Below are 53595 nucleotides of genomic sequence, written 5' to 3' on the forward strand. Positions count from 1 at the left end.
GAAGAACACCGACCTCGGCCCGGGCGCGAAGGTGAACCATCTTGCCTACGTGGGCGACACGACGATCGGTGCGCGCGCCAACCTCGGGGCCGGGACCATCACCTGCAACTACGACGGCACCCACAAATTCCGCACGGAGATCGGCGCCGGCGCGTTCGTCGGCTCCAACTCGGCGCTGGTGGCGCCGATTCGCATCGGCGACATGGCCTATGTCGGCACCGGCAGCGTCATCACCGACGACGTGCCCGAAGGCGCGCTGGCGATCGCCCGCGCCCGGCAGGTGGTCAAGCCGGACCGCTCGCCGCTGCGCGGGCGCGCGAAAAAGCCGGCCGGCGACTGAGCCGGTCCGGCGCGGTCACACTTCGAAACCTGGATTGATTCCCGTACCCGCCGGCGACCGGCTAGAACCCCCGCGGACACGAGCTGCATCCGAGTCGGTTTGAAAAGGGGTCTCACGTGTGTGGAATCGTTGGCGTTCTCGGCAGTGAACCTGCTGCCCCGCTGCTGCTCGACGCGCTGAAGCGGCTGGAGTACCGGGGCTACGATTCCGCCGGCATCGCCACCCTCGACGGCGACGGCCACCTGGCGCGCCTGCGCGCCCCCGGCAAGCTGCGCAACCTCGAGAAGGCCCTCGACGCGCATCCGCTGGCGGGCACCGCCGGCATCGGACACACCCGCTGGGCGACCCACGGGGCGCCGACCGAGGCCAACGCCCATCCCCACGTCGCCGGCCGCGTCGCCGTGGTCCACAACGGCATCATCGAGAACTACCGCGCGCTGCGCGACGCGCTGATCGCCGGCGGCGCCCGCATCGAGAGCGAGACCGACACCGAGATCGTCGCCCATCTGGTCAACCGGGCGCTCGAGGCCGGCAGCACCCCGGAGGAGGCGGTGCGCAACACCCTGGCCAGGCTGCACGGCGCCTATGCGCTGGCGATCCTGATCGACGGCGAGGAGGACCTGATCGCGGCCGCCCGGGTCGGCAGCCCGCTGGCCATCGGCCTCGCCGACGACGGCACCTATCTCGGCTCCGACGCGATTGCGCTGGCGCCGTTCTCCGACCGGCTGGTCTATCTGGAGGAAGGCGACTGGGCGCTGCTCAGCCGCTCCGGCGTGCGCATCTTCGACGAAAGCGGCCTGGAGGTCGACCGGGCGGTGACGCCGACGCCGTCGAGCGTCTCGCTGGCCGAGAAGGGCAACTACCGCCACTTCATGGCGAAGGAGATCCACGAGCAGCCCGCCGTGCTCGGCCACACCTTCGGCCACTATCTCGACCTGTCGAGCGAGACGGTGCGGGTCGCCGAGGCGGCGTCCATCGACTTTGCGCGCGCCGGCCGCATCTCGATCTCGGCCTGCGGCACCGCCTACTACGCCGGGCTCGTCGGGCGCTACTGGTTCGAGCGGCTGGCGCGCTTGCCGGTCGACATCGATATCGCCTCGGAATTCCGCTACCGCGAAGCGCCGCTGTCGCCGGACGACCTGGCGCTGTTCATCTCCCAGTCCGGCGAGACGGCCGACACGCTGGCCTCGCTGCGCTACACCCGCGCCGCCGGCCAACAGATCGCCGCCGTGGTCAACGTGCCGACCTCGTCGATCGCACGGGAGGCCGACGTGGCGCTGCCGACGCTCGCCGGGCCGGAGATCGGCGTCGCCTCGACCAAGGCGTTCACCTGCCAGCTGGCGGTGCTTGCCTCGCTCGCGGTCCACGCGGCGAAGGAGCGCGGCACGCTCTCGGCCGAGGACGTGCGCACCCACGTCCGGGCGCTGGCGGAAACGCCGGGCTACGTCGCCGAGGCGCTGCGCCAGGAGCCGCACATCGAGCACATTGCCCGCGGCCTCGCGCATGCCCGCAATGCGCTCTATCTCGGCCGCGGCACCAGCTTCCCGCTGGCGCTCGAAGGGGCGCTGAAGCTCAAGGAGATCTCCTACATCCACGCCGAGGGCTATGCCGCCGGAGAACTGAAGCACGGGCCGATCGCGCTGATCGACGAGGACATGCCGGTCGTGGTGGTGGCGCCGTTCGACGCGGTGTTCGAGAAGGTCGCCTCCAACATCCAGGAGGTGGCGGCGCGCGGCGGCCAGATCATCCTGATCACCGATGCGCGCGGCGCCGAACTGATCGGTTCCGATGCGGCCGAGACGATCATCATGCCGACGGTCCCGGAATTCGTCGCGCCGATCGTCTATGCGATTCCGGTGCAGCTGCTCGCCTACCACGCCGCCGTGCAGAACGGCACGGACGTCGACCAGCCGCGCAATCTGGCGAAGTCCGTGACGGTCGAATAGCGCGGATCCGACCGGGCAAATTGTTCCCGTTGCCGGCAGAAAAATCCTGCTGGCGTTCGGTTTGCATCTCCTATCTTAAGAAGGATCCGGCACGCCGTTTCCGTGCATGTGTTGCCGCCGGTTCGGACGGTTTTGGGAGACGTGACGATCGATGAAACGAGACCCGCGGGGTCCTGAGACGGACCAGATCCCGAAGCCACGCACCTCGGTCTGGGCGCGCTTGCGGAACTATTTCCTCACCGGTGTCGTGTTCGCGGCGCCGCTGACGATCACGTTCCTGATCACCTGGTCGTTCGTGCGCTGGGTCGATGCCTGGGTGAAGCCCTTCATCCCGCACCGCTACAATCCCGACACCTATCTGAGCTTCCCGCTGCCGGGCATCGGCCTGATCGTCGCGCTCGTCGGCCTGACGCTGCTCGGGTTCCTGACGGCGAACATCTTCGGCCGGACGCTGCTGTCGTTCGGCGAGCAGATGCTCAACCGGATGCCGCTCGTCCGCAACCTCTACAAGGCGCTGAAGCAGATCTTCGAGACGGTGCTGTCGGAGCGCGGCAGGTCGTTCCAGCAGGCCGGCCTGATCGAGTATCCGCGCCGCGGCATCTGGTCGATCGTGTTCATTTCGACCGAGGCCAAGGGCGAGGTGGCGCACCGGCTGTCCGAGGACGACTTCATCTCGGTCTTCCTGCCGACCACGCCGAACCCGACCTCAGGCTTCCTGCTCTATCTGCCGCGGCAGGAGGTCAAGATCCTCGACATGAGCATCGAGGATGCCGCCAAGCTCATCATTTCCGCGGGCCTCATCGCCCCGGATTTCGACGGCGGCGTCCAACCGCTGGAGAGGACGCCGGCCGAAGACGACGGCGCGCCGGCGGCGGCGACCGACGCCCCGGATCAGCCGGCGCGCAGCAGCCGCACCGCCTCGTCGCGCTCGAACAGGTAGAGCAGGATCCGGAGCGCCCGGCCGCGCTCGGTGACGAGGTCCGGATCGGTCTCGATGATCATCCGGGCGTCGTCGTGGGCGGCGGCGATCAGCTCGCCGTGCAGCTCCGGCACGGCGAGACGGAAGCCCGGCAGGCCGCTCTGGCGCGTGCCCAGAAGCTCGCCTTCGCCGCGCAGGCGCAGGTCCTCCTCGGCGATCACGAAGCCGTCCTCGCTGTCGCGCATCACCGACAGGCGGCCCTTCGCCGTCTCGCCGAGCGGCTCCTTGTAGAGCAGCAGGCAGACCGACCGGCGGGCGCCGCGGCCGACGCGGCCGCGCAGCTGATGCAGCTGGGCGAGGCCGAAGCGCTCGGCGTGCTCGATCACCATGATCGTCGCGTCCGGCACGTCGACGCCGACCTCGACCACCGTGGTGGAGACCAGCACCTTCAGGTCGCCGGTGCGGAACCGGTCCATCACCTCGTCGCGCTCGGAGCCCTTGATCTTGCCGTGGACGAGCCCGACCCGGTCGCCCAGCCGGGCCTGCAGCGCCCGGTGGCGCTCGGTGACGGCGGCGAGCTCGACCACGTCGGAATCCTCCACCAGCGGGCAGATCCAGTAGGCCTTCTCGCCGCGCGCCAGCGCCGCCTCCAGCCGGTCGACCACGTCGTCGAGGCGGCCGAGCGGCACGGTACGGGTGTCGATGGGGGTGCGGCCGGGCGGCTTCTCGGTGAGCCGCGAGACGTCCATGTCGCCGAACACGGTGAGCACCAGGGTGCGCGGGATCGGCGTCGCGGTCATCACCAGCACGTCGCTCGACGGGCCTTTCTCCGAGAGCGCCAGCCGCTGGTGCACGCCGAACCGGTGCTGCTCGTCGACGATCACCAGGCCAAGGTCGCGGAACGTCACGTCCTCCTGGAACATGGCGTGGGTGCCGATGACCAGGTCGATCGTGCCGGCATCGAGGCCGCTGCGGATCTGATTGCGCTCGCCCGCCGGCACGCCGCCGACGAGCAGACGGCAGCTGATGCCGAATTTCGCGAACAGCGGCGCGAGCGCCTCGAAATGCTGGCGGGCGAGGAGCGCGGTGGGCGCCATCAGGGCGGCCTGGGATCCGCTGGTCACCACCATGGCGATGGCGACGACGGCCACCGCCGTCTTGCCGGAGCCGACGTCGCCCTGCAGCAGGCGCAGCATCCGGTGGGGCGCCTTCAGGTCGGCGGCGATCTCGGTCAGCGCCTCGCTCTGGGCGTTGGTGAGCTCGAAGGGCAGGGCGGCGCGCACGGCGGCGACGCGCGCGGCGTCCCAGGTCCGCGACACGCCGGACTGGCGGCGGATGCGGCGGCGGATCAGCGCCAGCGCCAGCTGGCCGGACAGGAGTTCGTCGTAGGCGAGCCGCAGGCGGGCCGGGGCGTTCGGCGACAGGTCGGCGACGTCGGTCGGGTGGTGCAGGCGGGTCAGCGCCGCGTGGAAGGACGGATAGCCGCCCTTGGCGAGCCAGTGCCGGTCCTGCCACTCCGGAAGGTCCGGCACGGTCTCCAGCGCGCCGGCGATGGTCTTGGCGAGGACGCGTCCCGTCAGCCCCTCGGTGAGGGGATAGATCGGCTCGATGGTCGGCAGCTTGTCCTCGTCCTCAAGCGCCACCGCGTGGTCCGGGTGGACCATCTGCGGCCGGCCGCTGTACCATTCGACCTTGCCGGAGACGAGCCGGGTCTCGCCCTCGGGCAGCAGCCGGCGCAGCCAGTCGGGCTGGGCGTGGAAGTAGACCAGCGCCAGTTCGCCGGTCTCGTCGTGGGCGTAGACCTTGTAGGGCGCACCGCGGCGCTTCGGCGCCTCGTGGCGGTCGATGCGCACCGTCAGCGTGGCGATCGCGCCGTGCGGCGCCGTGGCGATCTCCGGCCGCGCCCGCCGGTCGAGCACGTCGACGGGCAGGTGGAAGACGAGGTCGCCGACGCGCGGATCGTCGCTGGCGCGGCCGAGAAGGCGCGCATAATGCCGGACCGACTTCGGCCCGACGCCGCCCAGGTCCGTCAGCGCGCGAAAAAAGGGATTGAGTTCGGCAGGTCGCATCGGGCATTCACGGGGTTTCGCGCGGCGGTCTCGGCCGGCGCGCCACGGGGCGCTGATGATGCGGTCACTCGCATCCGCCTGCGCAAGTACCACGTAAGCGCAGGAAAGACACCGATCCCGCGTCCCGTCGCCGGCCTTCGCGGCGATCCATTCTCGACGGAGCCTGTCCGCGCCATGATCATCGACGCCGCCGCGATCCGGCAGCCCTTCCGTGTCCCCGTCCCGACCCGCGCGGGAGGCCGGCCATGAGCGGCACCGTACGCTCGTCCGACGGGCTCGACGTCCGCCGCAAGAAGCTGCTGTTCCATGCCTGGCATCGCGGCACCCGGGAGATGGACCTGCTGCTCGGCCGCTTCGCCGACGCCACCATCGGCGAGCTGTCCGACGACGAGATCGGCGCCTTCGAGGCGCTGATGGAGGTGCCGGACCCCGACCTCTACGCCTGGATCGCCGGCCAGGCCGACGTGCCCGCCAACTGGGACGACCGGCTGCTGCGCAAGATCATCGCCTTCCACACACCTTCATGAACCGAGCCGTGACGACCGCCATGCGCGCCGCAACCGCCTCCCTTGCCGCCGTCCGACCGGATCCCGGCACGACGATCACCGTGGCCGACGTGCCCGACGGGCTGGAAGGCCTGGTGCTGGGCGACATCGCGCGCGCCGGCGGAACCGCGCCCTCGGTGCTGTTCGTCGCCCGCGACGGCCAGCGCCTGCAGGCGGTGCAGGAGTCGCTTGCCTTCTTCGCGCCCGACGTGACGGTGCTGGAATTCCCCGCCTGGGACTGCATGCCCTACGACCGGGTGTCGCCGAACCCGGCGGTCCAGGCGCGGCGCATGGCGGCGCTGGCGCGCCTCGTCTCGACCGACGCCTCCGACCGGCCGCGGGTGCTGCTGACCACCGCCAACGCCGTCGTGCAGCGGCTGCCGGCGCGGACCTGGATCGAGAGCGACGTCTGGTCGGCCGCCGCGGGCGGCCAGATCGCCATGGAGAGCGTCGTCCGCTGGCTCGACGCCAACGGCTTCCTGCGCACCCCGACGGTGCGCGAGGCCGGCGAGTATGCGGTGCGCGGCGGCATCGTCGACCTCTACGCGCCGGGCTCGGAGTCGCCCGTGCGCCTCGACTTCTTCGGCGACACGCTGGAATCGATCCGGCCCTTCGATCCGGAGACCCAGCGCACCACCGGCCAGCAGCCGCGCCTGGACCTGGTGCCGATGAGCGAGGTGGTCATCGGCCCCGACGTGGTGACCCGCTTCCGCACCGCCTACCGCGAGAGCTTCGGCGCCCCCAGCCGCGACGACCTGCTCTACACCTCGGTGAGCGAGGGCCGCCGCCATCCGGGCATCGAGCACTGGCTGCCGCTGTTCCACGACCACCTCGACACGCTGTTCGCCTTCGTGCCGGGCGCGGTGACCGTGCTCGACCATCTGGCCGACGAGTCCGTCCGCAACCGGCTGAGCGAGGTCGCCGACCACTACGAGGCGCGCCGCGCCGGCATCGGGGCCGGGCAGGGCGGCGTTCCCTACCATCCGATCGAGCCCGCCACCCTCTATCTCGGCGAGGACGAGCTGAAGGCCGACATGGCGGCGCCCGGCCAGGTGCGCTTCACGCCGTTCATGGTGCCGGAGACCCAGGAGACCGGTCCGGTGCGCGATGCCGCCGGCCGGGTCGGCCGGACGTTTGCGGCGGAGCGGGCGGCCGAGGACGTCAACGTCTTCGATGCGCTGGTCAAGCACGTCGCCAGCCTGCGCAAGGCGAAGAAGCAGGTGGTGATCGCCGCCTGGAGCCTCGGCTCGCGCGACCGGCTGCTGCAGGTGCTCGACGACCACGGCATCGGCAAGGTCACGCCCGTCGCCGACTGGAACGAGGCGCTCGGCCTGCCCGACGGCACCGTGGCGCTGGCGGCGCTGGGGATCGAGACCGGCTTCGAGACCGACAGCCTCGCCATCATCGCCGAGCAGGACGTGCTGGGCGACCGGCTGATCCGCGGCAAGCGCCGCAAGCGCTCCAACGCCGACGTGCTCACCGAGGCCTCCAGCCTCGCCGAGGGCGATCTGGTGGTGCACGCCGACCACGGCATCGGCCGCTTCATCGGCCTGAAGACCATCGAGGCCGCCGGCGCGCCGCACGACTGCCTGGAGCTCGCCTACCACAACGGCGACAAGCTGTTCCTGCCGGTGGAGAACATCGAGCTCTTGTCGCGCTACGGCTCCGACGAGGCCGAGGCGCAGCTCGACCGGCTGGGCGGCGGCGCCTGGCAGGCGCGCAAGGCCCGCATGAAGCAGCGGATCCGCGACATGGCGGGTCAGCTCATCAAGATCGCCGCGGCGCGCGCCATGCGCCATGCCGCCGTCATCGAGCCGCCGTCGGGGGCCTACGACGAGTTCGCCTCGCGCTTCCCCTACGAGGAGACCGAGGACCAGCTCGGCGCCATCGACGCCATCTTCGAGGACCTCGCCACCGGCCGGCCGATGGACCGGCTGGTCTGCGGCGACGTCGGCTTCGGCAAGACCGAGGTGGCGCTGCGCGCCGCCTTCGTCGCCGCCATGACCGGTCGCCAGGTCGCCGTGGTGGTGCCGACGACGCTGCTGTCGCGCCAGCACTTCAAGACCTTCACCGAGCGCTTCCAGGGCCTGCCGGTGCGCATCGCCCAGGCCTCGCGGCTGGTGAGCGCCAAGGAGATGGCGCAGGTGAAGGCGGGGCTCGCCGACGGCTCCATCGACATCGTGGTCGGCACCCATGCGGTCCTCGGCAAGGCCATCCAGTTCCGCGACCTGGCGCTGCTGATCGTCGACGAGGAGCAGCACTTCGGCGTCAAGCACAAGGAGCGGCTGAAGGAGATCAAGGCCGAGGTGCACGTGCTGACGCTGTCGGCGACGCCGATCCCGCGCACCCTGCAGCTGGCGCTCACCGGCGTGCGCGAGCTGTCGCTGATCGCCACGCCGCCGGTCGACCGGCTGGCGGTGCGCACCTTCGTCTCGCCGTTCGACCCGCTGGTGATCCGCGAGACGCTGCTGCGCGAGCTCTATCGGGGCGGCCAGGCCTTCTACGTCTGCCCGCGCGTCTCTGACCTCGCCGAGCGCAAGGCCTTCCTCGACGAGACGGTGCCGGAGGTGAAGGTCGCCGTCGCCCACGGCCAGATCCCGGCGGGGGAGCTGGAAGACATCATGACGGCCTTCTACGAGGGCAAGTACGACGTGCTGCTCTCGACGACGATCGTGGAGTCCGGCCTCGACATCCCGACCGCCAACACGCTGATCGTCCACCGCGCCGACATGTTCGGCCTGTCGCAGCTCTACCAGCTGCGCGGCCGCGTCGGCCGCTCCAAGCAGCGCGCCTACGCGCTGTTCACGGTGCCGGCCAACAAGACGCTGACGCCGTCGGCGGAGCGCCGGCTGAAGGTGCTGCAGTCGCTGGACACGCTGGGGGCGGGCTTCCAGCTGGCCAGCCACGACCTCGACATCCGCGGCGCCGGCAACCTGCTCGGCGAGGAGCAGTCCGGCCACATCAAGGAGGTCGGCTACGAGCTCTACCAGCAGATGCTGGAAGAGGCGGTGGCCAGCCTGAAGAGCGGCGAGGACGAGGGCGACGACCAGCAGTGGTCGCCGCAGATCGCCGTCGGCACGCCGGTGATGATCCCGGAAGCCTACGTGCCGGACCTGTCGCTGCGGCTGTCGCTCTACCGGCGCCTGGCCGACCTGACCGAGGCCGAGGACATCGACGCGTTCGCGGCCGAGCTGGTGGACCGCTTCGGGCCCATCGGCGACGAGGTCGAGGCGCTGCTGAAGATCGTCTACATCAAGGGGCTGTGCCGCAAGGCCAACATCGACAAGGTCGACGCCGGGCCGAAGGGGCTGGTCATCGGCTTCCGCGGCAACGTCTTCCCCAACCCGGCCGGGCTGGTCGCCTACATCGGCGAGCAGAGCATCCTCGCCAAGATGCGGCCCGACCACCGGCTGGTGCTCCAGCGCAACTGGCCGACCCCGGAAGACCGGCTGAAGGGAACGGCGACGATCCTGGCGAAGCTGGTCCGCATCGCCGAGGGTGGCCAAAAGGCCGCCGCCTGACCGGGAAGCGGGCGAGCGGTCTCCCGGGCGCGGCCGCCCGGCCGCGCATGCATTCCGGCCGAGACCGTGTCTTTCCTGCGCTGGACAGAGCGGCCCCCGGCGGGCACACCATGGGGCGGGAAGGAACCGGCAGATGGTGGATCGCGTGCGGGCAAGACGGGTTTTTCTGGGTGTCGCCACGACCTGCCTGATCGTTGCCGGCTGCGCGAGCAAGCCCCAGGGTGTCCTCGTGCCGTTCGACGGTGCGATCACCGGCACCAACGTGGTCGACCTGGTGGTCGCGACCACCCGCGTCTACGACGATGTCGACCCGGGGTTCCTGTTTTCCGGCGATCGCGCCGACACCACCGCTTTCGCCGAGATCAGCGTGTCGATCCCGCCGGATTCGGCGCGCCAGTCCGGCGAGATCCAGTGGCCGCGGAAGCTGCCGCCCGATCCGGCGACGGAGTTCGTCACGGTGGCGGCGAAGCGCGTCGACGAGAAGACGGCGATGGCGCGGGTCGACGCGGAGCTGAAGGAGAACAAGGCGCGGCACGTGCTGGTGTTCATCCACGGCTACAACAACCGCTTCGAGAGCGCCGTCTACCGGCTGGCCCAGATCGTCCACGATTCCCGCGCCCCGGTGGTGCCGGTGCTGTTCACCTGGCCGTCGCGCGGCAAGCTGCTCGCCTACACCTACGACCGCGAGAGCGCCAACTTCTCGCGCGATGCGCTGGAGCGGCTGCTGACGGAGCTGGCGCGCAACCGGCAGGTCGAGACGATCAGCATCCTCTCCCACTCCATGGGCAACTGGGTGACGCTGGAGGCGCTGCGCCAGATGGCCATCCGCAACGGCCACATCAATGCGAAGATCCATGACGTCATGCTGGCCGCGCCGGACGTCGACGTGGACGTGTTCCGGACCCAGGTGGCGGCGTTCGGCGAGCCGCAGCCGAATTTCACGCTGTTCGTGTCGCGCAAGGACAAGGCGCTGGCGGTGTCGCGCCGGGTCTGGGGCGGGGTGCGCCTCGGCGCCATCGATCCGACGTCGGAACCCTACAAGGCCGAGCTGCGCAAGGCCGGCTTCACCGTCGTCGATCTCACCGACGAGAGGACGTCCGACCGGCTCGGGCACAACACCTTCGCCGAAAGCCCGGACGCGGTGCGCCTGATCGGCGCGCAGCTCGCCACCGGGCAGGACCTCAACACCTACAATGTCGGGCTGGGCGAGAAGGTCGGCGAACTGGCGACCGCCACCGGCGCCAATCTCGGGGCTGCCGCCGGCCTCATCGTCACCGCGCCGCTGGCGGTGGTCGACCCGACCACCCGCGAGCACTACGACGACCGCGTCGAGCAGTTCGGCCAGCAGGTCTCCGACACGCTCGTCAGCGCGACCGAGCTGCCGGAGGGCGAGGCCCCACCGCCGGTCACCGACCAGCGGTAGGGTACCCGGGCAGAGCGGACGCTAGCCTGATGCCCGCCCGCGCCGGGGGACGGCGACGTCAGATCTGGTAGCCGCCGCTGATGTCGACCACGCCGCCGGTGATGTAGGCGGCATCCGGCCCTGCCAGGAAGCAGACCGTCGCGGCCACCTCCTCGAGGGTGGCGATGCGGCGGACCGCATGCAGGTCCATCATCGCCTCGGGCAGGTTGTCGGCCACCGCCGATGCCATGTCCGTCGGCATGATGCCGGGCTGCACGACGTTGACGGTGATGTTGCGGGACCCGAGATCGCGGGCCACGCCCTTGGCGTAGCCGAGCACGGCCGCCTTCGTTCCCGCATAGTCGGCCACCCCCGGGAAGGCGATACGGGTGCCGAGGCCCGAACCGATGAAGATGATGCGGCCGCCGTCGGTGAGCTTCTGCGCCGCGGCCCGTGTCGTGGCGACGGCCCCGAGGACGTTGATCTGCCACTGGCGGTCGAGGCCCTCGGTGTCCAGTTCGGGGTCGTCCACGGTCTTGCCCTGAATGGCGATCGCGGCATTGTTGACGAGAATGTCGAGCTTGCCGAAATGGGCAATCACCGCCTCGATCAGCGGCCGGGCGGCGGTGAGGTCGGCCTGGTCGCTCCGGATGGCAAGCGCGCGGACGCCCTTGCTCCGGAGCGTCTCCGCGACGGCTTCGGCCTTGTCGGCGGAGGCGACGTAGCTGATCGCGACATCGGCGCCCCGGTCGGCGAATGCTTCCGCCATGGTGGCACCGAGCCCGCGCGATCCGCCGGTGATGAGAACGACTTTTCCGTCGAGACGACTGGTCATGGGTGGTCCTTTCGATTGGACACGACTGGAGAACCCCGCCGCATGGGCGGCGGGTGATCGAGAGGGCTGGAGCATGCGGTGACTGTGGTCAGCGGCCGGAGGAAGCGACGGACCGATCGGATGCGCTCATTCCATAACGATCATTATTGTAACGATCGTTAGCCATTCTGGACACGGCGCGTCAAGTGATTTAATAACGACCATTATGAAAAACGAATGGACGATCTGATGGGGCGTCATCGCGAGTTCGACGTGGACCAGGCGCTGGACGCGGCGCTGGCCGTGTTCTGGCGCAAGGGCTACGAGGGGGCTTCCTATGCCGACCTGACGGAGGCCACCGGCGTCGAGCGGCCCGGCCTCTATGCCGCGTTCGGCAACAAGGAAGCGCTGTTCCGGCGCGCGCTCGACCGCTACTTCGAGCACTATCTGCACTATGTGCCGGCGGCCCTGAAGGAGCCGACATCCCGCGCGGTCGCGGCCCACGTCCTGCGCGGGGCCATCGAGCTGTGCACGCGCTACCCGGATCGGGCGGGATGTTTCGCGATCAACGGCGCGCTGGCGTGTTCCGACGCGGCCGAGCCCGTCCGCCTGGCGCTGGTCGACGAGCGCGCGTCGGGCGAGGCGGCGCTGCGCGCGCGCTTCGAACAGGCAAAGGCCGACGGCGACCTTCCCGAGGCCGCCGACTGCGGCACGTTGGCCGCCTACGTCATGGCGGTCGCGCACGGCATGGCCGTGCAGGCCAAGGCGGGCTTCAGCGCCGAGACCCTCACCGCCGTGGCCGACCAGGCGCTCGCCAGCTGGCCAGCGCCCGCGTCATCTCAGAAGTAGGACCGGATCGAGGGAGAGGGTCCGCCGGGCTGGAGGAAAGACCCCAGCCCGCGACGACCCATCCGCGTCCCCCTCCCGGAGCCGCGCGCCTATTCCCGGAAGATGGCGCAGAGCTTGTTGCCGTCGGGATCGCGCACGTAGGCGAGGTGGAAAAGGCCCATGGCGGTGTCGCGCGGGCCCGGCGGGTCCTCGATCGAGGTGCCGCCGTGTTCGACGGCGGTGTCGTGGAACTGCTGGACCTGCTCCGGGGAGGCGCACTTGAAGCCGATGGTACCGCCGTTGGCGAAGCAGGCGGTTTCCCCGTCGATCGGCTGGCTGACGGCGAAGGTGTTGCCCGCGTGGCGGTAGAACAGCCGCTGCTGGCCCGTCGCGTTGGTGTTGCGCGCGGCTTCGCCGGCGCCCACCGTTGCCAGCACGGCGTCGTAGAAGCGCTTCGAGCGCTCAATGTCGTTGGACCCGACCATGATGTGACTGAACACGGTTCCTCCCGGAGTTCGTTGTTATCTTTCAGTTGCGTAGATCGAACGCCTCAGGCGTCCGGGCCCTGCTCGACCGGCGGCCGCACGCCGGCCAGCCGCTCCTGGTAGGACTGGCGGATGGCGTCGGCAATCACCGAGGACTCCTGGGCGCCGAGCACGGCGTAGCGGTTGTCGACGATGAAGCAGGGGACGCCCGTCACGCCGATCTTCTGGGCGGTGGCGATCTCGTCCTGCACGGCTTCGCGATCGGCTTCGCCCGCCAGCAGCGCCTCCACCACCGGACCGTCCATGCCGGCGTCGGTGGCGGCGTCCACCAGCGTCTTGCGCTGGGTCAGGTCGGCGGCCTCCACGAAGAACAGCGAGAACAGCCGTTCGACCACCGCGTCCTGCATCTTCTCGCCCTCGATGCCGGCCCAGCGCACCACCCGGTGGGCGTCGATGGTGTTGGGCGAGCGCTCGATCGCCTCGAAGGCGAAGTCGATCCCTTCGGCGCGGCCGAGCTCGACGAGCTGGGCGTGCATCTCCCTGACGCGCTCGTCGTCGCCGAACTTCTCCTTGAAGTAGGCGCGGCGGTCCTTGCCTTCCGGCGGGATCGTCGGGTCGAGCTGGAAGGGGCGCCAGTTGACCACCACGTCGATGCCGGCCACGTCGGCAAGGGCGCCTTCCAGGCGGCGCTTGCCGATGTAGCACCAGGGGCACATGACATCGGAGATCACGTCGACGGTGATCGGTTCGATCGCTTGGGTGTCCGGCACGGCTGACGCCTTTCGTTCGGAAGAGGAAGGGGCACGCCGCCGATGCTCGATCGTCCGGCCCCGTCGGCGCGGTTGGGCGCAAGGTGGGGCGCTTGGGCGCAAAGGGCAACCGGGCTATCGCGCCGGCGCCGCCCACCAGGTGTCGGGCTCGGCGCCGCTGAGGCTTGAGGCCTCGGGCCGCCGGATGCGCGCCCAGCGGCCGATCCACTGGTCGGGAGAGTTGTAGAGGGGCAATCCGTAGAAGCCCGACAGCAGCACCCGGTCGAGGGCGCGCACGGCATCGACGAACTGCGGACGGGTGTCGGCGGCGAGCATTGCCTGGATCATCGCGTCGATCGCCGGGTCGGCGGCGCCGGTGAAGTTGAACGATCCGGTGGCCTTCGCCGCCGCCGAGCTCCAGCGGAACAGCTGCTCGTTGCCCGGCGACAGCGATGAGCGCCAGATCGCCCGGATGACGTCGAAGTCGAACGTCTGCAGCCGCGACTGGTACTGGGCGCTGTCGACGTAGCGGACGTTGACGGTGACGCCGATCGGCTTGGCGAGGCGCTTGTAGGCAAGCGCCAGGCGCTCGTCCTCGCGGGTGGCGACCAGGATCTCGAAGGCGAACGGCGCGCCGGTGGTCTCGTCGACCAGCTGGCCGTTGCGGATCACGTAGCCGGCGTCCTGGAACAGCGACAGCGCCGTGCGCATGTTGGCGCGGTCGCGGCCGGATCCGTCGCCCTTCGGCGGCGCCCAGGTGCCGTCCAGGATGTCGGGCCGCACGGCGTCGGGGTAGGGCGCCAGCAGGGCGCGCTCGGCATCGCTCGCCGGGCGGCCGGTGGAGGCGAGTTCGGAGCCCTGGAAGTAGCTGGTGGTGCGCTCGTACTGGCCGTTCAGCAGGTTCTGGTTGATCCAGGGGAAGTCGAACAGGTAGCCGAGCGCCTCGCGCACCCGGCGGTCGGCGAACTGCGGGCGGCGGGTGTTGAAGGCGAACGAGCGCGCCGCCCGGGGCGTCTGCGTCTCCACGCTGTCCTTCAGCGCCTGGCCGGCGGCGGCGGCGGGAAAGTCGAAGCCGGTCGCCCAGCGGGTCGGGTCGGTCTCGGCGTAGACGTCGACGAGCCCCTTCTTGAACGCCTCGAACAGCGTCGACTGGTCGCGGAAATAGTCGAAGCGGACGCGGTCGAAGTTGAAGCGGCCGCGCACGATGGGAAGCTCGGCGCCCCAGTAGTCCGGATCGCGCTTCAGGACGATCCGCTTGCCCGGGTCGACGGTCTCGACCACGTAGGGGCCGCTGCCGACCGGCGGGCTGAGCGTCGTCTGATCGAAGGTGTCCGGGTCGATGGCGTGCTTCGGGAGCACCGGCATCAGCCCGAGAATCAGCGGCAGCTCGCGGTCGGCGCCGTCCTGGAAGACGAATTTCACGCCGCCGTCGCCGACGCGCTCCACGTGGTCGACCTTGGAATAGTAGCTGCGGTGGTTGGGCCGGCCCTTGTCGCGCAGCAGTTCGTAGGAGAAGATCACGTCGTCGACGGTGACCGGCTCGCCGTCGGAGAACCGCGCCTGCGGCCGCATGTAGAAGGTGACCGAGCCGCGGTCCGCCGGCATCTCGACCGACCCGGCCAGCAGGCCGTAGAGGCTGAACGCCTCGTCGCGGTTCCGCTCCATCAGGCTTTCGTAGACGTTGTTGCCGGTGAGCGGCCCGTAGAACGGCTCCAGCAGGCCGTAGGCGATTTCGCCGCGGACGATGAACGGATTCAGGCTGTCGAACGAGCCGAGCACGCCGTAGGTGACGGTGCCGCCCTTCGGCGCGTCGGGATCGACGTAGGGCAGGTGGTCGAAGCCGGGCGCGAGCTCCGGGGTGCCGACCATGGCGATGCCGTGCGACGGCGCGGCCGCAACCGGGCCGGCGAGCACCATGAGCGCGGCGAGCAGGACGCCCGCGAGGGCTTGCGGGCGGCGTCTCGCGCCCACAGATGGGGGACGTCGGTGTTGCAAAAGGAACATAGCCGCTTCCCGAATCGATGGTCGAACAGGGTCAACCGATCGAAAGACCTAGCAAAGCAGACCCTTTAGTGCATCCGTTGCCGGCCTAGATATTCGGTGCGCGGACGTTTAGAAGGTCACGCGCCGGAGTTATCGAGAGCCGGAGGCCCGACTTCGGCAAGATCGACACCTTGGCGCGGGAGCCGCGCGGCGGTACAACCGCCGAAGATGGCTTCGGACCCGTGCTCGGCATCGCCGAGAGGCGGCCAGTACTAACCCGGATGGAGTTCAAATGGCTGAGCGCAAGATGATGATGAAGGCTCCGGCGCGAACCGGCCTGTTGGTGGCCGGGGCGATCGCCGTCGCGAGCGCCATCTCCCCGGTCCAGGCGCAGACCGAGCAGACCGACAACGCCTGGGTCAAGGTGTGCAACACCGACCCGAACACGAACAAGGAAGTCTGCCTGATCACCCAGGAGATCCGCACCGACTCCGGCCAGTTCCTGGCTTCGGTGGCGATCCGCGAGATCTCCGGCGAGGAGCGGAAGGTGCTGCTGTCGGCGGTGCCGGTGGGCATGCTGATCCAGCCGGGTCTGCGCGTGCAGATCGATGGCGGCAAGCAGGCGCAGGCCCGCTACTCGATCTGCTTCCCGAACGCCTGCTACGCCGAAATGGTGGTGGACGCGGCCTTCGTGACCCAGCTGAAGGCCGGCGGCACGCTGAAGCTCACCACGCTGAACCAGCAGGCGAAGCCGGTGAACTTCGACGTGACCCTGAAGGGCTTCACCTCGGCCTACGACGGCGCCGCCCTCGACCCGCAGGCGCTGCGCCAGCAGCAGGAGCAGCTGCAGGACGAGCTGAACCGGAAGGCCCAGGAGGCCCGCCAGCGGCTCATCGACGAGCAGAAGAAGGCAAGCGAAGCGGCCGAAGGCAGCAACTGATCCTGCCAGCCCGGACGCAGTCGGAGAAAGCGCGGTCGAAAGGCCGCGCTTTTTTCGTGCGCATACGGGGGCGGAACGAGCCCTTCCATGTCGCCATTTCGCGTTACACGTGAAGGACTTATACGGAATTGCTGAAGGTGCTGCGGCGCGTGCCAGGCAGACGCGCCCTGCCTTCTGATCGCGGCACTCCGCGCGCGGGCGCAACCGGTCCGCGCGGCTTCAACCGACGCTGTTCGGAAATGAGGATTGGGGAGCGCCGGGCCGCATCGTGCCGGACCGTTCACCCAGACGTGAACCGGCGAGGGCTCAGTGGCGGCGCATCTCGCGGCTCTGGTAGACGCCGTCCTCGCGGCCGCCGAACATCTCGGCCACCTGCGGATGGCGGATCGGCTCCTCGGACTCGTCCGGTAGCAGGTTCTGTTCGGAGACGTAGGCCACGTACTCTGTCTCCGCGTTCTCCGCGAACAGGTGATAGTAGGGCTGGTCCTTCGACGGGCGAACGTCTTCCGGGATCGCCAGCCACCACTCTTCCGTGTTCGCGAACGTCGGATCCACATCGAAGATGACGCCGCGGAACGGATAGATGCGGTGGCAGACGATCTGACCAATCTGAAATTTCGCAGTCCGCACCTTGTCGACCATCCCTCAATCCTTGATCAGCCCCTCCTAACCAATCCCCAGACGCACTGCAATATATAGATCGTCGGTTAAAGACCTGGAACCGTCCCCATTCCGATCGGCACGGTCGCGGGAATTTCTCAAGATACTGATTCCGGCGCCAATTCTCATTGGCCGAATGCGCCCGTTCGGCCGGGCGCGGTTCTAGAACCCGTAGGCGGCAGCAAGATCGGGATCCTTGTCGGCCACTGCCCTGGCGAGGTCGACGATGACCTTCGCCTGCTTCCAGGTGGCGTCGTCCTGCATCTTGCCGTCGAGCATGACGGCGCCGCTGCCGTCGGGCATCGCCTCCAGGATGCGGCGGGCGAAGGCGACCTCGTCCGGCTCCGGGCTGAACACCCGCTTGGCGATATCAATCTGGCTCGGGTGCAGCGACCAGGCGCCGACGCAACCCATCAGGAAGGCGTTCTGGAACTGGGCCTCGCAGGCATCGGGGTCCTGGAAGTCGCCGAACGGGCCGTAGAACGGCTTGATGCCGGCGGTGGCGCAGGCATCGACCATGCGGCCGATGGTGTAGTGCCAGAGATCCTGCTGGTAGCTTGGCCGGGTGCCGCCGTCGGCGGTCGAATCGGCCAGCACGCGGTAGCCCGGATGGCCGCCGCCGACCCGCGTGGTCTTCATGCGGCGCGAGGCGGCGAGGTCGGCCGGGCCGAGACTCATGCCGTGCATGCGTGGGCTCGCCTGGGCGATCGCGGCGACGTTCTCGACACCCTCTGCGGTCTCCAGGATGGCGTGCAGCAGGATCGGCCGGGCGATCGCGTGCTTCGCCTCGAGCTGGGCGAGCAGCTGGTCGAGATAGTGGATGTCCCACGGGCCGTTGACCTTCGGCACCATGATCACGTCGAGCTTGTTGCCGATCGCCGGCACGATCTCCAGGACGTCGTCCAGCATCCACGGGCTGTCGTAGCTGTTGATGCGGGTCCAGAGGCCCGTGGCGCCGAAGTCCGTCGCCTTGGCCATCTCGATGAAGCCGTGGCGCGCCGCGAGCTTCTGGTCAGCCGGGATGGCGTCCTCCAGGTTGCCGAGGACCACGTCGACCTTGCCGGCAAGCTCCGGCACTTTGGCGCGCACCTTCTCGATGTGCGGCGGCACGAAATGGATCATCCGCTCCAGGCACACCGGCAGCATGCGGAACGGCGCGGGAGCGCCGACGGCGAGCGGTTCGAAAAAGGCGCGGGGTGTCTTCAACGGCTCCTCCTTGACGCCTCGGTCTGGGCCGGCGTTCCCTCCGGATCATGCCGATGCTGCGACGCAAAACAAGCCCCGGCGGCCACCCGCGCCTGAGGCCGGCGGGTCGGGGCAGGCAGGCCTCAGTCGTCGTCCTCGGGCCGGAGCGCCCATTTGCGATGCGACCACATCCACTGTTCGGGATGCGCACGGATCCAGTGCTCGAAGACGTCGTGGATGGTCTGGGTGGTGTCGAGCACGTCGAAGGTGCGATCCGCCGTGCGCGTCTGCTCGATGGTGGTGAGATGCAGGCGGAAGCGGGCGCCCTCGGTGCGGACCATGCAGCCGGCGACGATCGGCAGGTCGGCGAGGCGCGCGAGGCTGGCCGGAAACGGGTTGGCGTAGGCCGGCCGGTCGAAGAACACGACCTTGATGCCGCGCCGCTCGCGCAGGTCCGCGAGGAACCCGACGGAACCGCCTGATCTGACGATGGAAACGAGCTTCCGCGCCGTGGCGTGGCCCTTCGGATAGAGGCCGCCTTTGTAGATCGGCTCCCGCAGGCTCCGGACATAGCGGTCGACCAGCGGGTTCTGGATCGCCTGGTAGGTGCCGGCGACGGAGACGTTCCTGCCGAGCGCCGGCAGGGCGGCGACCTCCCAGTTGCCGAGGTGCAGGGAGACGAAGACGCAGCCCATGCGCGCCAGACGCCGGTAGCGGTCGACGTCCGCCGGCAGGTCGAAGCGCGACGGGTCGGCGACGAGCTCGTCGACATGGGCGCTCTCGGCGACGACGCGCCCGAGATTGTCCCAGCTCGCCACCGCGATCCGTTCGCGGGCGGCGTCGCTCAGCTCGGGAAAGGCGAAGGCGAGATGCTCGCGGACACGGGCATGGCGGCGCATGCGCGGTGCGAACGTGCGCCACAGGCGGCCGCTGATGCCCGAGGCCGTGTCGAGCGGCAGCGCCCGCAGCGGGGCGAGCCCGGCCCTGAGGCCGAGATATTCCAGCCGCATGCGCAGCGCGCCCAACGGGCCGGGATAGAAGGGCGACGTCGTCAAATCAGGGTTCCAGACCAGAGCGAGGGCGGCCGGTTACCGCCCCAGGGCGGCGCCGGCAGACCGGCGGAGCGAGGACGGGTAGGGCGGTTTCGGCCCGCCTGTCCATGGGCTTTGACGCCAGCCCGAGTTTGACCTTTGATGGAGCGCGCAGCCTGGACCCGATGGCCGGCTCTCCGACCGATTCGGGCCTGTGCCGGGAACGTCATCGATTTCAAACACCTGGCGGGGAAAATGGAAGTCCGTCCGATGCCGCGCTCTGCCCACCAGGCGGCCCCGATACGGTCGATGCCGCAGCCCGTCGAGACGCTCCTCCCGCCAGCCCGGTCGACATGAACCACGTCATCTCGCTCGCCTTTCCCTTCTTCGGCCTGATCTTCCTCGGCTACGGCGCGGGCAAGCTCATGGACATGTCGAAGGACGGGCTGGCATGGCTCAACTTCTTCGTCATCTACCTTGCGCTGCCGGCGCTGTTCTTCCAGCTGCTCGCCGAAACGCCCATCGAGCAGCTGGCCAGCTGGGGCTTCATCATCTCCACGACGGTCGTCACGGCGGTGATGTTCGCCCTGGCCTTCCTGGTCGGCTACCTGAAGACGCGGGGCGACGTGCGGGTGTCCGCGATCCAGGGCCTGGTCGGATCCTATTCCAACATCGGCTATCTGGGACCCGGGCTCACGCTGGCCGCCCTCGGACCTGCGGCGACGGTGCCCACCGCGCTGATCTTCTGCTTCGACAGCGCCTTCCTGTTCGTCATCGTGCCGATCCTGATGTCGGTGGGGAGCCGGGAGCAGGAAGGGGCGCTGCGCACCGGGCTCACCATCGTCCGGCGCATTCTGACCCACCCGTTCATCGTCGCGACGATCGCCGGCATCGCCGCGGCGGCGGTCGACTTCCAGCCGCCGGAGGCCGTCGACCGGCTGCTGTCGATGCTCAGGGCGGCCGCCGCACCGTGCGCGCTGTTCGCCATCGGCGTCACCGTGTCGAGCCGATCGATCCGGCGGGTGCCGGGCGAACTGCCGCTGCTCCTGGCGATCAAGCTGGTGGTCCACCCGGTTCTGATCTTCCTGGTGCTGAGCTGGGTCGGCGGCATCGATCCGCTGTGGATCGCCACCGCCGTGCTGATGGCCGGGCTGCCGCCGGCGACCAACTGCTTCGTGCTGGCGAGCCAGTACCAGGTCTATGTGGAGCGGGCATCGAGCGCGGTGCTGATCGGCACGATCGCCTCCGTCGTGACGGTGACGGCGCTCCTCTATCTCGTCACCCACGACCTGCTGCCGAAGGCGCTGTTCTGACGGACCGTCTCACGCCAGCGGCAGGCCGCGGCTGAGGCGCGGGGCGCCGATGCTGGGCGTCAGACCCTCGCGCATCATGAAGCGCCGGAGCGGGCCGAAGCGGGTGGCCGCGTAGAGGCCGAGCCCGCGCGCCGCCGAGGCCGGCAGGAAGCCGCTGAGCAGCGAGCGGTTCAGGAGATCGACGGCGAGCGTGCGGCTCTCGATGTCGGGCTTGCGGCTCTTCTCGTAGGCGGTGAGCGTGGCCGCGCCGCCGAGGTCGGCAGCGGATCGGCGCGCGGCGACCAGCACCTCGACCAGCCCGGCGATGTCGCGGAAGCCGAGATTGAGGCCCTGTGCCCCGATCGGCGGGAACCGATGACCGGTCTCGGCGATCAGCACCGTCCGGCGGGCGGCGAGCTTGCGGGCAACCATGCCGCCGAGCGGAATGGAGCCGCGCGACGCCTCGACGCTGACGGCGCCGAGAATCCGGTGGCTGCGGCGTTCGATCTCCCGGGAGAGGTCGCGATCGGACAGGGTCTCGATGCGGGCGACCTCTTCGGCGCGCTCGACCCAGACGAGGCTCGACCGGCGCGCTTCGAGCGGCACGACGGTAAACGGGCCGGACGGCGTGTGGAATTCGGTCGAGGTGTCGTGGTGCGGGCCGCTGTGGGCGAAGATCGTGACGAACGCGTGCTGGGGATAGTCCCAGCTGCGTACACCGATGTCGGCGGCTTCGCGCAGGAAGGAATGCGCACCGTCGGCGGCGACCGCCAGTTTCGCCGTGAGGGTCCGCTCGCCGGCGGTCAGCGTAATGGTCTCGCCCGTATGGACGACATCGGTGACGGGGGCCTGGATCCAGGTGAGGCCGGCCGCCCTGGCGGCGTCCCCGAGACTGTCGTTGAGGGCGTTGTTGGCGATGTTGAAGCCGAACGCCTCGAGACCGATCTCGCCGGCCTCGAAGGCCACTTCCGGGGCGCGGATCAGCCGGTTGGTGGCGTCGACGATTCGCATGGTGCGCATCGGCGCGGCATGGGGGGCCGCGGCATCCCAGGCGCCGGCCGCATCCAGCACGTTGACGGATCCGGTCAGCAGCGCGGTGGTGCGCGGGTCGGCGGCGTGGGTGGGCCCGACCAGCGCGACGTCGAAGCCCTGCGCCTTCAGGAGAAGCGCCGCGGTGAGCCCGGCCGGGCCGGCGCCGACCACGACGATCTCGTGGTGCGTGCTGGTATCGTGCTCGTCCATGGGGCGTCTCCGGATCGTCTCTCGCCGTGACCGTCGCTGCGATGCTAATATCCATGTGGCGGTCCCGGCGCGAGTGCCAAGGGCCGAAGCTCTTGTTCGGCGATGCGTTCGCTGCTTTCGTGAACGTCTCGCCACGTCCCGGACCGCCCATGCCGACCCGGCAGCCGCTTCATCATCCAGTTTCATCCGGTGACGCTGCGCCAGCCGCGCCACCGAGAGCGCCATCCCGAGGACCGCTCTCCCGCAGCCGCACGCTCGTGTACGGCGCGACGGCAGTGGCGGTTCTTCTGGGCTGGGCCTATCTGGGCGCCGTCGTGCTGGCCATTCCGGACGTGGCGCGGGGCACGCTGGGGCCGGGCATGAACCTGACGGCACTGGGCTCCGGCCCCAGCATCCCGGCGTTCCTGCTGGCGCTGTGCACGCCGGCGACGCTGGCAACCGGGATCGATCCGGCCGCCACCGCCGTGACGCTCGCCATGTGGGTGGCGATGGTGTTCGCGATGATGCTGCCGTCGGCGGTGCCGATGTTCACCACCTATTCCGACATCGCGGCGGAGGCCGCCCGCAAGAAGATGCACGTCCCCTCGGTGCTGGTGCTCGCCGGCGGGTACGTCAGCGTCTGGATCGGCTTTGCGGCACTGGCCACGGCGGCGCAGCTCGGCCTCGTCTGGCTGGGCACGCTGTCGCCGGCGATGACGCCGCTCGCCCCGGCACTTGCCGGGACGACGCTGATCGCCGCCGGCGCCTATCAGTTCACCTCCGCCAAGTACGCCTGCCTGGTGCGGTGCCGGGCGCCGTTCTCGATCCTGTTCACCCGCTGGCGGACGTCGGCGCACGGCATGTACCGGCTCGGGCTGGAGGAGGGGCTGTTCTGCCTCGGCTGCTGCTGGGCGCTGATGGTGGTGATGTTCGCCGTCGGCGTCATGAACGTCGTCTGGATGGCGGTGCTCACCGTGCTGATGGTGGCGGAGAAGACCGCCTCGGGACGCGGGCTGACCTGGGGCATCGGCATCGCGCTGATCGCCTGGGGCGGGCTGCTGCTGGCGGTTTCGGAGCCGGGCCGCCGCCTGATGGGACTTGCATAAGAACACGACGCAGCGGGAGCCTAAGGGGGCGCGATGGCGAACGAACCGTGGGAGCTGAAGGGGGAGCTGGTGCTCTCGTGCAACTGCACGGTGTTCTGCCCGTGCGTGCTGTCGCTCGGCCAGCACCCGCCGACCGAGGGCTACTGCCAGACCTGGGCCGCCGTGCGCATCGACGGCGGCCACTTCGGCGATGTCGACCTCGGCGGCGTGAAGGTCGGGCTGATCATGGAGATCCCCGGGCTGATGAGCCGCGGCAACTGGACGGCCGGCCTGATCGTCGACGACCGGGCCTCGATCTACCAGACCAAGGCGCTGACCCGGATCTTCACCGGCAAGGCGGGCGGCACCACCGCGCTGCTGTCGATCCTCGTCGGCCGCTTTCTCGGCGTCCATCGGGCGCCGATCAGCTACGGGCTCGACGGCGAGACGCGGCGGGTGACCATCGAGAATTACGTGGAAGGCGCGCTGACGCCGGTGACCGGCAAGGAACCTGGAGAGGCCGTGGTCATTTCCAACAGCCAGTACTGGATTGCGCCGGACATCACGGTATGCAAGGCGGAGCGCAGCAAGATGCGGGCGTTCGGCCGGAACTGGAATTTCGCGGGACGGTCGGCGGAGCTCTGCCGGCTGGACTGGCGCGGACCGTAAACCATAGCTCAGGGCACGCCGCCGCGGCGCGTGACCCGATTGGGGAATGATCGATGGAATGGATCTCTGATCCGCAGATCTGGGCGAGCCTCGTCACGCTGACGGTGATGGAGATCGTCCTCGGCATCGACAACATCGTGTTCATCTCCGTGCTGGTGTCGCGGCTGCCGCAGATGGAAGCGGACAAGGCACGCAAGATCGGCCTCGGCCTGGCGCTGATCATGCGGATCCTGCTCTTGCTGGTGATCTCCTGGATCATCGGGCTGACGGCGACGCTGTTCACGCTGTTCGGGGAGGCGTTCTCCTGGCGCGATCTCATCCTACTCGCCGGCGGCGCGTTCCTGCTGGTGAAGGGCACGCTGGAGATCCACGCCGGCATCGAGGGCGATGAGCACGGGGCCGGCGAGAAGGCCGCGCCGCCGTCGTTCTGGTCGGTGATCGTGCAGATCCTGATCATCGACCTGGTGTTTTCCATCGATTCGATCGTCACCGCCGTGGGCATGGCCCAGCACGTCGAGGTGATGATCGCCGCGGTGGTGATCTCCATCGGCATCATGTTCGTGGCGTCCGGCCCGGTCGCCGCCTTCATCAAGCAGCACCCGACGACGAAGATGCTGGCGCTGTCGTTCCTGCTGCTGATCGGCGTGGCGCTGATCGCCGACGGGCTCGGCTTCCACATCCCGCGCGGCTACATCTACTTCGCGATGGCGTTCTCGGCCCTGGTGGAGATGTTCAACATCGCGCGGCGGACCAAGCACGTCGCCCGCACGGGGCCGGGGACGGACGCGGGGCACTGACCCGCCGCCCGTCCACCGGAACCGGGCCGGATCGGGGCCGGGCGGGAGACCTCTCCCGGCCGGCCGTTCCGGCCCGCAGCAACAGAAAGGGAGCCGAAATGACCCACGCCATCGTCGTCCACAAGACCGGCGGACCGGAGGTCCTGAGCTGGGAGGAGATCGAGGTGGGCGCGCCGGGCCCCGGCGAGGCACGCGTCCGCCACGCGGCGGTGGGCCTCAACTACATCGACGTCTATTTCCGCACCGGCCTCTACAAGGCGCCGTCGCTGCCGTTCATCCCGGGCAACGAGGGCGCCGGCATCGTCGAGGCGGTGGGCGAGGGCGTCGACCTCGTCGCGCCAGGCGACCGCGTCGCCTACGCGGCGACGCTGGGCGGCTACGCCGAGGTGCGGCTGATCGAGGCCGACCGGCTGGTGAAGGTGCCCGACGGGATCGACGACAAGACCGCGGCCGGCATGATGCTGAAGGGCATGACCGCGCGCTACCTGCTGCGCAGGACCTACAACGTGACCCCCGGGACGACCATCCTGTTCCACGCGGCGGCGGGCGGCGTCGGGCTGATCGCCGGCCAGTGGGCCAAGCATCTCGGCGCCACCGTCATCGGCACCGCCGGGTCGCCCGACAAGATGGAACTCGCCAGGGCGCACGGCTACGACCACGTGATCAACTCGCGGACCGAGAACTTCGTCGAGCGGGTGAAGGAGATCACCGGCGGCAAGGGCGTCGACGTGGTCTACGATTCCGTCGGCCAGGACACCTATCCGGCCTCGCTCGACTGCATCCGGCGGCTGGGCACGTGGGTGCCGTTCGGCCAGTCGTCCGGGCCGATCCGGAACTTCGACCTGCAGATCCTGAATCAGAAGGGCGGGATCTTCACGACCCGCCCGACGCTGGTCCACTATGTGGCGGAGCGCTCCGAACTGGAGGAGACCGCGGCCGACCTGTTCGACGTCGTGGCCTCCGGCGCGGTGAAGATCCGCATCAACCAGGAATATCTCCTGAAGGAGGCCGGCCGGGCCCAGACCGACCTGGAAGGTCGGAAGACCACGGGCACGACGGTGCTGATCCCATGAGGCGAAGACGATGATCGAAACGGAGGTGGACAGTCGGTTCGCCGAGGCAGTCGCGTTCCTGCAGGCGCTGATCAAGGTGCCGTCCGAGAACCCGCCCGGCGACTGCGCCGAGGCGGCCGACACCATCGCCGGGCTCTACGAGGAGCTGGGCTTCACCGTCGAGGTGCACCCGGTGCCGGATCCGTTCGCCCGGCAGTTCGGGATGCGGAGCGCGACGAACCTGGTCGTCCGCCGGACGTTCGGCGACGGCAGCGGACCGACGATCGCGCTCTCCAGCCACGGCGACGTGGTGCCGCCGGGCGAGGGATGGAACAGCGATCCCTATGCCGCCAACATCCAGGGCGGCGCCATCTACGGGCGCGGCACCAACGACGCCAAGGGCGACCTCGCCACCTACGCGTTCGCGCTGCAGGCATTCGCGGCGTCCGAGGAGAGCCGCGGCGCCAACGGCACCGTCGAGCTGCACGTCTCCTTCGACGAGGCGACCGGCGGCTTCATCGGTCCCCAGTGGCTGATCGGCCAGGGCCTGTCGACGCCCGACTATGCGATCTGCGCCGGCTTCGTCGGCGCCGTCACCACGGCCCACAACGGCTGCCTGCACATGGAGATCCTGGTGCGGGGCCGCTCCGCCCACGCAGCCGTGCCCGAGGCCGGCCACGACGCGCTGGAGGCGGCGACGCCGATCCTGGTGGCGCTCTACCAGGAGCGGGCGCGGCTCGCCGGGGTGGTGAGCAAGGAAGACGGCATCGGTTCGGCGAAGCTGACGGTCGGGACCATCGCGGGCGGCATCCACACCAACGTGGTCCCGGACCGGGTGGTGATGAAGGTGGACCGGCGGCTGATCCCCGAGGAAAACCCGGAGGAGGTCGAGGCGCAGCTTACCGAGCTCGTCCATGCGGCGGCCGGCGAGCACGACGGCATCGAGGTGGAATGCCGCCGCATCATGCTGGCAGGCGCCATGCACCCCGTCGAGGGCATCGAGCGGCTGGTCGATCCGCTGCGGCGCCACGCGTCGGAGGTGCTTGGCCGGGATGTCGCGGTCACCGGCGCGCCGGTCTACACCAGCGCCCGCCACTATGCGGCCGCCGGCATTCCGACCGTGCTCTACGGGGCAAGCGCCCAGGTCACCGGCGACAACGACAGCCACGCGGCGGACGAGTCGCTCAACCTCGATGATTTCCGCAAGGCGATGAGGGTGGTCGCGCTGACGCTTGGCGACCTGCTCGGAGCGCGTCCGGCATAGCAGGGCGGGGCTTGCTGCCCCGTCAGTCCTCGACCGGCACCGGCGGCCGGGTGAGGAGCAGCGGCAGCAGCGACAGCACCTGCAGGGCCAGCAGCAGCGCGAAGCCGATCTGATAGCCGCGCGCGGTGGCGCCGCCGCCCTCGGCGGGGAAGAAGTCGAGGAATTCCCCGAACAGCCACTGGATCAGGAACGCCACCACGAAGACGAAGAAGTTGAGGGCGGTGTTCACCCGCCCCGAGGCGGAGCGCGAGAACGCCGGCGCCAGCACCGCGAAGCAGGACACCCCGACGGTGCCGGTCATCGCATAGAGCAGCCACAGCGGGGCTGCCGTCTGGGGCGGCAGCACGATCATCAGGAACTGCACGACGAAGAAGGCGAGGGTGCCGACGATCAGCACGCGCTCGGACGACCTGCCGCCGCGGGCTGCCTGCTGCACCAGCCAGCCGAAGCCGATGAAGCCGATCATCAGCGCGATGGCGATGACCGACAGCCAGGCGGCCGCGCCGCTGGCGGAGACCCCCGCCGCATCCCGGAGCCAGGGCCCGGCCCACAGGCTGCCGACCGACAGCAGGACGCCCTGCACCGTGCTCGAGACCGGGCAGAGGCGCCAGAAGGCCTTTGCCGACAGGATGTCGCGCAGCTCGCCCAGGAGCTGGCGCATCGGCGGGGCGCTGCCCTGCATGTCGCGGCGCGGCACCATCAGCAGGGTGGCGAACGAGGCCAGGACCGTGGCTGCGGCGATCACGTCGAACACGCCGCGCCAGCCCAGCGCCTGCACGAGCGCCTCGGTGGGCGTGCCCCCGAAGAACGCTCCGACCGAACCGGCCGCCATGTGCAGCCCGTTGATCATCGGAATGCGATCGGACGGGAACCAGAGCCGGTAGGCGGTGAACGACGCCGTCAGGCAGGTGGCGGTCCCCAGGCCGATGATCAGCCGCGCGATGCTGAGTTCGGCGAAGGAGGATGCGTGCGCGAACAGCAGGCTGCCGGCTCCGGCAAGCAGCATGAGCGAGGCCTGGACGCGCCGCGGCCCGAACTTGTCGATGAGGACACCGAACGGCAGCTGGGCCAGCGCGAAGGCGAAGAAATAGAGGCTGGTCAGCAGCCCGAGTTCACCGGGCGTGAGGCCGAACTCGACGCTGATCGGGTCGCCGGCGACCGCGTTGATGACGCGGGCGAGGTAGCTGATCAGGTAGCCCGCCGAGAACGGGATGAAGACGCGAACGAACGGTGACATGAAACCACGCATGAACAGCGCGGACGCTCGGGGCGGCTGACCGGGCGCGCGCGCCGCGGCCGAGCCGGGGCATCCCCGACAGAGCCGGGACCGCACTGCTATCGCGCTATCACCTGTCGTTGCAAGCGCTGCGATGCGCATGCCGCGACCGTCTTCGCGACAGCATCCGCTTGATCGCAATGACGTCTCGCGTTAGCGCGATAGGGCGCGGGCGGGAAATGCCGGAAGCGGTGCGCGGTCCGGCGGCACGCAGATGAGGGGCAGGTCGACAGTGAGGAAGCCAGGATCGCCATCACGCGTGTCGGACGCGTGGTTCTACCTCCTGGCAATGGCCGTCGGCCTCTTCACCGGCGCCGTCGGCACGGTCTTTCACCTCGTCGCCGATTCCATCCTGGTCTGGCATGCGGCCTCGGCAGGCCGGTTCGGCATGCCGACGGCCATCGGCCTGACGGCCGTTACCAGCTGCGCGATGGTGGTGGGCGCGGTCTATCTGGTGCGGCGGTTCGCCCCCGAAGCCGGCGGCTCGGGCGTCCAGGAGATCGAGGGAGCGCTGGAGGACCTGAGGCCGCTGCACTGGCGCCGGGTACTGCCGGTGAAGTTCTTCGGCGGGCTGCTGTCGATCGGCAGCGGCCTCGTCGTCGGCCGGGAAGGCCCGACCATCCACATGGGCGCCAGCATCGCCGCCGCGCTCTCCGAATACGCGCGCCCCGGCAAGATCGAGCGGAAGGGCCTTCTCGCGGCCGGCGCCGCTGCCGGTCTCGCGGCGGCCTTCAATGCGCCGCTGGCGGCCGTCCTGTTCGTCATCGAAGAAACCCGCAAGCAGTTTCCCTACACCTTCCGGACCTATATGGGCGTCGCCATCGCGGCGGCGTTCTCGACACTCGTCACCGAAGAAATCGCCGGGGTCGGACCGGACCTGCCGATCGACGGGCTTGCCGTCGCGCCGCAGCACCTGATCGCCTTCGTCGCCCTGGGCGCGGTGCTGGGCCTGTTCGGCGTCGGCTTCAACCGCCTGCTCCTGATCTCCCTCGACGCCGTCCAGAGCATCGGCCGGGCCACCAATCCCTATGTGTTTCCGGCGATCTGGGGCCTCGTCATCGGCGCCCTGCTGATCGTCTATCCGGGGGCCGCGCAGGGCGGCGAGCGGCTGATCCTGACGCTGGTGAGCGAGCACTGGACCGTGCTCGGCCTGTGCATGCTGGTGGTGCTGCGGCTGGGATCGACCATGGCCAGCTATTCGGTGGGCGCACCGGGCGGCATCTTCGCACCGATCCTGACGCTGGCCACCTCGATGGGCCTCGCGCTCGGCGCCGCGGTGGCGCTGGTGCTGCCGGACGCCGAGGGGCTGCCGGTGGCCTTCGCGATCGCCGCAATGGGCGGCCTGTTCACCTCGACCATCCGCGCCCCGATGGTCGGTATCGTCCTGGTGCTCGAACTGACCGGGTCGTTCGACCTGCTGCTGCCGGTCTTCGTCACCTGCGTCGTTTCCAACATCGTGGCGGAGTCGCTCGGCGGACGGCCGATCTACGAGCAGCTGCTGGAGCGCACCCTGCGGCTCGCCGGACAGCCGGTTCCGCCGGCCGACGACGAAAGCCTCCCCGTCCAGCTCGGCTGGGAGAGCGGCCCGGAGCGGGATCCGGGCACCGACAGGGGCGGGGACGGAAGGCGCGGCTAGCGTCCTTTTCGGAATGGAAAGCGCGACGGCTCCATCTCTCCGTCTCATTTCGGCAACATTGTTGTTTATCGGTAACGTTTCGCGTGGCGACTCGGCCCCAAGCTTTTCGGATTCATGACCTCGAACGACATCTTCATCACACAACCCCTCGGCAGCAACGGCAGTGACCGGAATCGCTGGGTGCGCATCCTCGGGCTGTGGATCGTCGGACTGGCGCTGATTTCCGTCACCGTCACGTTCATGGTGCTGACGGGGCTGACGCCGATCGCACCCACCAAGCGGGTGGTGCACGCCGCGTTGATGATCAACGGCGCGCTCGTCGCCGTGCTGTTGCTGGGCGTCGCCTGGGAGATCCGCAGCCTCTGGCTCGCCCGCAGGGAAGGGCGCGCCGGATCGCGCCTGCACGTGCGGATCCTCGCGCTGTTCTCGCTGATGGCGGTGCTGCCGGCGGCGCTGGTCGCGGTGGTCGCCGTGATCACGCTCAACCGCGGCCTCGACCGCTGGTTCGAGGAGCGGACCCGCGCGATCGTCGACAATTCGGTGGCCGTGGCGGAAGCCTACATCGAAGAGCATGCGCGCGTGCTGCGCGGCGACCTCATCGCCATGGCCCTCGACATCGATCGGGCGCGACCGCTCTACGACCACGAGCCGGCGCGCTTCGACACCTATCTGCAGACCCAGACCTCCCTGCGGCTGCTGCCGAAGGCGTTCCTGCTGTCCTCCGACGGCAACGTCATCACCAGCGCCATCATCAATCCCGACCTGGAGATCGCGATGCCTCCGGAGGCCGCGCTGAAGCGCGCCGAGGACGGCAATCCGGTGATGATCGCGCCGGGCGATGCGGACCAGGTCGGCGGCATCGTGCGCCTGAAGGCCTACGACGACCTCTATCTCTACATCGCCCGCCCGATGGATCCGCGCGTGCTGGCCTATCTGCGGCTGACCCAGGAGAATGCGGAAGAGTACAAGTCGCTCGACGACAGCCGGCTCGGGATGCAGGTGGCGTTCGCGCTCGTCTATGCCGGCGTGACGCTGGTGCTGCTGGTTTCGGCGCTGTGGCTCGGGTTCGGCTTTTCCAACCGTCTGGTCGCGCCGATCCGCGGGCTGATCGACGCCGCCGACTCCGTCTCGCACGGCAACCTGTCGACCGAGGTGTCGATCAATCCCCACGACGGCGATCTCGCCCACCTTGGCGAGACCTTCAACACGATGACGACGCAGCTCCGCTCGCAGCGCGAGGAGCTGCTGTCGGCCAACGAACAGATCGACCAGCGCCGCCGCTTCACCGAGGCCGTGCTGGCGGGCGTCACCGTGGGCGTCCTTGGCATCGAGCCGGACGGAACGCTGTCGCTGGCGAACCGCTCGGCGGTCGAGATCCTCGGCGTCGACGAGGGCGACCTGGCCGGCCGGCCGCTCAGGGATTGCGTGCCCGAGCTTGCCGGGCTGATGGACACCGGCCCGCGGCTGGGCTTCCGCGCACGGCAAGGGCAGATCACGCTCAACCGCGACGGCAAGGAGCGGATCGTGGCGGTGCGCATCACCGTCGACCGGTCCGACGCGCGGCGCCAGGGCTGGGTGGTGACGTTCGACGACATCACCGATCTCGTATCCGCCCAGCGCACCTCGGCGTGGGCCGACGTGGCGCGCCGCATCGCCCACGAAATCAAGAATCCGCTGACGCCGATCCAGCTCTCGGCGGAACGCCTGAAGCGCCGCTATGGCAAGCGCATCGAGGACGACCGCGAGGTGTTCGACCAGTGCGTCGACACGATCATCCGCCAAGTCGGCGACATCGGCCGGATGGTCAACGAGTTCTCGTCGTTTGCGCGGATGCCGAAGCCGGTGATCGAGGAACGCAACCTGACCGATGCGGTGCGCGAAGGCGTCTTCCTGCAGAGCGTCGGCCACCCCGGCGTGAAGGTGGACACCGCCTTTCCGGAGGAAAAGGTCATGGGCCGGTTCGACCACCGGCTGATCGTCCAGGCGATTTCCAACCTCGTGAAGAACGCCGCCGAATCGATCGAGCAGGTGAGCGAGGAGGAGCGGGCCGCCACGCCGGGCCGCATCGACGTGACGATCCGCACCGAGAACGACAATCACATCATCGAGATCGTCGACAACGGGATCGGCCTGCCCCAGGAGGGCCGCCAGCGGCTGCTGGAGCCCTATATGACCACCCGCGAGAAGGGCACGGGCCTCGGCCTCGCAATTGTCGGAAAGATCGCCGAGGACCATGGCGGCCGCGTCGAGCTGCTCGACGCCAAGGCCGCCGGCCACGATCATCGCGGCGCCTGCGTGCGGCTGATCCTCGCCGCGGCCGGGCCCGGCGACGGCGCCTTGCCAGCCATTCAAGCTTCACCGTCTTCACCCACAGATCCGGGTTAGGGATTCATGGCCACCGATATTCTGATCGTCGACGACGAACGGGACATCCGCGATCTCATCGCCGGTATCCTGGAGGACGAAGGCTTCTCCGCTCGTACGGCCGCACACTCCGACGAGGCGCTCGAAGCGATCACCACGCGCAAGCCCAGCCTGGTGTTCCTCGATATCTGGCTGCAGGGCAGCCGGCTCGACGGCCTGGCGCTTCTCGACCAGATCAAGGAGCAGCATCCCAGCCTGCCGGTGGTGATCATTTCCGGTCACGGCAACATCGAAACCGCGGTCTCCGCCATCAAGCGGGGCGCCTACGACTACATCGAGAAGCCGCTCAAGGCCGACCGGCTGATCCTCGCCGCCGAGCGCGCGCTGGAGGCCTCCAAGCTGCGCCGCGAGGTCGCCGACCTGAAGGCGCGGGCCGGCGAGGCGAGCGAGCTGATCGGGCAGTCGGCGGCGATGAGCTCGCTGCGCTCGACCATCGACCGGGTGGCGCCGACCAACAGCCGGACGCTGCTGTCCGGACCGTCGGGGTCGGGCAAGGAACTCGTCGCGCGGTCGATCCACGTGTCGTCCCAGCGGGCCGACGGGCCGTTCGTCATCGTCAACGCGGCCACCATCACCCCGGAGCGGGTGGAGGAGGCGCTGTTCGGCACGGAATCGTCGAACGGCGGCGCGCGTGCGGTCGGCGCGCTGGAGGAGGCGCACGGCGGCACGCTCTACCTGGACGAGATCGCGGACATGCCGCTGGAGACCCAGGGGCGGATCCTCAGGGTGCTCGTCGACCAGACCTTCACCCGCGTCGGCGGCTCCACGCGGGTGCACGTCGACGTCCGCATCATCTCGTCGAGCGCCCGCGACCTGCAGGCCGAGATCGAGGACGGCCGGGTGCGGGAGGACCTGTTCCACCGTCTCAGCGTGGTGCCGATCCGGGTGCCGTCGCTGGCCGAGCGGCGCGAGGACATCCCGGTGCTCGTCGATCACTTCATGCGGCAGATCACCACGGCCTCCGGCCTGCCGATGCGCATCATCGGCGACGACGCCATGGCCGTCCTGCAGGCGCACGACTGGCCCGGCAACATCCGCCAGCTGAAGAACAACGTCGAACGGCTGCTGATCCTCACCCGGGACCAGGACGTCAACGAGCCGATCTCGGCGGATCTGCTGCCGTCGGAGGTTGGCGCGCTGGTGCCGCCGCTGTCGTCCGGCCCGGGCGGCGAGCATTTCATGGCCCTGCCGCTCCGGGACGCGCGCGAGATCTTCGAGCGCGACTACCTCAAGGCCCAGATCAACCGCTTCGGCGGCAACATTTCGCGCACCGCGGAATTCGTCGGAATGGAACGCTCCGCCTTGCATCGTAAGCTGAAGTCGCTAGGCATCGCGTGAGGAAGGTCGGCGGCATGCGTCGCCACCAGACCTGTGAGCTGACAATGGGCGCCGCGACCCGGACCGTCGGCGCGGCCGGACGGGCGAGCGAGGACGAATGCGCATCGTGATTTGTGGTGCCGGGCAGGTCGGTTTCGGCATTGCCGAGAAGCTCGCCCAGGAAGAGAACGACGTGTCGGTGATCGACACGTCGGCGCGGCTCGTCAACATCATCCGCGACACGCTCGACGTGCGCGGCGTGGTCGGCTACGGCTCGCACCCCGACGTGCTCGCCCAGGCGGGCGCCGAGGATGCCGACATGCTGATCGCGGTGACCCAGGCCGACGAGGTCAACATGGTCGCCTGCCAGGTGGCGCACACGCTGTTCAACGTGCCCACCAAGATCGCCCGCATCCGGGCCCAGAGCTACCTGCAGCCGCACTACCAGGACCTGTTCGCCCGCGATCACCTGCCCATCGACGTCATCATCTCTCCGGAGATCGAGGTCGGCGAGACGGTGCTGCGCCGCCTGTCGCTGCCGGGGGCGGTGGAGACCGTGATGTTCGCCGACGGCCTGGTGTTCGTGGTCGGCATCCTGTGCACCGAGGACTGCCCGGTCATCGACACGCCGCTGCGCCAGCTGACCGAGCTGTTCCCCGATCTCGGCGCCGTGGTCACCGGCGTGTTCCGCAACGGCCGGCTGTTCGTGCCCCAGAGCGACGACACGATCTTCGTCGGCGACCTCGTTTACGTGGTCGCCAAGCTCGATCAGGTGCGCCGCACGCTGGGCATCTTCGGCCACGACGAGCCGGAGGCGAAGCGGGTGGTGATCGCCGGCGGCGGCCACATCGGCGCCTACGTGGCGCGCGAGCTGGAACGGCGCAAGCCGAACGTGAAGGTGAAGATCATCGAGCAGTCCCGGCAGCGCGCCGTCGAGATCGCCGACGAACTGCGTCGTACGGTGATCCTGCACGGCTCGTCGCTCGATCAGGACATCCTGCTGGAGGCCGACATCCAGGACGCCGACGTGCTCGTCGCCGTCACCAACGACGACCAGGCCAACATCATCGCCGGCGTGATGGCGAAGACGCTGGGCTGCAAGCGCAACCTCAGCCTGATCAACAACGCCAGCTATCCGGCCTTCGCCCACGCGCTCGGCATCGACGCCTACGTGAACCCGCGGGCGGTGACGATCTCGCGGGTGCTCCGGCATGTGCGCAGGGGCCGCATCCGGTCGGTCCATTCCTTGCAGAACGGAGCGGCGGAGGTCATCGAGGCCGAGGCATTGGAGACCTCCTCCCTGGTGGGCAAGCCGCTCAGGGACCTGAACCTGCCCGAAGGCATCCGCATCGGCGCGATCTACCGGCGCAAGCAGGCGATCACCCCGCAGGGCGACACCCAGATCCTCGCCCACGACCGGGTGGTGATCTTCGCGCTGGCCGAACAGGTCCGCCAGGTGGAACAGATGTTCCGGGTGAGCCTCGAATTCTTCTGAGCCCCGCGCCCGACGGCGCGCGCCGATCGACCGAACTTCGCATTGGAGTGATCATGAGCCGCATCGCCTACGTCAACGGCCGCTACCTGCCCCACGACCAAGCTTCGGTCCACATCGAGGACCGCGGTTACCAGTTTTCCGACGGCGTCTACGAGGTCTGCGAGGTGAAGGCCGGCGCGCTGATCGACACCACGCGCCATCTCGACCGGCTGGAGCGCTCGCTGTCGGAACTGGAGATCCCGGCGCCGATGGGGCGCCGGGCGCTGAGCGGGGTCATGCGGGAGGTCGTCCGCCGCAACCTGGTGAAGAACGGCATGATCTACATGCAGGTGACCCGGGGCGTGGCGCCGCGCGAACACACCTATCCGGCCGAGGGCACGCCGTCGGCGCTGGTGATCACCGCGCGCGCGGCCGACCCGCGCAAGGCGGCAAAGGCGGCCGAAGACGGCGTCGCGGTCATCTCCGTGCCGGACAACCGCTGGGAACGGGTCGACATCAAGTCGGTCTCATTGCTGCCAAACGTGATGGCCAAGCAGAAGGCGAAGCGGGCAGGGGCCAAGGAAGCCTGGTTCGTCGATGCGGAGGGATACGTGACGGAGGGCTCGTCGACCAATGCGTGGATCGTCACCACCGAGGGCGCGCTGGTGACCCGGCCGGCCGAGCACGGCATCCTGAAGGGCATCACCCGGGCCGCGATCCTGGATCTCGCCAAGCGCGACAACCTCACGGTCGAGGAGCGCCCGTTCACCCTGGAAGAGGCCTACAAGGCGCGCGAGGCGTTCATCACGGCGGCGACGACCCTGGTGATGCCGGTGGTGCGCATCGACGGCCACGCGATCGGCAACGGGCGGCCCGGCTCGATCGCGAGCGGCCTCAGGGAGCGCTTTCACGAGGTCGTCGAGGCAACCGCAGTCTGAGCCATGGCAAGGCGCTGGCACGCGATATGCAGCGTGCCGGATCGGGCCATCATCCGGCGTCCATTTCCACGTTGCGAACCGTAAGGAGATCAACCATCTAACTGTGAATGAACACTCCTATAACGGTGGATGATGCCGTCGCGTGTGGGCGGCATCCAATCAAGCAACCACCAAATAAGAAGGTAAACCAAACTTATGGCCGACCGTACACAAAATCTACAAGACACCTTTCTGAACTATTGCCGCAAGAACAAGACTCCGCTTACGATTTTTCTTGTGAATGGTGTCAAGCTTCAGGGCGTGGTGACCTGGTTCGACAATTTCTGTGTACTTCTGCGCCGCGACGGACATTCGCAGCTGGTCTACAAGCATGCGATCTCGACCGTCATGCCCAACCAGCCGGTGCAGCTTTTCGACCCCAGCGACGAAGCGACGGGAGGCTGATTGGAACACCGTCCGCATGAACCGTCCTTGACGGCTGACCGTGCCCCGAATGGCACGGCGGACACCGCTGCGGCGCGCACGCGCGCGTTCGTCATCCTGCCCGACCTGAAACAGACGGCCGACGCGCGCAGCGCGTCGGCCGGAAGTTCCGCGCCGGCCCGCACGCCGGAGGCCCGCCTCGAGGAGGCGATCGGCCTGGCGCTTGCCATCGATCTCGACGTGGTCGCCTCGGGCGTCGTGCGGCTCGCCGCGCCGCGACCGGCGACCCTGTTCGGCACCGGCAAGGTCGAGGAGATCAAGCTCCAGATCACCACCGGCGACGTCGGCCTCGTGGTCATCGACCGGCCGCTGTCGCCGGTCCAGCAGCGCAATCTGGAAAAGGCGTGGGGGGTCAAGGTGCTCGACCGGACCGCGCTGATTCTGGAAATCTTCGGCGACCGCGCCAACACCCGGGAAGGCGCGCTGCAGGTGGAACTCGCCCATCTCCAGTGGCAGAAGAGCCGCCTCGTGCGGTCTTGGACCCATCTGGAGCGGCAGCGCGGCGGCTACGGCTTCCTGGGCGGCCCGGGCGAAACGCAGATCGAGGCCGACCGGCGCATGATCCAGGAACGGATCACCCGGCTGGAACGCGACCTCGAGAGCGTTCGGCGGACGCGCTCGCTTCACCGCAAGAAGCGCAGCCGCATGGACCAGCCGGTGGTGGCTCTGGTGGGCTACACCAACGCCGGCAAGTCGACGCTGTTCAACCGGCTGACCGACAGCACCGTCTTCGCCCAGGACCTGCTGTTCGCCACCCTCGATCCGACGCTGCGCCGGGTGACGCTGCCGCACGGGGTGGAAATCGTCCTGTCCGACACGGTGGGCTTCATTTCGGAGCTTCCCACCCATCTCGTGGCGGCGTTCCGCGCGACGCTGGAGGAGGTGGTCGAGGCCGACCTGATCCTGCACGTGCGCGACATCGCGCACACCGACAGCGCCGCGCAGTCGGCGGACGTGGCAGCGACCCTGGAGGCGCTGGGCATCGACGCCCTCGAGCCGGGCCGGCTGATCGAAGTCTGGAACAAGATCGACCTGCTGCCCGACGCCCAGAGGGACAAGCTGCTGGCCGAAACCGGAACCGAGACGGTGGCCGTGTCGGCGCTGTCCGGCATGGGCGTCGACCGGCTGCTGGCGACCGTCGAAGGCAGGCTGACGGAAGGCCGCGACCGCGCAAAGGTGCGGCTGCCGGCCGCCGAGGGCGAACTTCTCGCCTGGATCTACCGCTCCACCGAGGTGCTGGAACGGGTCGACGGAGACGACACGGTGCAGCTGACGGTGCGGATCCCGCCCAGCACGGCCGACCGATTCCAGGAGCGGGCAGGGGCGTTCGTCATTTCCTGACGCGCACCCTCTCCGGGTCGCGGCCTGTGACGGCCGGATCCGGTCAGAGTGCCCGCCTCCAGATCGACCGGGTCTCGCCGGAGCTCAACTGCGCTCCAGGCGCTTGGCCTCCTGCCAGAGGGCTTCCATCTCGTCGAGGCCGGCCGCGTCGGGCGTGCGCCCGGCCCGCGCCAGACTGGCCTCTATGTGGCTGAAGCGGCGGCGGAATTTCGCATTGGTACCGCGCAGCGCGTCTTCGGGATCGACGTGAAGGTGGCGGGCAAGGTTGGCAACTGCGAACAGCAGGTCGCCCAATTCGTCGGCCACCGCAGCCCTGGAGGGCACGTCGGCGGCGAGGGCGGCTTCGAGCTCGTCGATTTCCTCGCGGATCTTGGCAAACACCGGCCCCGGCGCGCCCCAGTCGAAACCCACCTTCGAGGCCTTCTTCTGCAGCTTTTCGGCGCGCGTCAGGGCGGGCAGGGCCATCGGCACGTCGTCGAGACGGCCGGCGGGCGCAGCTCCTCCCGGTGACCCCGAACGCTCGGCCTTCAGGCGCTTCTCCTCGGCCTTGATCTCGTCCCACAGCGCCTTGACCTGTTCGGGCGGCAGGTCGTGCGCATCGCCAAAGACGTGGGGATGCCGGCGCACGAGTTTGGCGGTGATCGCCTCGACCACGCCGCCGAAATCGAAGGTGCCGTCTTCTTCGGCCATGCGGGCGTGGAACACCACCTGGAGAAGCAGGTCACCGAGTTCGTCGCGAAGATCCTCCGGGTCGCCGCGTTCGACCGCGTCGGCAACCTCATAGGCCTCCTCGATGGTGTAGGGCACGATGGTGTCGAAGGTCTGCTGGACATCCCAGGGGCAGCCGGTCGCCGGATCGCGCAGCCGCGCCATGATCTCGATGAGACGGCCGATGTCGCGCGACGGGGTCATCGTCATTCGGTTTCCTGTTGCCTGGAGGTGCGGTCGATATGCCCGAGATCGCGGTCCGGGTCCATGTGGTCGCGGACCCGCTGCTTGAGGCTCTTCACATCCGGAAAGCCACCGTCGCGCACACGCTCCCAGAGCAGCGTTCCATCGATCTCGATGCGGAAGGCGCCGCCGGTCGCGGGAACGAGCGTGACCGCCCCAAGCTCTTCCGAAAAGGTCGACAGCAGCTCCTGGGCCATCCAGGCGGATCGCAGCATCCAGTTGCACTGGCGGCAGTACGTGATGGTGACGTGTGGCTTGTCGGTCATGGGGCTCGACGCCTCCGCAGGCAAGGATGTGGCAAGAGGAGCCCGGCCTCAGCGAGACCCGGCCGGGCGCTCGTCCTCGATCGGGAACAGCCAGTCGTAACCGAGATTGAAGACGAACGCATAGACCCCGTAGAAGATCAGGAATCCAGCCTGCATGACCACCGCGTTCCAGAGGCTCATGCCCAGGAACCAGGCAATGAACAAAACGAGAATGACCACAAGCACCGCCTGAAACAGGCCGGTGTGGAGAAAGCGGATCGGCAGCGTCTTCCTGGTGCTGCCGCGCACCCGCAGCATCGCCAGGTCGAAGCCGAGATTGTAGACGTAGTTCCAGGAAATCGCGATCAGCGAACACGCGACGGTCAGCGCGCCCATGGTCAGCGGCGCAACGCCGAACACCCAGGCGGCAAGCGGCGTCGAGAGTGCCAGTCCGATGATCTCGAAACTGATGACGTGGCGCAGCCGATCGCGGACCGTGCGCATGGCGGGCTCCCGGGTGAGCGCGTCGCGTCCGATCGCAGGCGCGGATGCCCGGAGCGACAAGCCGACGATGTCGAGGCCTCGACTTAGCGCATTTCGCGTTCAGATCGAAGCGAACCGATCGACACCGAAGGCCTGCGGCGATCGATGCGCTGGCGCGACGCGCGGTCTCGTGGCGTGAGCGGCACCGATCGACGATCGTGGCACTGCGCAGTCGGTTGGTGGACGAAGGCGGACGGCGCACGTCAGGACCATGTCGCGAGCTTGCCCGGTGCGGCGCCACGCGGCCGGACCGGCATCACGACGATCCAACCGGAGTGGTCATTTGCCAGACGAGGGCAGTCGTTGCAGACGCCTGAACGCGAGGGTCACGGTCCATCCCCGGCATGATCCGTAAGTCGCATAAGATGCATTATGGAACATAATTGAAGGGTTGCTGAGGGTATGTATGGCCAGTTGCCGCGGCCGTCGACGTCGCTGCTCCGGTCGCCACGACGCCAGACTGCTGAACCGGCTGCGGCGAGCCACCGATACCCAGCCGTATGGCGTGCAGCGTCGCGCCGGAAACGTCGCCGGTGAAGCATCCAAGCGTGTATGGGAATTCGCGCGTCAGTCGATAGGCGTAGCCGTAGATCATGGCGCCGATCTGCACATATTCACGGCGGCCGTGGCATGCATCCAGATCGGCGTTGGTCAGCACCCGTCCGGTGGCATCCCGCATGCCGAGAATGGGAAATCCGTCGAGCGCCCATCCAACGAGGACATTCCCGTCCGATCCCGGCAGGCACGGTGAAGCCCCGTAGTAGTGATAGTGGCCTTCACGCTGGGGCCGCCCACCGCAACCGTCCAAGACGTGGTGAGCCTGCGCGTCTCGACCGCCTTCGTCGAGCGCGCCGTAGAATGCGACGCCGGTGACGGTGAAGCCGATCATGCCGCCTGGAAGGCAGTTGGGCGCCTCGGCCGGAAACGGCGCGCGCGGAATGGCGAAGCGGAGCCGCCGGGCTTGGATCGCGTACGGCTCCAGGTCGAAGAACCGCGCGGGATCATCCGACGCCATCGGGAACGAACCCGTCGGTACGTCGATCGGCAAGCCGTTGCTCGTGACGATCATGGCATCCCGGTCGAACTCCAGATGAAAGAGCGCAAACGGCCACATCAGCTGGCCGCTGACGGTGGGTTTGCCGTCGGGCGTCCACGTGTCGCCGTGCAACCAGCCGCCGATGATGTCCGCCCCGGAGTTGAACGTGTGGCGACATGCGAAGACATGCCCCGGTCTGGGCTCAGGACTGACATGACGGTCGCCCAGCGGAAGGTCAGCAGCCGTGTCGCGCTCGCCGGCGGTTGCCTGGAACGCGGTCAGCAAGGCCATGAGCAACAGCGTGCCGGCGCCTTTGAGCATATCGAGTGTCACCCCCCAATTCGGTGAACGGATATGCTCTGAACGGGACAGGCCGGGCGGTCCGACGCCCGACAGTGACTTTTCTCAGCCCGATCCTGTCGCCCGGGTTACGTCATCCCAGCGACAGGATGCCAACGAGGGGGCAAGCGGTTGAGCGGATCGGTGGGGATCCTGCGTGCAGGAAGGCCCTCCCCCTCCGCCGATCGTCCCGCTTCGTTCTGGCCGAACTTACGGGGCGGACGAGCGCTCGAACGTCTGCAAGGTCGGATCCATCTTGTCCCATGCGTGTCCGCGGACGGCGTAGGTGATCGCCTGCGGATTGAAGCGACGCGGGTCGTCGAGGCTGGCCGCATGGACGGCGGTGAGGTCCGGCATCGCGACGAACGCCAGATACACCGGCGTCCCGCACGTCGGGCAAAAGGCATGGAGCTTCTCCGTGCCCTTGTCGGTCTGCATCCGCCAGATCTTCGCTTCCCCGGTGACGGTCGTTTCGGCCCGCTCGGCAAACGTCAGATAGGAACCGTGCCCGGTACCGCTTCGCTTCTGACAGTCGATGCACTGGCAGTGGTTCTCGAAGATGGGCTCGCTGCTCATTTCATAGCGGATGGCGCCGCATGCGCACCCGCCGGTATAGGAACCGGTCATCGCCATTCTCCCTCTGACCGCCGCGTCGCTTGGTGAACCGGTCCCCGTCACGCCGCCTTGGGCTTGGCGAAGACGTCGAGCCCGTGGCCGGTCTCCAGGAAGGATTTCAGGCTGGAAAGCACCGCCGGCCACCCCTTGCTGATGCCATTCGCCATGCCGCTGCCGGCCTCGAGATCGTCATGGCTGACGGTCAGGCGGACCATGTCATCGTATTCGACGATCTCGAACGTCACCCGGCTGTAGCTGTCCGGGTCGGCGGCCTGGGACGCCGCCGCCCAGGTGATGACCAGACGGCTCGGCGGCGAGATCTCGACGACCTTGCCGACGAGCTCGACGGTCCGGTCGTCGTTGGCCCGGACGTGCTCCCACGGCGATCCCGGCTTCCAGTCGGAAACGTTCTCGTGCCCCCAGTAGCGCCGTGCGAGGTCGGGCCGGGTGATCGCTTCGAACACCTTTTCCGGGGTCGACAGGATGTAGGTCACGTAGACGAAGCTGGTGGTCTCTCTGGTCATCGTCACTCTCCTTCGAGCTCATTCTTCAGATCGTGCAGCAGGCTGAGCCGCTGGACTTCGAACTTGCGCACCCAGCGCTCGTAGACCTCGTGCAGCGGCACCGGGTTGATGAAATGAAGTTTCTCCCGGCCACGCCGGACCGTGCTGACCAGATTGGCCGCCTCCAGGATCCCGAGATGCTGGGTGACGGATTGCCGGGCCATGTCGAGGTTCCCGCAAAGCTCGCCCAGCGTCTGGCCGTTCTTCTCGCACAGCAGGTCGAGCAACCTTCTGCGGGTCGGATCACCCAGCGCCTTGAAAACCAGGTCAGCGTGCATCGCCTCTCTCGCATCTGTCATGAGATTATGCAGGTATTTGCCTGCATGTAAAGGCGTCTTCAAGGATCCGACCCGCTCCGACAGAGAGGTCGCTTACCCTGAATCCCGCTAAGCCATTGGATTGTATAAGGTCCGTTCGCCTCATGGTCGAACGTGGCTGTGCATCCAGAAGGCTGGAGCGGAGCCCAGCAGGACGCCCCTCACCCGCCGTCCGGCACCTCGAAGCGCATCATGTCGAAGGCCGGCTCGACGCCGTCCGGCAGCGCGGCGGCGAGCGTCGCGAAGTCGAGGTCGAGATGGAGATTGGTCAGGATCGCGTGCCGCGGCCGCATCCGCTCGATCCACTCCAGGGCATCGGCCACCGAGAAATGGCTCGGGTGCGCGCTGTAGCGCAGCGCGTCGACGATCCAGACGTCGAGATCGTTCAGATGGTCGAGGCTGGCGGCCGGAAGATCGCTGACGTCGCTGGAATATGCGACGGAGCCGATCCGGTAGCCGAGCGAGTCGATGTCGCCATGATGCTGCAGGAACGGCATGAAGCGGATCGGCCCGCCTGCCCCGGTGATGGTGACCGGCACGCCCGGATGCAGCCGATGCTCGGTGAGAATCGGCGGATAGCCGGACCCGGGCGGCGTCACGAAGCAGTAGTCGAACGCCTTGTGGGCGCGCGCCGACGTCGCCTGATCGAGGTAGACGTCGATGCGCTTGCGCTCCTTGATGGCCAGGCCGCGCAGGTCGTCGATGCCGTGAATGTGGTCGGCATGGGCGTGGGTGTAGAACACCGCGTCGACGGTGGGCACCCGGGCGTCGTTGAGCTGTTCGCGCAGATCCGGCCCGGTGTCGACGACGACCCGGGTGATCCCGGCCTCCGAGCGGCGCTCGACCAGCAGCGCACAGCGCCGGCGGCGGTTCTTCGGGTTGTCGGGGTCGCAGGCCCCCCAGTCGCCGCCGATGCGCGGCACGCCGCCGGACGAGCCGCAGCCGAGGATGGTGAAGGCGAGCATGCTCATGCGTCCGCCGGACGCTCGATCTTCGAGAACAGCCTGAAGAAGTTGTCACTCGTCTGCCGGGCGATCTCGTCGGCGGACACGCCCCGCGCTTCGGCGAGGACCCTGGCCGTCTCCACGACGTACGACGGCTCGTTGCGCCGGCCGCGGTGCGGCACCGGGGCGAGATAGGGCGCGTCGGTCTCGACCAGCAGGCGGTCGGCCGGCACGTCGCGCGCGACGGCGCGGATCTCCTCCGCCGTCTTGAAGGTGAGGATGCCGGAGAACGACACGTAGAGGCCCAGTTCAAGGCCCTTCATCGCCAGCGCCCGGCCGGAGGAAAAGCAGTGCAGGATGGCCGGAAACGGCCCCTCCTCCGCATGGGCTGTCGCCAGGATTGCGGCCACGTCGTCGTCGGCGCTGCGGGCGTGGATGACCAGCGGCAGGCCGGTCCGGCGGGCGGCGCGGATGTGGCGGCGAAAGCCCTCGGCCTGGGCGTCGCGTGGCGCGTGGTCGTAGTGATAGTCGAGCCCCGCCTCGCCGATCGCCACCACCTTCGGATGGCGGGCGAGATCGACCAGCATGTCGGTCGTCACGGCGGCCTCGGCCTCTTCGCCGGCGTTGTGCGGATGGGTGCCGACGGAACAGTAGACGTCCGGGGAGGCTTCGGCGACGGCCCGCACCTGGTCGAACATCGCGACCCGGGTGCAGATCGTCACCATCAGCCGGACGCCGGCGTCGCGGGCCCGCGCGATGACCGCGTCCCGCTCGTCCGCGAAGTCGGGAAAGTCGAGGTGGCAATGGCTGTCGATGAGCATGGTCGGCAAACGGGTCCTGATACGCGGTCCAGCTAGTCCACGGTCGCTTCCGGCTCGACGAACCGCGGAAACACCGGCGCCGGCGCCGGAAGCGCCGTGTCCGGCACCAGCCGGCCGGCTCCCCCGAGCCGCTCAAACCCCCGCTCGTCGTCGGCGACGCCGAGGATCGCCAGCAGCCGGTCCGCCGCGGCCGGGGTCACCGGCTGCATGAGGATGCCGACCTCGCGCAGGACTTCGGCGGTCACGTAGAGAACGGTCTGCATCCGTTCAAGGTCCGTCTTGCGCAGGGCCCACGGCTCGCTTGCCGCGAAATAGCGGTTGGCATCGGCGACCACCTGGAAGATCGCGCCGAGTGCCACGTGCAGCGACTGGGTCGTCAGCGCGGTGCGGCACTGCTCCAGCAGCGCATCGGCGGCACCGAGGATCGCCTGGTCGGCCTCCGTGAAGGCCGCCGGCGTCGGCACCCTGCCCTCGCAGTGCTTGGCGATCATCGACAGCGAGCGCTGGGCGAGGTTGCCGAGATCGTTGGCGAGATCGGCATTGATGCGGTTGACGATGGCGTCGTGGGAGTAGTTGCCATCCTGGCCGAACGGCACCTCGCGCAGGAAGAAGTAGCGCAGCTGGTCGACGCCGTAGGTCTCGGCGAGCGCGAACGGATCGATCACGTTGCCCACCGACTTGGACATCTTCTCCCCGCGGTTGAACAGGAAGCCGTGGGCGAACACCCGGCCCGGCAGCGGCAGTCCCGCCGACATCAGGAAGGCCGGCCAGTAGACCGCGTGGAAACGGACGATGTCCTTGCCGATGACGTGCAGGTCCGCCGGCCAGAAGCGCTTGTAGCTGTCCGACTCGACGTCCGGGTAACCGATCCCGGTCAGATAGTTGGTGAGCGCATCGACCCACACGTACATGACGTGCCGGTCGTCGCCGGGCACCGGAATGCCCCAGTCGAACGTCGTGCGGGAGATCGACAGGTCGCGCAGGCCACCTTCGACGAAGCGGACGACCTCGTTGCGGCGCTCGTCCGGCCCGATGAAGTCGGGCGTGTCGCGATAGAGCGCCAGCAGCTTGTCCTGGTAGGCCGACAGGCGGAAGAAGTAGCTCTCCTCCTCGACCCATTCGACGGGCGTGTTCTGGGGCCCGCGGCGCACGCCGTCGTCGCCGACGACCGTCTCGGCCTCCTGGTAGTAGGCCTCGTCGCGGACCGAGTACCAGCCGGAATAGCTGTCCTTGTAGATGTCGCCGGCCTTGGCCATCCGCTCCCAGATGTCGCGGCTGGCGGCGGTGTGACGCGCCTCGGTCGTGCGGATGAAATCGTCGTTGGAGCAGTTGAGCGCGGCCGCCATGGCGGCGAAGCGCGGCGCCTGGCGGTCGGCGAACTCGGCCGGAGTCAGCCCCTCGCGCGCCGCCGTCTGCTGCATCTTCTGGCCGTGCTCGTCGGTGCCGGTCAGGAAGAAGACGTCGTAGCCGTCGAGCCGCCGGAAGCGGGCAAGCGCATCGGTCGCGATCAGCTCGTAGGCGTGGCCGATGTGCGGCGCGCCGTTCGGATAGGAGATCGCCGTGGTGATGTAGTACGCGGGGGCTTCGGTCATGGCATCCGGCAAAAAGCGGGATCGGCCCAGCCGATCAGGACGCGCGCGCCCGTGCCGTCCGGTCGACCTCCGCGATATCTTGAAAGAGGTTGAGCACAACCTGCTTGCGGTCGAGATTGAGCGCCTCGGCCGAGCCGATCGCCTGGCCGGTCTTTTCCCATACCTCGGCCCACCCGGCAAGCGCCGCGGCGGGGACCTCGGCGGCCGCCTCCGCCCTCACCCGTTGCGACAGCCAGTCGAACACCAGGTCGCTGAGGAGGGAGAACGCCTCGTCGGTGCCGGGGCCGCTGACCCGGTCGGCGAGCCGATGGACCGCGGCGATGTCGAGGGCGGGCAGCGCACCGAGGATGTCGGCCACCGACTTGTGCAGGCCGACCCCGCCGGCCTCCAGCATCGACAGGGCCCGCCGCAGGCTGCCGTGGGACAGGTCGGCGGCGGTGGCGACCGCCTCGTCGCCGTGTTCGCCGGCCGCCCCGAACGCCGCCAGCGCATCGACGACCTCGACGGCAGCCAGCGGCCGCACGTCGAGGCGGCGGCAGCGTGAGCGGATCGTCGGCAGGAGCCGGCCGGGCACATGGCAGACCACCAGGAACAGCGCCTGCCGGGGCGGCTCCTCCAACGCCTTCAGCAGCGCATTGGCGGCGTTGATGTTCAGGTCGTCGGCCGAATCGACGATGACCGTGCGGTAGCCGCCGTGAGCCGAGGTCGACCCGAAATAGGGCACCAGCCGGCGGACTTCGTCGACGGTGATCTCGGTGCGGAACCGCTTGGCCTTCTCGTCGTAGGGCCGGCGCAGATGCAGCAGCCCCGGATGGGCGCCGATCGCGACCTGGCGGGCGACAGGATCGTCTGCGGCGACGGACAGATCGGTGGCCGCCAGCACCTTCGGCGCTGTCGGATCCGGATGGGCGAGGACGAAGCGGGCGAACCGGAAGGCGAGCGTCGCCTTGCCGACCCCCGCGGGTCCGGTCAGCAGGATCGCATGGTGGAGGCGGCCGGAGCGGTAGGCGTCCAGCAACTCCAGCTCGGCCTGCGCATGGCCGAACAGGACGGACTGCAGCCGCGGCGGCGGCCAGTCGCCGATCTGATCGGGATCCGGCGGGACTTCGATGACCGCGGCGGCACGTGCCATCGCTGCGTCAAAGCCCCCTGTAGGGGCAGAGGCGACCGACGACCGTCCGCCAGACTGTCTCCGCGATCTCCGAAGACGGCGCACTCGCATCGATCACCGCACAGCGCTGCGGATGAGACCTGGCGAGCGCCCGGAACGCCCGCTGGCGCGCCCGGTCGGTCTCCAGGTCCTCCTCCTCGAATCGATCGGCGGCGGCAGACCCGCGCCGCGCGGCGGCGCGTGCCCGCGCGACTTCGGGATCGAGATCGAGGACGATGGTGAGATCCGGCGTGAGGCCGTCGAGGGAAATGCGCTCCATTGCCGACAGCAGCGGCATCTCGACGCCTGCGAGGCCCTGATAGACCCGGGTGGAATCGGCGAAGCGGTCGCTGACCACCCAGGTTCGCCGCGCCAGGGCCGGCCGGATCGTCCGGTCGACATGGTCGATGCGCGCGGCGGAGAACAGCACGGCCTCGGTGTCGGGACCAAGGGTCTTGGCGGCGCCCGACAGGAGGATCTGCCGGATCATCTCCGCGCCGCTGGTGCCACCGGGCTCGCGGGTCCGCAGCACCGGCAGGCCGATCTCGAGAAGACGGTGAACGAGGGAGCGGATCTGGGTGGTCTTGCCGGTGCCCTCCCCGCCCTCGAACGTGATGAACCGGCCGCGCGAGGTGCCGGCCGGTCGCTCAGGTCGAAGCTTGTGGGAGGCATCGGCGCCGGCGGACGTGCCGGCGGCGGACGCCGCCGGTGTCGCCGTGTCGGCGGCCGGCGCTCCGGTCATTCCACCTTCGCGACGGCGGTGCCCTTGGCCGCGGCGGATGCGATGGCGTTCGCATCGAGGCCGGCCGGGGTCTGCATCATGGCGTAGGCCGCGGTGATGCGCGAGCCGATCGGATCCGGATCGCTCGGCTGGGCGACGGAGGCCATGACCATCGGCTGGGAATAGGACTGCGCGGCGGCCACGTCGGCCGGCGCATTGGTGCTCTCGTCGGCGGCGAGCTCCAGCAGTTCGGCCATCGGATCCCGCTTCGGGGCCGGCTCGGGCGCGGCCGCGGCGGGCGTCGTGGCCACGGGTGCGGCACTCGGGGCCGGCGCGGCCGTCTGCACCGGCTCGGGAGCGGAAGCGGCGACGCCCGGCAAGGCGTCCGGGGCCTGCGGAGCGCGGGCGGCGGGCACCGTGCCGCGCCGGGTCGATTCGATCGGCGGCGGCCCGGCGTGGATCGGCACGGCCTTCGCCTTCCGCGGCTTGGAGTCGTTGTAGGCGAGCAGCGCGCCGGTCGCCGATTGCGGCGGCAGCACCTCGCGGCGCGGCGCCACGCGGGTCGCCCGGTCCTTCGACTGGCGGGCGTCCTTGGATGCCAGCTGGATGCTGCGCTCCGGAGCCTCCTTGCGCGGGGTGGTGCCCGGCTCGCCCGGTCCCTGGTAGCTCGCCAGCAGGAAGTCCTCGTCGTGGCCGTCGAGGCGGGCCGGCCCGACATAGGCCACCTTCACCTGGCCGATGCCATCCTGGCGGAAGCCGAGGATTTCAGCGGTGCGCTGGGACACGTCGATGACGCGGCTGCCATGGAACGGCCCGCGGTCGTTGACGCGAACGACGATCGACTTGCCATTCTTGACGTTGGTGACCCGGGCATAGGACGGCAGCGGCATGGTGGTGTGCGCCGCCGTGATGCTGCGGGAATCGAAGATCTCGCCGTTGGCCGTCTGCCGGCCATGGAAGGCCGAGCCATACCAGGAGGCCTTGCCGACCGCCTCGTAGTCCGGGTCCTCCTTCGGCGTGTACCATTTGCCGGCGACCTTGTAGGGCTTGCCGACGATGGCGCGGCCGCCGCCCTTCGGCACCGCCTGCCCCGAGCCGATCAGACGCGGGCTTGCCGGGACGCCGTATTTCGGGTCGATCGACGCTTTGTCGGTGGTGTTGCAGGCCGCCAGCATGATGCAGCCGGTGGCAATGACGCCAACCTTGAGAAGAAGACTTGAGCCCAACGGAACCTTCCGCGATTTGAGAGGGGCGGCACCACGGTCGGCAGAGTGTCCGAACGGATCCGTTGCCACCATGCCGTTTGCCCCAACCCCGACAGGAAGGGCCGTCTGGATTCGTCTGATACGAAACCGGAAGGCCCGTCGAACGTTAATTCCAGTTCATCCGTTCTAGGGAGAATAGGGCGGCATTGTGACATATGCCAAGGTGCGGCGCAGCTAGAGATAAGAAGATCCTAACAGCGCCGGTCGGATCGCGCCCAAAATCGGGGTCGGGCCGGGGCCCGGAGCGTCAGTCGCCGACCCGCGCCCGGCCCGACAATCCATCGTCGCGCGTCCACAGCAGCCGGCTGCCCTTGCCCTCCCGCAGGGTGAAGCAGAACTGCCGTCCGTCATACCAGCTGGTCCATTGCTGGCAGAGCCGGTCGCCGGCGATCCACCAGCGCCCGCTGTCGGTCGGACGCATGTAACGGCCGAGGCCGATCGCTTCGCCGGAGCCGTCGACGCTGCCGTCCGCCCTGTAGAGCAATGGGAACTCGCCGCCGAACGGGGTTGCGAGATAGATGCGCTTGCCGGCGATCAGGCTGCGGATCTCCTGGCCGGTGAGGCCGCTCCCCTGCCCCATGGCGACGGCCGGCGCGAGCAGCGCGGCAGCGGCAAGCAGGATGCGCACGATGGTCATGGCGGATCTCCCTCCTCGATGGTCTCGGGGAGGTACGCGGCGGGCCCGGCTTCGGATCGCTGCGCGTGGACCGGGCGGCACGGGCCCGGCCGGTCGGCGGCGTCTCGAGCGCCGTCCCGGATCGCGGCCGGACGGGCGCCGACCGTTGTCCTTCGCCCCGTTGCGACCGCGGCTCCGCAGCCGGAGGGCCATTTGGCGTCTTGCTCAACCCGGCCCCGGGCAGCTAACAAGCGTGCTCTGGAGGAGTGGCCGAGTGGTTGAAGGCACCGGTCTTGAAAACCGGCAGGCGGGTAACCGTCTCGTGGGTTCGAATCCCACCTCCTCCGCCACCCCCTCAATAAAATCAATAGCTTAGTGGCAAAATAGGGCGAGGACTATACCGTTTTCCCTAACTGCCATACGGGCCTTCGTGGCATCGTCGTCAATAGAAACGCCCCGCCGATCCGAGGATCGACAGGGCGCCGTGGTGTGGTGGCGTGGTGGTGGTGTCAGGCGATTCTAGTCGTCGTTGGCCGCGACGGGGTCCAGATAGAAGGCCGGCCATCCTAGATCGCCCCGGCTAATGCCGCCCGATCGTTCCAGATAGCGGGCGACCTGTTCGACCAATCGCGTATGCCGCCGATAGAGAGCTTCCGCCGCATCCTCATCGGCCGGTTCCGCATCCCGCATCCCCGTCAAAATCGCCAACTGGAACAGCGCCCCGATCGCATTTCCTGACGGGTGAAACGCCGCCTCGGCAGCTAGAGCGTCCAGCCGGTCGCGGGCGAAGGCGCAGCCCTCGAAGTCGAGTTCCGCATCCGCTGCCAGCCAAGCCCGGTAAGCCCGAGTCGCCTGCCGGGCGAGTTGCGGCACGACATGGCTAGTCGGGCGGCCCTTCCGTTCGAGGTAGGCGACCACCTCCGCCACGAGGGCGGCTGCGAACTCGTCGTCGTCGATCGGCAGCAGCCGAAGGGCCGCAGCCGCTCCGGCATCTGTCGTGATTGCATTCTTCATTTCATTGCCTCGCTTGATACAACCACCGGCCACCACTGGCTCGGGTGAAGCAATGACGCACGAGTCGCGCGATCATGGCAAGTGGAAAATTACGAGAAGACGCATTTTTCAAGAAAATGGTAAAATGGTAATTGGTAATGGTGAAATGGTATTTGGTGAAATGGAGGGTGGATACTTAGAGGATACTGAAAATCGGAATAGGCAATGTGCGCGATGCGAGGGAAATGCCGCCTTCAATACCGTGCCCGCCTTGCGCGGAAACATGGACACCATGTCCATGTTTATCTCCCTCATCATCCTCAGCCCACTTCATCCATTCGACCTCATGCTCGCCACCAAGGTCGTTGCCGTCGCAACGTGAGCGTGCAACTGTGAAGATTCTCAAGGTGGGGGCGATGATGAAGCATCTGATCGTTGGAAGTCTGGCATGCGCCCTCTTGGCGGCGCCTGCGTATGCCGGAAATGACGTCGAAGGCGAATTCAAGAAATTCTCTAATATCGTTGAAGCTTACACCGGATCTCAGGTAGAGGACCCATTCTGCAACGCTTCGATTTGCAGTGGAGCAATCGGAGATAATGTTGTTGACCTGATGTGGCCCCCAAATGGGTGGGTGAAGGCGGGCATCCTTCCGGATCGAGGGCGCATGGACCACAACATGCTGCTCTGCGCCAGCGTCATCGAGTATGTGGCCGGGCTCGGTCCAGACGGAAGTGCGATGATGGCAGGACGCCTTGCCGCCGAGGCAGACAATGCCGGCAGCGCAAAGATCGACATCGGCGCTGCTGAGGTACGAGCCCGCAAGGCAAGCTCGGGCATGTTCGAGTGTGTTGGAGCGCGCAAGGTCCCATTGTAGCGGCCATCAGGACCGCCGCTACCAGCGCGACGGTCCGCCTCCCTACCTCTTTAGCCGCTGCTCCAACCGCGCCCTGACCGACACATGCATCCGTTGGCGTTCCGTCTCCAACCCGGCGGCGATCGCAGCCACCTCCTCAGCCGTCCCCCCGCCCTCCGGGACAAGGCACGGCACCGAGTCCGGCGACATGAAGTACCTGTCGCAATCCGCAAGCGCCCGCTTGGGTTTCTTCATAAACCCCTCCGCCATTTGATGCGCCAGTAGGTGCCGAAGGGTCGCCCACGCGCCCCCCAAGTCGCAAAGATTCGCCGCTTCGTCGTTCATTTCAGATACTCCCTGATGCGTGCCACAACGGCACCGTGAAGTCGTTCGAGCGCGTCCGAGGCCGCATAAACAGCGGCCTCCACATGTGGCGTGGCATCCGGCTCACGTCGTCGCGCGGCCTGCCGGGCGAGGCCGGCGAAGTGCTCATCCGCGTCCGCGAGAGGGTCGTCTGCGGTGTCGATCAGCGAACCCGCAAGCCAGTTTTCCATGGCAAGCCGGAGCGTCGCGACCTCTCCGCGGAGTTGCGCGATGTTCGCGTCGACGGCGGCGAACTCGCTGCGAAGGTCGTCGTCGGTCAGCTTATCCATTGGCCCGCTGCCCGTCCTTGGACTGGCCATCGAGCGACGTGGTGTAGCCGGCCTTGGAATAGCGGTGCGTCGCCGTCTCGATGATGAAAGGCAGGCCGTCGATGCCGGGGCGACACCCCGCGAACGTCAGTGGCGCGCCACCGCGGGCGGCCGGGTCGCCGACAATCGAACAACTGAACGAGACCTGGCGGCGCTTAAGCTCGCCGGCCTTGGCCTTGGCCGCCGCGGTCGCTTCGGCCTCATCCGCGAACTGTTCGCCGATGCGATAGGTCGCCTCGCCATCCGGGTCGCTGCCCGCCTCCACGTCGACCTTTTCGGCCTTGGCGCGGTCGGGATAGCTGGCCTTCACCGCCTTGTATTGCGTGCGGTCGGAAAACCGCACGCGGCACGAGTCCGGCTGAAGGATGGAAGGCGTCACCACGACGGGCGTAAGGTCGGCGCCGCTTGTGGACTTGCCCGCACCACGCTCGGCAAAGACAAGGTTTCCGTCCTTCACCGAGAATATAGCGCCGTGCCGATCGGCTAGTCGCTCCAGAAAGTGAATGTCGCTTTCGTTCTGCTGCCCCATCCACTCGTAGACGTGCGCACCAATCGTCGGGTCAACCTTGGCAGTCAAGCCATTATCGTTCGCAACCTGCGTGACGATTTCGTTGATTGACTTGTTGTCCCAATGGCGCTCCCGGTTTTGCTTCGCTGATTTGCGAAGGTCGGCTGACTTACCCGCGATGCTCATCTTGTACGGGAGGATCTGGACTTCGATTTCGTCCGCGGTGAACGACCCCATGTAGGCCATGCCAGCCACGCCATAGCCGAGCCAAACCCGGATGATGGCGCCCTTGCGGGGGATGGCGGCAATGGGAAAGTCGTTCAGGTCGATGCGGACGGTGTCGGCCGCGACGCCCTCCTTGTCCGTCACCTCACACGAAATGATGCGCGACGAGAACACGCCAGAGACGAGAGCCCCGTCGACGGTAATCCTGCAGGTGGGGTACATGGCTTACATGCCTCCGTCAGAATAATGAGCGCGGATTAGGTCGCCCGCACCGCGCTCAAACTCACGACGCAGATGATCAACGCTGGCGTTGGTGCCGCCCTGGATATTGATTCCGCCATGGAAATTGATGACCGGCGCCGGTCGGTTGTCGTTGGCCGATTGACGGTTGTTATTCGCCGCCATTGCCATGGCAGGCGCGCCGCGTGCCGCCGGCAACTCAACGCCCCGGCCCATCCCCGCCATCATCGATGCGGTTTCACGCGCCGTGCTGATGTGGCCCGGCACATTCGGCGTGAAAAGCTCGGGACCACGCTCGCCGACCAAATAGGTCTTCGCCGCGGCAACCGGGCCTCCCATGGCGCGCTGCCCAGCAATGGAAGCACCAATCGCGGCTCCGGCCGCGGCGGCTCCTTTGCCGTCACTCAGACCAACCGCAGACCGGATAGCCGCGCCAACGTCATCCAGCGCCGTCTTGATCTTCTTGGCGATCCCCTCGATGAAATCGAGTAAATCGTTGAACCCCGCGATCACCGCATCGAAGTTCGGCGCCGGGATGCCAAAGATCTCAGCCCAAAACGCGGCGTTGAAGTCGAACACGCCGCTGACCTGCCACTGAACTGTCATCCAGCTGCGATTAGAGCCTCGGTCGTTTCTGCTACGCCATAGGGCGCGGGTTGAGCAAGCGGCGGAGACGCGA

Annotated in this window: 51 protein-coding genes and 1 tRNA gene (1 of these 52 cut by a window edge); 24 read left to right on the top strand and 28 right to left on the bottom strand. The window is 68.4% G+C overall.

All coding sequences use genetic code 11. From position 1 onward, the window contains the following. The 3 genes from glmU to ACSSVZ_RS09390 all read left to right on the top strand — a co-directional run. Positions 1-340 carry the 3' end of a bifunctional UDP-N-acetylglucosamine diphosphorylase/glucosamine-1-phosphate N-acetyltransferase GlmU gene (glmU, locus tag ACSSVZ_RS09380; protein ID WP_453969548.1) on the top strand. 1007 nt of this gene lie to the left of the window's left edge, so 340 of the gene's 1347 nt are visible here — the last part of the coding sequence; its start codon lies off the left edge, out of view; it ends in the stop codon at positions 338-340. Positions 341-456: 116 nt separating this feature from the next. Next, entirely contained in the window at positions 457-2286 is a 1830-nt protein-coding gene (glmS, locus tag ACSSVZ_RS09385; RefSeq protein ID WP_453969549.1) for a glutamine--fructose-6-phosphate transaminase (isomerizing), read from the top strand. Positions 2287-2437: 151 nt separating this feature from the next. Then, positions 2438-3226, top strand: coding sequence for a DUF502 domain-containing protein (locus tag ACSSVZ_RS09390; RefSeq protein ID WP_453969550.1), 789 nt, complete (start codon positions 2438-2440; stop codon positions 3224-3226). Here the strand turns inward: ACSSVZ_RS09390 and recG are convergent. Continuing rightward, entirely contained in the window at positions 3178-5274 is a 2097-nt protein-coding gene (gene recG / locus ACSSVZ_RS09395; protein ID WP_453969551.1) for an ATP-dependent DNA helicase RecG, read from the bottom strand. The two genes, ACSSVZ_RS09390 and recG, sit on opposite strands and share 49 nt — an antisense overlap. A 245-nt stretch (positions 5275-5519) precedes the next feature. Here recG and ACSSVZ_RS09400 point away from each other — a divergent pair, with 245 nt between their 5' ends. The 3 genes from ACSSVZ_RS09400 (at position 5520) to ACSSVZ_RS09410 (ending at position 10763) form a co-directional block, all read left to right on the top strand. Then, the gene (locus tag ACSSVZ_RS09400) at positions 5520-5801 is read left to right on the top strand and encodes an FAD assembly factor SdhE (protein ID WP_453969552.1); all 282 of its coding nucleotides are present in this window, start codon (positions 5520-5522) and stop codon (positions 5799-5801) included. Between the two features lie 20 nt (positions 5802-5821). Beyond that, positions 5822-9340, top strand: coding sequence for a transcription-repair coupling factor (gene mfd / locus ACSSVZ_RS09405; RefSeq protein WP_453969606.1), 3519 nt, complete (start codon positions 5822-5824; stop codon positions 9338-9340). Between the two features lie 133 nt (positions 9341-9473). Beyond that, on the top strand, positions 9474-10763 hold the full coding sequence (locus ACSSVZ_RS09410; protein WP_453969553.1) for an alpha/beta hydrolase: 1290 nt from the start codon (positions 9474-9476) through the stop codon (positions 10761-10763). 58 nt (positions 10764-10821) lie between these two features. On the opposite strand, the gene ACSSVZ_RS09415 is transcribed toward ACSSVZ_RS09410, so the two are convergent. Continuing rightward, positions 10822-11577 (bottom strand): SDR family NAD(P)-dependent oxidoreductase, encoded by a 756-nt coding sequence (locus tag ACSSVZ_RS09415; RefSeq protein ID WP_453969554.1) that lies wholly within the window; start codon positions 11575-11577, stop codon positions 10822-10824. A 228-nt stretch (positions 11578-11805) separates the two neighbouring features. Here ACSSVZ_RS09415 and ACSSVZ_RS09420 point away from each other — a divergent pair, with 228 nt between their 5' ends. Further along, positions 11806-12405 (top strand): TetR/AcrR family transcriptional regulator, encoded by a 600-nt coding sequence (locus ACSSVZ_RS09420; RefSeq protein ID WP_453969607.1) that lies wholly within the window; start codon positions 11806-11808, stop codon positions 12403-12405. 89 nt (positions 12406-12494) lie between these two features. On the opposite strand, the gene ACSSVZ_RS09425 is transcribed toward ACSSVZ_RS09420, so the two are convergent. From ACSSVZ_RS09425 to ACSSVZ_RS09435, 3 genes are all read right to left on the bottom strand, one after another. Then, on the bottom strand, positions 12495-12884 hold the full coding sequence (locus tag ACSSVZ_RS09425) for a VOC family protein (RefSeq protein WP_453969555.1): 390 nt from the start codon (positions 12882-12884) through the stop codon (positions 12495-12497). A 50-nt stretch (positions 12885-12934) separates the two neighbouring features. Then, the gene (locus tag ACSSVZ_RS09430) at positions 12935-13639 is read right to left on the bottom strand and encodes a DsbA family oxidoreductase (protein ID WP_453969556.1); all 705 of its coding nucleotides are present in this window, start codon (positions 13637-13639) and stop codon (positions 12935-12937) included. A gap of 114 nt (positions 13640-13753) precedes the next feature. Beyond that, complete coding sequence (locus ACSSVZ_RS09435; protein ID WP_453969557.1) at positions 13754-15622, bottom strand: extracellular solute-binding protein; 1869 nt, start codon at positions 15620-15622, stop codon at positions 13754-13756. A 271-nt stretch (positions 15623-15893) separates the two neighbouring features. On the opposite strand from ACSSVZ_RS09435, the gene ACSSVZ_RS09440 reads away from it, so the two are divergent. Beyond that, positions 15894-16541: an invasion associated locus B family protein gene (locus tag ACSSVZ_RS09440; RefSeq protein WP_453969558.1), complete on the top strand. Its 648-nt coding sequence runs from the start codon at positions 15894-15896 to the stop codon at positions 16539-16541. A 306-nt stretch (positions 16542-16847) separates the two neighbouring features. On the opposite strand, the gene hspQ is transcribed toward ACSSVZ_RS09440, so the two are convergent. The 3 genes from hspQ to ACSSVZ_RS09455 all read right to left on the bottom strand — a co-directional run bounded on the left by hspQ (position 16848) and on the right by ACSSVZ_RS09455 (position 19441). Further along, on the bottom strand, positions 16848-17183 hold the full coding sequence (gene hspQ, locus ACSSVZ_RS09445; protein WP_453969559.1) for a heat shock protein HspQ: 336 nt from the start codon (positions 17181-17183) through the stop codon (positions 16848-16850). Between the two features lie 180 nt (positions 17184-17363). After that, positions 17364-18407 carry an HpcH/HpaI aldolase/citrate lyase family protein gene (locus tag ACSSVZ_RS09450; protein WP_453969560.1) on the bottom strand — a complete coding sequence of 348 codons (1044 nt, stop codon included), beginning with the start codon at positions 18405-18407 and terminating at the stop codon, positions 17364-17366. A 122-nt stretch (positions 18408-18529) separates the two neighbouring features. After that, positions 18530-19441, bottom strand: coding sequence for a lysophospholipid acyltransferase family protein (locus tag ACSSVZ_RS09455; RefSeq protein ID WP_453969561.1), 912 nt, complete (start codon positions 19439-19441; stop codon positions 18530-18532). Between the two features lie 329 nt (positions 19442-19770). Here ACSSVZ_RS09455 and ACSSVZ_RS09460 point away from each other — a divergent pair, with 329 nt between their 5' ends. Further along, entirely contained in the window at positions 19771-20730 is a 960-nt protein-coding gene (locus ACSSVZ_RS09460) for an AEC family transporter (protein ID WP_453969562.1), read from the top strand. Positions 20731-20739: 9 nt separating this feature from the next. Here the strand turns inward: ACSSVZ_RS09460 and ACSSVZ_RS09465 are convergent, their stop codons facing one another. Continuing rightward, a complete protein-coding gene (locus ACSSVZ_RS09465) occupies positions 20740-21951 on the bottom strand; it encodes a UbiH/UbiF family hydroxylase (RefSeq protein WP_453969563.1) in 1212 nt (403 codons plus the stop codon). Positions 21952-22226: 275 nt separating this feature from the next. Here ACSSVZ_RS09465 and ACSSVZ_RS09470 point away from each other — a divergent pair, with 275 nt between their 5' ends. The 5 genes from ACSSVZ_RS09470 to ACSSVZ_RS09490 all read left to right on the top strand — a co-directional run bounded on the left by ACSSVZ_RS09470 (position 22227) and on the right by ACSSVZ_RS09490 (position 26797). After that, entirely contained in the window at positions 22227-23036 is an 810-nt protein-coding gene (locus ACSSVZ_RS09470; RefSeq protein WP_453969564.1) for a DUF2182 domain-containing protein, read from the top strand. A gap of 33 nt (positions 23037-23069) precedes the next feature. Next, on the top strand, positions 23070-23684 hold the full coding sequence (locus ACSSVZ_RS09475) for a DUF1326 domain-containing protein (protein WP_453969565.1): 615 nt from the start codon (positions 23070-23072) through the stop codon (positions 23682-23684). Positions 23685-23737: 53 nt separating this feature from the next. Beyond that, entirely contained in the window at positions 23738-24481 is a 744-nt protein-coding gene (locus ACSSVZ_RS09480; protein ID WP_453969566.1) for a TerC family protein, read from the top strand. 98 nt (positions 24482-24579) lie between these two features. Next, positions 24580-25554, top strand: coding sequence for a quinone oxidoreductase family protein (locus ACSSVZ_RS09485; protein ID WP_453969567.1), 975 nt, complete (start codon positions 24580-24582; stop codon positions 25552-25554). Positions 25555-25564: 10 nt separating this feature from the next. Next, positions 25565-26797, top strand: coding sequence for a M20/M25/M40 family metallo-hydrolase (locus ACSSVZ_RS09490; protein WP_453969568.1), 1233 nt, complete (start codon positions 25565-25567; stop codon positions 26795-26797). Positions 26798-26819: 22 nt separating this feature from the next. Here ACSSVZ_RS09490 and ACSSVZ_RS09495 read toward each other — a convergent pair whose 3' ends face one another. Beyond that, positions 26820-28034 carry an MFS transporter gene (locus ACSSVZ_RS09495; protein ID WP_453969569.1) on the bottom strand — a complete coding sequence of 405 codons (1215 nt, stop codon included), beginning with the start codon at positions 28032-28034 and terminating at the stop codon, positions 26820-26822. A gap of 298 nt (positions 28035-28332) precedes the next feature. Here ACSSVZ_RS09495 and clcA point away from each other — a divergent pair, with 298 nt between their 5' ends. The 7 genes from clcA (at position 28333) to hflX (ending at position 37686) form a co-directional block, all read left to right on the top strand. Further along, positions 28333-29709 carry a H(+)/Cl(-) exchange transporter ClcA gene (gene clcA / locus ACSSVZ_RS09500; RefSeq protein WP_453969570.1) on the top strand — a complete coding sequence of 459 codons (1377 nt, stop codon included), beginning with the start codon at positions 28333-28335 and terminating at the stop codon, positions 29707-29709. 114 nt (positions 29710-29823) lie between these two features. Then, the gene (locus ACSSVZ_RS09505; protein ID WP_453969571.1) at positions 29824-32094 is read left to right on the top strand and encodes an ATP-binding protein; all 2271 of its coding nucleotides are present in this window, start codon (positions 29824-29826) and stop codon (positions 32092-32094) included. A 6-nt stretch (positions 32095-32100) separates the two neighbouring features. Beyond that, positions 32101-33471, top strand: a complete 1371-nt coding sequence (gene ntrX / locus ACSSVZ_RS09510) for a nitrogen assimilation response regulator NtrX (RefSeq protein ID WP_453969572.1) — start codon at positions 32101-32103, stop codon at positions 33469-33471. Between the two features lie 97 nt (positions 33472-33568). Continuing rightward, positions 33569-34945 (top strand): Trk system potassium transporter TrkA, encoded by a 1377-nt coding sequence (trkA, locus tag ACSSVZ_RS09515; protein WP_453969573.1) that lies wholly within the window; start codon positions 33569-33571, stop codon positions 34943-34945. Between the two features lie 53 nt (positions 34946-34998). Next, on the top strand, positions 34999-35862 hold the full coding sequence (locus ACSSVZ_RS09520; protein ID WP_453969574.1) for a D-amino-acid transaminase: 864 nt from the start codon (positions 34999-35001) through the stop codon (positions 35860-35862). A gap of 195 nt (positions 35863-36057) precedes the next feature. Further along, positions 36058-36306, top strand: coding sequence for an RNA chaperone Hfq (gene hfq / locus ACSSVZ_RS09525; RefSeq protein WP_453969575.1), 249 nt, complete (start codon positions 36058-36060; stop codon positions 36304-36306). A gap of 27 nt (positions 36307-36333) precedes the next feature. Continuing rightward, positions 36334-37686 carry a GTPase HflX gene (hflX, locus tag ACSSVZ_RS09530; protein WP_453969576.1) on the top strand — a complete coding sequence of 451 codons (1353 nt, stop codon included), beginning with the start codon at positions 36334-36336 and terminating at the stop codon, positions 37684-37686. An 84-nt stretch (positions 37687-37770) separates the two neighbouring features. Here the strand turns inward: hflX and mazG are convergent, their stop codons facing one another. From mazG to ACSSVZ_RS09600, 14 genes are all read right to left on the bottom strand, one after another. After that, positions 37771-38598 carry a nucleoside triphosphate pyrophosphohydrolase gene (gene mazG, locus ACSSVZ_RS09535; protein ID WP_453969608.1) on the bottom strand — a complete coding sequence of 276 codons (828 nt, stop codon included), beginning with the start codon at positions 38596-38598 and terminating at the stop codon, positions 37771-37773. A gap of 2 nt (positions 38599-38600) precedes the next feature. Beyond that, positions 38601-38903, bottom strand: a complete 303-nt coding sequence (locus ACSSVZ_RS09540) for a SelT/SelW/SelH family protein (protein WP_453969577.1) — start codon at positions 38901-38903, stop codon at positions 38601-38603. A 48-nt stretch (positions 38904-38951) separates the two neighbouring features. Further along, the gene (locus ACSSVZ_RS09545) at positions 38952-39386 is read right to left on the bottom strand and encodes a PACE efflux transporter (RefSeq protein WP_453969578.1); all 435 of its coding nucleotides are present in this window, start codon (positions 39384-39386) and stop codon (positions 38952-38954) included. Positions 39387-39795: 409 nt separating this feature from the next. Further along, complete coding sequence (locus tag ACSSVZ_RS09550; RefSeq protein WP_453969579.1) at positions 39796-40794, bottom strand: YHYH protein; 999 nt, start codon at positions 40792-40794, stop codon at positions 39796-39798. Between the two features lie 216 nt (positions 40795-41010). Then, positions 41011-41427 (bottom strand): GFA family protein, encoded by a 417-nt coding sequence (locus ACSSVZ_RS09555; protein ID WP_453969580.1) that lies wholly within the window; start codon positions 41425-41427, stop codon positions 41011-41013. 47 nt (positions 41428-41474) lie between these two features. After that, entirely contained in the window at positions 41475-41939 is a 465-nt protein-coding gene (locus ACSSVZ_RS09560) for an SRPBCC family protein (RefSeq protein ID WP_453969581.1), read from the bottom strand. Between the two features lie 2 nt (positions 41940-41941). Continuing rightward, positions 41942-42256, bottom strand: a complete 315-nt coding sequence (locus ACSSVZ_RS09565; protein WP_453969582.1) for an ArsR/SmtB family transcription factor — start codon at positions 42254-42256, stop codon at positions 41942-41944. Between the two features lie 200 nt (positions 42257-42456). Next, entirely contained in the window at positions 42457-43266 is an 810-nt protein-coding gene (locus ACSSVZ_RS09570; RefSeq protein WP_453969583.1) for an MBL fold metallo-hydrolase, read from the bottom strand. Next, positions 43263-44060: a TatD family hydrolase gene (locus ACSSVZ_RS09575; RefSeq protein ID WP_453969584.1), complete on the bottom strand. Its 798-nt coding sequence runs from the start codon at positions 44058-44060 to the stop codon at positions 43263-43265. The genes ACSSVZ_RS09570 and ACSSVZ_RS09575 overlap by 4 nt, the downstream gene beginning before the upstream one ends. A 32-nt stretch (positions 44061-44092) precedes the next feature. Continuing rightward, positions 44093-45652 (bottom strand): methionine--tRNA ligase, encoded by a 1560-nt coding sequence (metG, locus tag ACSSVZ_RS09580; protein ID WP_453969585.1) that lies wholly within the window; start codon positions 45650-45652, stop codon positions 44093-44095. 34 nt (positions 45653-45686) lie between these two features. Then, the gene (locus tag ACSSVZ_RS09585) at positions 45687-46784 is read right to left on the bottom strand and encodes a DNA polymerase III subunit delta' (RefSeq protein WP_453969586.1); all 1098 of its coding nucleotides are present in this window, start codon (positions 46782-46784) and stop codon (positions 45687-45689) included. A 7-nt stretch (positions 46785-46791) separates the two neighbouring features. Further along, on the bottom strand, positions 46792-47544 hold the full coding sequence (gene tmk / locus ACSSVZ_RS09590) for a dTMP kinase (protein WP_453969587.1): 753 nt from the start codon (positions 47542-47544) through the stop codon (positions 46792-46794). Next, positions 47541-48749, bottom strand: a complete 1209-nt coding sequence (locus ACSSVZ_RS09595) for a septal ring lytic transglycosylase RlpA family protein (protein ID WP_453969588.1) — start codon at positions 48747-48749, stop codon at positions 47541-47543. The genes tmk and ACSSVZ_RS09595 overlap by 4 nt, the downstream gene beginning before the upstream one ends. 286 nt (positions 48750-49035) lie before the next feature. Next, positions 49036-49425 carry a hypothetical protein gene (locus ACSSVZ_RS09600; RefSeq protein WP_453969589.1) on the bottom strand — a complete coding sequence of 130 codons (390 nt, stop codon included), beginning with the start codon at positions 49423-49425 and terminating at the stop codon, positions 49036-49038. A 239-nt stretch (positions 49426-49664) separates the two neighbouring features. Between ACSSVZ_RS09600 and ACSSVZ_RS09605 the strand changes: the two genes are divergently transcribed. Beyond that, positions 49665-49754 (top strand) — tRNA-Ser (locus ACSSVZ_RS09605). 169 nt (positions 49755-49923) lie between these two features. Here the strand turns inward: ACSSVZ_RS09605 and ACSSVZ_RS09610 are convergent. Further along, positions 49924-50451, bottom strand: coding sequence for a hypothetical protein (locus tag ACSSVZ_RS09610; RefSeq protein ID WP_453969590.1), 528 nt, complete (start codon positions 50449-50451; stop codon positions 49924-49926). 19 nt (positions 50452-50470) lie between these two features. Here ACSSVZ_RS09610 and ACSSVZ_RS09615 point away from each other — a divergent pair, with 19 nt between their 5' ends. Both ACSSVZ_RS09615 and ACSSVZ_RS09620 read left to right on the top strand, forming a co-directional pair. After that, complete coding sequence (locus ACSSVZ_RS09615) at positions 50471-50779, top strand: hypothetical protein (RefSeq protein ID WP_453969591.1); 309 nt, start codon at positions 50471-50473, stop codon at positions 50777-50779. A gap of 10 nt (positions 50780-50789) precedes the next feature. Beyond that, positions 50790-51272: a hypothetical protein gene (locus ACSSVZ_RS09620; RefSeq protein ID WP_453969592.1), complete on the top strand. Its 483-nt coding sequence runs from the start codon at positions 50790-50792 to the stop codon at positions 51270-51272. 320 nt (positions 51273-51592) lie between these two features. Here the strand turns inward: ACSSVZ_RS09620 and ACSSVZ_RS09625 are convergent, their stop codons facing one another. From ACSSVZ_RS09625 to ACSSVZ_RS09635, 3 genes are read right to left on the bottom strand one after another with little or no spacing between them, the layout of a single operon-like run. Further along, on the bottom strand, positions 51593-51904 hold the full coding sequence (locus ACSSVZ_RS09625; protein ID WP_453969593.1) for a hypothetical protein: 312 nt from the start codon (positions 51902-51904) through the stop codon (positions 51593-51595). Beyond that, positions 51897-52898: a phage late control D family protein gene (locus ACSSVZ_RS09630; RefSeq protein ID WP_453969594.1), complete on the bottom strand. Its 1002-nt coding sequence runs from the start codon at positions 52896-52898 to the stop codon at positions 51897-51899. Before ACSSVZ_RS09630 ends, ACSSVZ_RS09625 begins: the two co-directional genes overlap by 8 nt. A gap of 3 nt (positions 52899-52901) precedes the next feature. Beyond that, positions 52902-53495, bottom strand: a complete 594-nt coding sequence (locus ACSSVZ_RS09635) for a hypothetical protein (RefSeq protein WP_453969595.1) — start codon at positions 53493-53495, stop codon at positions 52902-52904. Between the last annotated feature and the right edge of the window lie 100 nt (positions 53496-53595).

The sequence above is a fragment of the Amorphus sp. MBR-141 genome, from assembly GCF_053628695.1.

What these genes read in the sequence shown, in the direction of transcription:
- hfq (WP_453969575.1), top strand. Translation starts at nt 36,058, where the DNA reads ATGGCCGACCGTACACAAAATCTACAAGACACCTTTCTGAACTATTGC.
- ACSSVZ_RS09485 (WP_453969567.1), top strand. Translation starts at nt 24,580, where the DNA reads ATGACCCACGCCATCGTCGTCCACAAGACCGGCGGACCGGAGGTCCTG.
- ACSSVZ_RS09480 (WP_453969566.1), top strand. Translation starts at nt 23,738, where the DNA reads ATGGAATGGATCTCTGATCCGCAGATCTGGGCGAGCCTCGTCACGCTG.
- tmk (WP_453969587.1), bottom strand. Translation starts at nt 47,544, where the DNA reads ATGACCGGAGCGCCGGCCGCCGACACGGCGACACCGGCGGCGTCCGCC.
- mfd (WP_453969606.1), top strand. Translation starts at nt 5,822, where the DNA reads ATGCGCGCCGCAACCGCCTCCCTTGCCGCCGTCCGACCGGATCCCGGC.
- hspQ (WP_453969559.1), bottom strand. Translation starts at nt 17,183, where the DNA reads ATGGTCGACAAGGTGCGGACTGCGAAATTTCAGATTGGTCAGATCGTC.
- recG (WP_453969551.1), bottom strand. Translation starts at nt 5,274, where the DNA reads ATGCGACCTGCCGAACTCAATCCCTTTTTTCGCGCGCTGACGGACCTG.
- ACSSVZ_RS09575 (WP_453969584.1), bottom strand. Translation starts at nt 44,060, where the DNA reads ATGCTCATCGACAGCCATTGCCACCTCGACTTTCCCGACTTCGCGGAC.
- ACSSVZ_RS09625 (WP_453969593.1), bottom strand. Translation starts at nt 51,904, where the DNA reads ATGGATAAGCTGACCGACGACGACCTTCGCAGCGAGTTCGCCGCCGTC.
- mazG (WP_453969608.1), bottom strand. Translation starts at nt 38,598, where the DNA reads ATGACCCCGTCGCGCGACATCGGCCGTCTCATCGAGATCATGGCGCGG.
- ACSSVZ_RS09505 (WP_453969571.1), top strand. Translation starts at nt 29,824, where the DNA reads ATGACCTCGAACGACATCTTCATCACACAACCCCTCGGCAGCAACGGC.
- ACSSVZ_RS09415 (WP_453969554.1), bottom strand. Translation starts at nt 11,577, where the DNA reads ATGACCAGTCGTCTCGACGGAAAAGTCGTTCTCATCACCGGCGGATCG.
- ACSSVZ_RS09475 (WP_453969565.1), top strand. Translation starts at nt 23,070, where the DNA reads ATGGCGAACGAACCGTGGGAGCTGAAGGGGGAGCTGGTGCTCTCGTGC.
- ACSSVZ_RS09440 (WP_453969558.1), top strand. Translation starts at nt 15,894, where the DNA reads ATGGCTGAGCGCAAGATGATGATGAAGGCTCCGGCGCGAACCGGCCTG.
- ACSSVZ_RS09565 (WP_453969582.1), bottom strand. Translation starts at nt 42,256, where the DNA reads ATGCACGCTGACCTGGTTTTCAAGGCGCTGGGTGATCCGACCCGCAGA.
- ACSSVZ_RS09585 (WP_453969586.1), bottom strand. Translation starts at nt 46,784, where the DNA reads ATGGCACGTGCCGCCGCGGTCATCGAAGTCCCGCCGGATCCCGATCAG.
- ACSSVZ_RS09490 (WP_453969568.1), top strand. Translation starts at nt 25,565, where the DNA reads ATGATCGAAACGGAGGTGGACAGTCGGTTCGCCGAGGCAGTCGCGTTC.
- ACSSVZ_RS09555 (WP_453969580.1), bottom strand. Translation starts at nt 41,427, where the DNA reads ATGACCGGTTCCTATACCGGCGGGTGCGCATGCGGCGCCATCCGCTAT.
- ACSSVZ_RS09560 (WP_453969581.1), bottom strand. Translation starts at nt 41,939, where the DNA reads ATGACCAGAGAGACCACCAGCTTCGTCTACGTGACCTACATCCTGTCG.
- ACSSVZ_RS09390 (WP_453969550.1), top strand. Translation starts at nt 2,438, where the DNA reads ATGAAACGAGACCCGCGGGGTCCTGAGACGGACCAGATCCCGAAGCCA.
- ACSSVZ_RS09545 (WP_453969578.1), bottom strand. Translation starts at nt 39,386, where the DNA reads ATGCGCACGGTCCGCGATCGGCTGCGCCACGTCATCAGTTTCGAGATC.
- ACSSVZ_RS09600 (WP_453969589.1), bottom strand. Translation starts at nt 49,425, where the DNA reads ATGACCATCGTGCGCATCCTGCTTGCCGCTGCCGCGCTGCTCGCGCCG.
- ACSSVZ_RS09570 (WP_453969583.1), bottom strand. Translation starts at nt 43,266, where the DNA reads ATGAGCATGCTCGCCTTCACCATCCTCGGCTGCGGCTCGTCCGGCGGC.
- ACSSVZ_RS09435 (WP_453969557.1), bottom strand. Translation starts at nt 15,622, where the DNA reads ATGTTCCTTTTGCAACACCGACGTCCCCCATCTGTGGGCGCGAGACGC.
- ACSSVZ_RS09460 (WP_453969562.1), top strand. Translation starts at nt 19,771, where the DNA reads ATGAACCACGTCATCTCGCTCGCCTTTCCCTTCTTCGGCCTGATCTTC.
- trkA (WP_453969573.1), top strand. Translation starts at nt 33,569, where the DNA reads ATGCGCATCGTGATTTGTGGTGCCGGGCAGGTCGGTTTCGGCATTGCC.
- ntrX (WP_453969572.1), top strand. Translation starts at nt 32,101, where the DNA reads ATGGCCACCGATATTCTGATCGTCGACGACGAACGGGACATCCGCGAT.
- ACSSVZ_RS09420 (WP_453969607.1), top strand. Translation starts at nt 11,806, where the DNA reads ATGGGGCGTCATCGCGAGTTCGACGTGGACCAGGCGCTGGACGCGGCG.
- ACSSVZ_RS09495 (WP_453969569.1), bottom strand. Translation starts at nt 28,034, where the DNA reads ATGTCACCGTTCGTTCGCGTCTTCATCCCGTTCTCGGCGGGCTACCTG.
- ACSSVZ_RS09540 (WP_453969577.1), bottom strand. Translation starts at nt 38,903, where the DNA reads ATGACCGACAAGCCACACGTCACCATCACGTACTGCCGCCAGTGCAAC.
- ACSSVZ_RS09630 (WP_453969594.1), bottom strand. Translation starts at nt 52,898, where the DNA reads ATGTACCCCACCTGCAGGATTACCGTCGACGGGGCTCTCGTCTCTGGC.
- metG (WP_453969585.1), bottom strand. Translation starts at nt 45,652, where the DNA reads ATGACCGAAGCCCCCGCGTACTACATCACCACGGCGATCTCCTATCCG.
- ACSSVZ_RS09465 (WP_453969563.1), bottom strand. Translation starts at nt 21,951, where the DNA reads ATGGACGAGCACGATACCAGCACGCACCACGAGATCGTCGTGGTCGGC.
- ACSSVZ_RS09615 (WP_453969591.1), top strand. Translation starts at nt 50,471, where the DNA reads ATGACGCACGAGTCGCGCGATCATGGCAAGTGGAAAATTACGAGAAGA.
- ACSSVZ_RS09410 (WP_453969553.1), top strand. Translation starts at nt 9,474, where the DNA reads ATGGTGGATCGCGTGCGGGCAAGACGGGTTTTTCTGGGTGTCGCCACG.
- ACSSVZ_RS09400 (WP_453969552.1), top strand. Translation starts at nt 5,520, where the DNA reads ATGAGCGGCACCGTACGCTCGTCCGACGGGCTCGACGTCCGCCGCAAG.
- ACSSVZ_RS09520 (WP_453969574.1), top strand. Translation starts at nt 34,999, where the DNA reads ATGAGCCGCATCGCCTACGTCAACGGCCGCTACCTGCCCCACGACCAA.